The 56,361-nt window shown below is 70.6% G+C and carries 55 protein-coding genes (2 of these 55 only partly in view); 15 read left to right on the plus strand and 40 right to left on the minus strand.

Annotated features, from left to right (window positions below; translation table 11 throughout):
* On the minus strand, positions 1–806 hold the 5' portion of the coding sequence (mnmA, locus tag H9L21_RS10085) for a tRNA 2-thiouridine(34) synthase MnmA (protein ID WP_154597009.1). It extends 292 nt beyond the left edge of the window; only the first 806 of its 1,098 coding nucleotides appear in the window; it begins with the start codon at positions 804–806; the stop codon falls past the left edge of the window.
* Positions 803–2,011: a cysteine desulfurase family protein gene (locus tag H9L21_RS10090; protein ID WP_154597008.1), complete on the minus strand. Its 1,209-nt coding sequence runs from the start codon at positions 2,009–2,011 to the stop codon at positions 803–805. Before H9L21_RS10090 ends, mnmA begins: the two co-directional genes overlap by 4 nt.
* Positions 2,012–2,118: 107 nt before the next feature.
* Between H9L21_RS10090 and H9L21_RS10095 the strand changes: the two genes are divergently transcribed.
* Genes H9L21_RS10095 through H9L21_RS10105 form a run of 3 tightly spaced genes read left to right on the plus strand, consistent with a single transcriptional unit; the run spans position 2,119 to position 4,717 of the window.
* The gene (locus H9L21_RS10095; RefSeq protein ID WP_154597007.1) at positions 2,119–3,819 is read left to right on the plus strand and encodes an alpha/beta hydrolase; all 1,701 of its coding nucleotides are present in this window, start codon (positions 2,119–2,121) and stop codon (positions 3,817–3,819) included.
* On the plus strand, positions 3,816–4,262 hold the full coding sequence (locus H9L21_RS10100; RefSeq protein ID WP_154597006.1) for a hypothetical protein: 447 nt from the start codon (positions 3,816–3,818) through the stop codon (positions 4,260–4,262). The genes H9L21_RS10095 and H9L21_RS10100 overlap by 4 nt, the downstream gene beginning before the upstream one ends.
* Positions 4,250–4,717 carry a hypothetical protein gene (locus H9L21_RS10105; RefSeq protein ID WP_154597005.1) on the plus strand — a complete coding sequence of 156 codons (468 nt, stop codon included), beginning with the start codon at positions 4,250–4,252 and terminating at the stop codon, positions 4,715–4,717. Before H9L21_RS10100 ends, H9L21_RS10105 begins: the two co-directional genes overlap by 13 nt.
* Here the strand turns inward: H9L21_RS10105 and H9L21_RS10110 are convergent, their stop codons facing one another.
* Genes H9L21_RS10110 through H9L21_RS10155 form a run of 10 tightly spaced genes read right to left on the minus strand, consistent with a single transcriptional unit; the run spans position 4,718 to position 13,444 of the window.
* The gene (locus tag H9L21_RS10110) at positions 4,718–7,363 is read right to left on the minus strand and encodes an AfsR/SARP family transcriptional regulator (protein WP_154597004.1); all 2,646 of its coding nucleotides are present in this window, start codon (positions 7,361–7,363) and stop codon (positions 4,718–4,720) included.
* Between the two features lie 21 nt (positions 7,364–7,384).
* On the minus strand, positions 7,385–7,804 hold the full coding sequence (locus tag H9L21_RS10115; protein ID WP_154597003.1) for a TadE/TadG family type IV pilus assembly protein: 420 nt from the start codon (positions 7,802–7,804) through the stop codon (positions 7,385–7,387).
* Positions 7,801–8,214 (minus strand): TadE/TadG family type IV pilus assembly protein, encoded by a 414-nt coding sequence (locus H9L21_RS10120; RefSeq protein ID WP_154597002.1) that lies wholly within the window; start codon positions 8,212–8,214, stop codon positions 7,801–7,803. Before H9L21_RS10120 ends, H9L21_RS10115 begins: the two co-directional genes overlap by 4 nt.
* A complete protein-coding gene (locus tag H9L21_RS10125; protein WP_154597001.1) occupies positions 8,211–8,603 on the minus strand; it encodes a TadE/TadG family type IV pilus assembly protein in 393 nt (130 codons plus the stop codon). Before H9L21_RS10125 ends, H9L21_RS10120 begins: the two co-directional genes overlap by 4 nt.
* 3 nt (positions 8,604–8,606) lie before the next feature.
* On the minus strand, positions 8,607–8,810 hold the full coding sequence (locus H9L21_RS10130; protein WP_154597000.1) for a Flp family type IVb pilin: 204 nt from the start codon (positions 8,808–8,810) through the stop codon (positions 8,607–8,609).
* 27 nt (positions 8,811–8,837) lie between these two features.
* Positions 8,838–9,743: a type II secretion system F family protein gene (locus tag H9L21_RS10135; RefSeq protein ID WP_154596999.1), complete on the minus strand. Its 906-nt coding sequence runs from the start codon at positions 9,741–9,743 to the stop codon at positions 8,838–8,840.
* Positions 9,740–10,594, minus strand: a complete 855-nt coding sequence (locus H9L21_RS10140; protein WP_154596998.1) for a type II secretion system F family protein — start codon at positions 10,592–10,594, stop codon at positions 9,740–9,742. The genes H9L21_RS10135 and H9L21_RS10140 overlap by 4 nt, the downstream gene beginning before the upstream one ends.
* On the minus strand, positions 10,594–11,901 hold the full coding sequence (locus H9L21_RS10145; protein ID WP_154596997.1) for a TadA family conjugal transfer-associated ATPase: 1,308 nt from the start codon (positions 11,899–11,901) through the stop codon (positions 10,594–10,596). Before H9L21_RS10145 ends, H9L21_RS10140 begins: the two co-directional genes overlap by 1 nt.
* Positions 11,901–12,677 (minus strand): CpaE/TadZ family protein, encoded by a 777-nt coding sequence (locus H9L21_RS10150; protein WP_154596996.1) that lies wholly within the window; start codon positions 12,675–12,677, stop codon positions 11,901–11,903. The genes H9L21_RS10145 and H9L21_RS10150 overlap by 1 nt, the downstream gene beginning before the upstream one ends.
* Positions 12,674–13,444: a CpaB family protein gene (locus H9L21_RS10155; protein WP_154596995.1), complete on the minus strand. Its 771-nt coding sequence runs from the start codon at positions 13,442–13,444 to the stop codon at positions 12,674–12,676. Before H9L21_RS10155 ends, H9L21_RS10150 begins: the two co-directional genes overlap by 4 nt.
* Before the next feature lie 197 nt (positions 13,445–13,641).
* Here H9L21_RS10155 and H9L21_RS10160 point away from each other — a divergent pair, with 197 nt between their 5' ends.
* The 4 genes from H9L21_RS10160 (at position 13,642) to H9L21_RS10175 (ending at position 21,112) form a co-directional block, all read left to right on the plus strand.
* The gene (locus tag H9L21_RS10160) at positions 13,642–18,201 is read left to right on the plus strand and encodes an FtsK/SpoIIIE domain-containing protein (RefSeq protein ID WP_154596994.1); all 4,560 of its coding nucleotides are present in this window, start codon (positions 13,642–13,644) and stop codon (positions 18,199–18,201) included.
* 77 nt (positions 18,202–18,278) lie between these two features.
* Positions 18,279–18,614, plus strand: coding sequence for a hypothetical protein (locus H9L21_RS10165; RefSeq protein ID WP_154596993.1), 336 nt, complete (start codon positions 18,279–18,281; stop codon positions 18,612–18,614).
* Between the two features lies 1 nt (position 18,615).
* Positions 18,616–20,592, plus strand: a complete 1,977-nt coding sequence (locus H9L21_RS10170) for a hypothetical protein (protein ID WP_154596992.1) — start codon at positions 18,616–18,618, stop codon at positions 20,590–20,592.
* 31 nt (positions 20,593–20,623) lie between these two features.
* Positions 20,624–21,112: a hypothetical protein gene (locus H9L21_RS10175; RefSeq protein ID WP_154596991.1), complete on the plus strand. Its 489-nt coding sequence runs from the start codon at positions 20,624–20,626 to the stop codon at positions 21,110–21,112.
* An 80-nt stretch (positions 21,113–21,192) separates the two neighbouring features.
* Here the strand turns inward: H9L21_RS10175 and H9L21_RS10180 are convergent, their stop codons facing one another.
* The 5 genes from H9L21_RS10180 to H9L21_RS10200 all read right to left on the minus strand — a co-directional run bounded on the left by H9L21_RS10180 (position 21,193) and on the right by H9L21_RS10200 (position 23,737).
* The gene (locus H9L21_RS10180) at positions 21,193–21,339 is read right to left on the minus strand and encodes a hypothetical protein (protein ID WP_154596990.1); all 147 of its coding nucleotides are present in this window, start codon (positions 21,337–21,339) and stop codon (positions 21,193–21,195) included.
* A gap of 90 nt (positions 21,340–21,429) precedes the next feature.
* Positions 21,430–22,374, minus strand: coding sequence for a PKD domain-containing protein (locus H9L21_RS10185; protein ID WP_187411429.1), 945 nt, complete (start codon positions 22,372–22,374; stop codon positions 21,430–21,432).
* Positions 22,371–22,946: a DUF6318 family protein gene (locus H9L21_RS10190; protein WP_187411430.1), complete on the minus strand. Its 576-nt coding sequence runs from the start codon at positions 22,944–22,946 to the stop codon at positions 22,371–22,373. Before H9L21_RS10190 ends, H9L21_RS10185 begins: the two co-directional genes overlap by 4 nt.
* A gap of 59 nt (positions 22,947–23,005) precedes the next feature.
* Positions 23,006–23,311: a WXG100 family type VII secretion target gene (locus H9L21_RS10195; protein ID WP_154596988.1), complete on the minus strand. Its 306-nt coding sequence runs from the start codon at positions 23,309–23,311 to the stop codon at positions 23,006–23,008.
* A gap of 120 nt (positions 23,312–23,431) precedes the next feature.
* On the minus strand, positions 23,432–23,737 hold the full coding sequence (locus tag H9L21_RS10200) for a WXG100 family type VII secretion target (protein ID WP_154596988.1): 306 nt from the start codon (positions 23,735–23,737) through the stop codon (positions 23,432–23,434).
* A 206-nt stretch (positions 23,738–23,943) separates the two neighbouring features.
* On the opposite strand from H9L21_RS10200, the gene H9L21_RS10205 reads away from it, so the two are divergent.
* The 3 genes from H9L21_RS10205 to H9L21_RS10215 are packed head-to-tail and all read left to right on the plus strand — an operon-like array spanning position 23,944 to position 26,868.
* On the plus strand, positions 23,944–24,288 hold the full coding sequence (locus H9L21_RS10205) for a hypothetical protein (RefSeq protein WP_154596987.1): 345 nt from the start codon (positions 23,944–23,946) through the stop codon (positions 24,286–24,288).
* A 10-nt stretch (positions 24,289–24,298) separates the two neighbouring features.
* A complete protein-coding gene (locus tag H9L21_RS10210) occupies positions 24,299–26,269 on the plus strand; it encodes a DUF6571 family protein (protein ID WP_154596986.1) in 1,971 nt (656 codons plus the stop codon).
* Positions 26,269–26,868: a hypothetical protein gene (locus tag H9L21_RS10215; RefSeq protein ID WP_154596985.1), complete on the plus strand. Its 600-nt coding sequence runs from the start codon at positions 26,269–26,271 to the stop codon at positions 26,866–26,868. The genes H9L21_RS10210 and H9L21_RS10215 overlap by 1 nt, the downstream gene beginning before the upstream one ends.
* Before the next feature lie 3 nt (positions 26,869–26,871).
* Here the strand turns inward: H9L21_RS10215 and H9L21_RS10220 are convergent, their stop codons facing one another.
* From H9L21_RS10220 to imuA', 9 genes are all read right to left on the minus strand, one after another.
* Positions 26,872–27,981, minus strand: a complete 1,110-nt coding sequence (locus H9L21_RS10220; RefSeq protein ID WP_187411431.1) for a cysteine desulfurase family protein — start codon at positions 27,979–27,981, stop codon at positions 26,872–26,874.
* On the minus strand, positions 27,978–28,814 hold the full coding sequence (nadC, locus tag H9L21_RS10225) for a carboxylating nicotinate-nucleotide diphosphorylase (protein WP_154596984.1): 837 nt from the start codon (positions 28,812–28,814) through the stop codon (positions 27,978–27,980). Before nadC ends, H9L21_RS10220 begins: the two co-directional genes overlap by 4 nt.
* Positions 28,807–30,324, minus strand: a complete 1,518-nt coding sequence (nadB, locus tag H9L21_RS10230; protein ID WP_154596983.1) for an L-aspartate oxidase — start codon at positions 30,322–30,324, stop codon at positions 28,807–28,809. The genes nadC and nadB overlap by 8 nt, the downstream gene beginning before the upstream one ends.
* A complete protein-coding gene (gene nadA, locus H9L21_RS10235) occupies positions 30,324–31,568 on the minus strand; it encodes a quinolinate synthase NadA (protein ID WP_154596982.1) in 1,245 nt (414 codons plus the stop codon). The genes nadB and nadA overlap by 1 nt, the downstream gene beginning before the upstream one ends.
* A complete protein-coding gene (locus H9L21_RS10240) occupies positions 31,565–32,206 on the minus strand; it encodes an NUDIX hydrolase (RefSeq protein WP_154596981.1) in 642 nt (213 codons plus the stop codon). Before H9L21_RS10240 ends, nadA begins: the two co-directional genes overlap by 4 nt.
* 74 nt (positions 32,207–32,280) lie before the next feature.
* Entirely contained in the window at positions 32,281–33,168 is an 888-nt protein-coding gene (locus H9L21_RS10245; protein WP_154596980.1) for a GNAT family N-acetyltransferase, read from the minus strand.
* Between the two features lie 41 nt (positions 33,169–33,209).
* A complete protein-coding gene (locus H9L21_RS10250) occupies positions 33,210–36,584 on the minus strand; it encodes an error-prone DNA polymerase (protein WP_154596979.1) in 3,375 nt (1,124 codons plus the stop codon).
* Positions 36,585–36,599: 15 nt separating this feature from the next.
* Positions 36,600–38,174, minus strand: coding sequence for a DNA polymerase Y family protein (locus tag H9L21_RS10255; protein ID WP_154596978.1), 1,575 nt, complete (start codon positions 38,172–38,174; stop codon positions 36,600–36,602).
* Positions 38,174–38,857, minus strand: coding sequence for a DnaE2-dependent mutagenesis accessory factor ImuA' (imuA', locus tag H9L21_RS10260; RefSeq protein WP_154596977.1), 684 nt, complete (start codon positions 38,855–38,857; stop codon positions 38,174–38,176). Before imuA' ends, H9L21_RS10255 begins: the two co-directional genes overlap by 1 nt.
* 121 nt (positions 38,858–38,978) lie before the next feature.
* Here imuA' and H9L21_RS10265 point away from each other — a divergent pair, with 121 nt between their 5' ends.
* On the plus strand, positions 38,979–39,518 hold the full coding sequence (locus H9L21_RS10265; RefSeq protein ID WP_154596976.1) for a hypothetical protein: 540 nt from the start codon (positions 38,979–38,981) through the stop codon (positions 39,516–39,518).
* Between the two features lie 62 nt (positions 39,519–39,580).
* Here the strand turns inward: H9L21_RS10265 and H9L21_RS10270 are convergent, their stop codons facing one another.
* The 8 genes from H9L21_RS10270 to H9L21_RS10305 form a co-directional block, all read right to left on the minus strand.
* Positions 39,581–41,290 (minus strand): dipeptide ABC transporter ATP-binding protein, encoded by a 1,710-nt coding sequence (locus tag H9L21_RS10270; protein WP_154596975.1) that lies wholly within the window; start codon positions 41,288–41,290, stop codon positions 39,581–39,583.
* Positions 41,287–42,261: an ABC transporter permease gene (locus tag H9L21_RS10275; RefSeq protein WP_154596974.1), complete on the minus strand. Its 975-nt coding sequence runs from the start codon at positions 42,259–42,261 to the stop codon at positions 41,287–41,289. The genes H9L21_RS10270 and H9L21_RS10275 overlap by 4 nt, the downstream gene beginning before the upstream one ends.
* Positions 42,254–43,180: an ABC transporter permease gene (locus H9L21_RS10280; RefSeq protein ID WP_154596973.1), complete on the minus strand. Its 927-nt coding sequence runs from the start codon at positions 43,178–43,180 to the stop codon at positions 42,254–42,256. The genes H9L21_RS10275 and H9L21_RS10280 overlap by 8 nt, the downstream gene beginning before the upstream one ends.
* Positions 43,181–43,255: 75 nt before the next feature.
* Positions 43,256–44,821, minus strand: coding sequence for a peptide ABC transporter substrate-binding protein (locus H9L21_RS10285; RefSeq protein WP_222865763.1), 1,566 nt, complete (start codon positions 44,819–44,821; stop codon positions 43,256–43,258).
* Positions 44,822–45,089: 268 nt separating this feature from the next.
* Positions 45,090–46,037 carry an electron transfer flavoprotein subunit alpha/FixB family protein gene (locus H9L21_RS10290; RefSeq protein ID WP_154596971.1) on the minus strand — a complete coding sequence of 316 codons (948 nt, stop codon included), beginning with the start codon at positions 46,035–46,037 and terminating at the stop codon, positions 45,090–45,092.
* A 17-nt stretch (positions 46,038–46,054) separates the two neighbouring features.
* Entirely contained in the window at positions 46,055–46,837 is a 783-nt protein-coding gene (locus H9L21_RS10295; RefSeq protein WP_255467033.1) for an electron transfer flavoprotein subunit beta/FixA family protein, read from the minus strand.
* A 161-nt stretch (positions 46,838–46,998) separates the two neighbouring features.
* Positions 46,999–47,778 carry an enoyl-CoA hydratase/isomerase family protein gene (locus H9L21_RS10300; RefSeq protein ID WP_154596970.1) on the minus strand — a complete coding sequence of 260 codons (780 nt, stop codon included), beginning with the start codon at positions 47,776–47,778 and terminating at the stop codon, positions 46,999–47,001.
* 42 nt (positions 47,779–47,820) lie between these two features.
* Complete coding sequence (locus H9L21_RS10305) at positions 47,821–48,306, minus strand: GNAT family N-acetyltransferase (protein WP_154596969.1); 486 nt, start codon at positions 48,304–48,306, stop codon at positions 47,821–47,823.
* A 38-nt stretch (positions 48,307–48,344) separates the two neighbouring features.
* On the opposite strand from H9L21_RS10305, the gene H9L21_RS10310 reads away from it, so the two are divergent.
* Positions 48,345–49,238, plus strand: coding sequence for an NUDIX hydrolase (locus H9L21_RS10310; protein WP_222865764.1), 894 nt, complete (start codon positions 48,345–48,347; stop codon positions 49,236–49,238).
* Between the two features lie 103 nt (positions 49,239–49,341).
* Here H9L21_RS10310 and H9L21_RS10315 read toward each other — a convergent pair whose 3' ends face one another.
* The 6 genes from H9L21_RS10315 to H9L21_RS10340 form a co-directional block, all read right to left on the minus strand.
* Positions 49,342–50,250 carry a tetratricopeptide repeat protein gene (locus tag H9L21_RS10315; RefSeq protein ID WP_154596968.1) on the minus strand — a complete coding sequence of 303 codons (909 nt, stop codon included), beginning with the start codon at positions 50,248–50,250 and terminating at the stop codon, positions 49,342–49,344.
* A gap of 22 nt (positions 50,251–50,272) precedes the next feature.
* Complete coding sequence (locus H9L21_RS10320) at positions 50,273–50,929, minus strand: PH domain-containing protein (protein ID WP_230081562.1); 657 nt, start codon at positions 50,927–50,929, stop codon at positions 50,273–50,275.
* A 9-nt stretch (positions 50,930–50,938) separates the two neighbouring features.
* Positions 50,939–51,094: a hypothetical protein gene (locus tag H9L21_RS10325; RefSeq protein WP_154596967.1), complete on the minus strand. Its 156-nt coding sequence runs from the start codon at positions 51,092–51,094 to the stop codon at positions 50,939–50,941.
* 76 nt (positions 51,095–51,170) lie between these two features.
* Positions 51,171–52,124 (minus strand): methylmalonyl Co-A mutase-associated GTPase MeaB, encoded by a 954-nt coding sequence (gene meaB, locus H9L21_RS10330; RefSeq protein ID WP_154596966.1) that lies wholly within the window; start codon positions 52,122–52,124, stop codon positions 51,171–51,173.
* A gap of 25 nt (positions 52,125–52,149) precedes the next feature.
* Entirely contained in the window at positions 52,150–53,343 is a 1,194-nt protein-coding gene (locus tag H9L21_RS10335; protein WP_154596965.1) for an acetyl-CoA C-acetyltransferase, read from the minus strand.
* Between the two features lie 85 nt (positions 53,344–53,428).
* Positions 53,429–53,857, minus strand: coding sequence for a pyridoxamine 5'-phosphate oxidase family protein (locus H9L21_RS10340; RefSeq protein WP_187411432.1), 429 nt, complete (start codon positions 53,855–53,857; stop codon positions 53,429–53,431).
* 66 nt (positions 53,858–53,923) lie between these two features.
* On the opposite strand from H9L21_RS10340, the gene mce reads away from it, so the two are divergent.
* From mce to H9L21_RS10355, 3 genes are all read left to right on the plus strand, one after another.
* Positions 53,924–54,370 (plus strand): methylmalonyl-CoA epimerase, encoded by a 447-nt coding sequence (gene mce / locus H9L21_RS10345; RefSeq protein ID WP_154596963.1) that lies wholly within the window; start codon positions 53,924–53,926, stop codon positions 54,368–54,370.
* Positions 54,371–54,469: 99 nt separating this feature from the next.
* Positions 54,470–55,807 (plus strand): crotonyl-CoA carboxylase/reductase, encoded by a 1,338-nt coding sequence (gene ccrA, locus H9L21_RS10350; RefSeq protein ID WP_187411433.1) that lies wholly within the window; start codon positions 54,470–54,472, stop codon positions 55,805–55,807.
* 11 nt (positions 55,808–55,818) lie between these two features.
* Positions 55,819–56,361, plus strand: the 5' portion of a protein-coding gene (locus tag H9L21_RS10355) for a DUF418 domain-containing protein (protein ID WP_154596962.1). Its footprint extends 504 nt past the window's final position; the window shows 543 of its 1,047 coding nt (coding positions 1–543); it begins with the start codon at positions 55,819–55,821; its stop codon lies beyond the right edge, outside the window.

Genomic DNA, 56,361 nt, shown 5'->3' on the forward strand with positions numbered 1-56,361 from the left:
GAGACGGGCTCGATGTCCAGGACGAAGCGCGGCTTGCCGTCGGGCGCGGGCACGCCGAGCCGCAGGCCCTTGCGCTGGCCGATCGTGAAGGCGTAGGCGCCGTCGTGCGAGCCGACGGGCTCGCCGGCCTCGTCGACGATCACACTGGGCTTCGGACCGAGCTTGTCGGCGAGCCACCCGGCGTTGTCGCCGTCGGCGATGAAGCAGATGTCGTGGCTGTCGGGCTTGTTCGCGACCTGGAGCCCGCGCCGGGCCGCCTCCTCGCGCACGAGGGTCTTCGGGTCGTCGCCGAGCGGGAAGACCGATCGGCGCAACTGGTCCTGGGTCAGGACGCCCAGCACGTACGACTGGTCCTTGCCGTGGTCGACCGCGCGGTGCAGCTCGACGACCTCGCCGGTGGGGCCGTCGGACGTGACGAGCCGGGCGTAGTGGCCGGTGACGACGCCGTCGAAGCCCAGCGCCACGGCCCGCTCCAGCACGGCGGCGAACTTGATCTTCTCGTTGCAACGCAGGCACGGGTTGGGCGTGCGGCCCGCCTCGTACTCGGCGATGAAGTCGTCGACGACCTCGTCGGCGAACTCGTCGCTCATGTCCCACACGAAGAACGGGATGCCGATCGCGTCGGCCGCGCGACGCGCGTCGCCGGCGTCCTCGATCGAGCAGCAGCCGCGGGCGCCGGTGCGGTACGACTTCGGGTTGCGGCTGAGCGCCAGGTGGACGCCGGTGACGTCGTGGCCGGCGTCGACGGCGCGCGCGGCGGCGACGGCGGAGTCGACGCCGCCGGACATCGCGGCGATGAGCCTCATCGGGTCCGGCTCCGCACGAGTCCGGCCGTCCGGGCCCGCTCGTGGACGGCGGGCAGGACCTCGAGCAGGCGGTCGACGTCGGCCTCGGTGGACGTGTGGCCGAGACTGAAGCGCAGCGAGCCACGGGCCGCGGCGTCGTCGAACCCCATCGCGAGCAGCACGTGGCTGGGCTGCGGCACACCGGCCTGGCAGGCCGAGCCGGTCGAGACCTCGACGCCCTGGGCGTCCAGCAGCATGAGCAGGGCGTCGCCCTCGCAGCCCGGGAAGGTCACGTGGGCGATGTTCGGCAGCCGGTGCTGGGGACCGGGCTCGGAGTCGCCGTTCACGACCGCGTCCGGGATCGACCGCGTGATGCCGTCGACCAGGCGGGCACGCAGCGCCTCGATCCGAGCCGACGCCTCGACCTGGGTCTGGACGGTGAGGTCGAGCGCCGTCGCGAAGCCGGCGATCATGGCGGCGCCCAGCGTGCCCGAGCGCAGGTCGCGCTCCTGGCCCCCGCCGTGGAGCAACGGCGTGGCCGTGACCTCGCGGCGGATCACCAGGGCGCCGACACCGACGGGACCACCCAGCTTGTGGGCCGTCACGGTCATCGCGTCCAGTCCGGTCGCGCCGAAGTCCAGCGGCAGGTAGCCCGCGGCCTGCACGGCGTCGGAGTGCACCGGGATGCCGTGGCGACGCGCGATCTCGACGACCTCGGAGACGGGCTGGATCGTGCCCATCTCGTTGTTCGCCCACATCGTGGTGATCGCGGTGACGTCGTCGGGGTTCGCCTCGATCGACTCGCGCAGCGAGTCCAGGCGCACCCGACCCTGACGGTCCACGGGCGTGACGTCGATGCGGGCACCTTCGTGAGCGGCGAGCCAGGTGACGGGGTCGAGCAGGGCGTGGTGCTCGATCGAGCTGAAGACGACCCGGTCGCGGCGCGGGTCGGCCGACCGGCGCGACCAGTACAGCCCTTTGATGGCCAGATTGTTGGCCTCGGTGCCGCCGGAGCAGAACACGACCTCGCTGGGCCGGGCGCCGAGTCGCTCGGCGATCAGCTCACGCGATTCCTCCACGACGCGACGGGCGCGACGGCCGGCCTCGTGCAGACTCGACGGATTGCCCGTGCGCAGGAGCTCGGCGTGCATGACCTCGACCGCCTCGGGCCACATCGCGGTGGTGGCCGCGTGGTCGAGGTAGACGCGATCGGGGGTCGTGGTCATCGTCTTCAGCGTAATGGGGGCCCTGAACGACGGCACCGCGCCGTGGACCATCGGTTGCCGAGCCTGCGCGGCGCCCTTACATTGACGGGCAACGTTGGGGGGAGCGCGTGCGGGTCGAACTGGAACATGCCCGGCTGCTGGACGCCACACAGGCGATCCGGCGGCTGACCGACGCCCTCGAGCGCGAGGTCCACGCCGCGACGAGCTCCTCCCCCATCGCACTGCCCACCCTCGGATCCCTGCCCGCGAAGGCGGCGTGGCTGAGCGAACAGCTGCCGATGCTCGGCGAGCTGGCGACCATCTCGATGCTCCTGGACGCCGACGGGGACGGGCACACCAGTGTCGTCGTCCCCGGCGACACCTGGGACACCTCGACGATGCTGCGCGACGTCGCCGACCAGCGATTCGGCCCCGGGTTCACCGAGGCCACCGGACTCGCCGGCGAGGAGCTCTCGGCGCTGCTGCTGACGCTGGGCTCCGTGGGGCAGGAGCTGCCGGCCGGCTCGGTGATGACGCCGAAGGACCTGCGCCAGTTCATCATCGACCATCCGAAGGTCGCCGAGGCGCTGCAGAACACCGTGCCGTACGGCGACGGCCCGGCGGGAACGCTGCGCTCGCTCACCGGCGCGTTCATCACCTCCGCCGACGGCGCCGCTGCGGCCTTCGAGCAGCGCCGCATCGCGGGGCGCGACCTCTTCGCGAACCTCTCCCCCGCCGACGCCGCGATCCTCGCCATGACCTACCCCTCGATCGTCGGCAACCTGCCCGGCGTCCCGTTCACGAACCGGGCCGACGCCAACACCGTCAACATCGTCGCCGCACTGGCCGACGAGCGCCGCGAGCTGGCGGACAAGAAGGACCAGCACGCGAAGAACCAGGACGACTGGGACTTCCTCGGCCTGAACAACAACGACCTCGACGGACCGATCAAGGATCTGGAGAAGCGCATCGACCTGTACGAGTCGATCCTCAGGGACAACCGGACGATCGTGTACTTCGACGCCGCCGGTGACGGGGCGATCGCCGAACTGCACGGCACGATCGACCAGCACACGAAGAACGTCGGGGTCCTCGTGCCGGGCACGGGAACGAGCATGACCAACTTCGAGACCAACGCGTCCCGAGCGCGGCAGTTCGTCGCGAACGACACGTCCGGCGGACTCGCGATGATCTCGTGGATGGGCGGCGACCTGCCCGACGGCGTGGCGATGGACGCCCCCTCCGCTTCCTACAGCCTGGATCTGGGTCCGCGTCTGGCCGAGTTCTCGCGCGACCTCGACCTGGAGGTCGGCCGCAAGGGAACGAGCGAGACGCGCGTGACCGTTGCCGGACACTCCTACGGCGGAGCCGTCGTCGGTCGTTCCGAGCTCAGTGGCCTCCTCGCCGATCGCGTGCTCCACATCGAGTCGGCCGGCATGGGACACGACGTCGACGACCGGGACGACCTCCCCGCCTCGCAGTCGCGCGTCGACCGCTACTCGATGACCGCACCCGGCGACTTCATCGAGCTGACCCAAGGGCTCCAGGTCAAGGGCGTCGGCCACGGCGCGGACCCCGACGACTTCGACGGCACCACACGCCTGCACACCGGTGACGACGTCGACGGTGAACCCACCACGGGCTTCGACGCGCACTCGGGCGTGTTCCAGCACCAGAGCGACTCGTGGAGGAACATGTACGCGGTGTTCACCGGGGGTGAGGTGCAGACGTACCGGTCCCCCCACTACGAGCACGTGTCCACCGGTCATGGCACCGTCACGTACCAGGACGGCTGGAACGACGACGGCGAGAGGATCGACATCGAATGAGGCGCGCGCTGGTGGCGCTCATGCTCAGCGGGATCGCCCTGTCAGGGTGCGGCAAGGAGGACGACATGGACCTACAGGATCGTGCAGAGGCGCGCGCTGTCGAGGCTCGCGCGCACGTGGACGACCTCGCCCAGCGCCTGGGCACCGACCCCGAGGTGGTGCAGGACGAGATCACGACCTGCGTCCCGGGCCAGGACGACAGCGGTCTCGACCTCATCTACACGGTGCACGTCACGACCGGCGTGGATGCGGCCGAGCGTCTGCCCGGCGACATCGCCGAGCATTTCGCGGCCGAGGGCTGGCAGGTCAAGCGCGACCACCGGGAACCGGGCTCGGACGAGGTGAGCCTACGGTTCACCAAAGGGACGTTCACGATGGGCGCCAACCTCAACACGTCGAACGGACGCGCCGCAGTGGGCGGGTCGGGCGGATGCGTCCGCTGACGTTTCCTCGGCACGAGGGACACCTGATCGCGGCTCTCGTCGTCTGCGTCAGTCTCTCCGGATGCGGCGAGAGCGGGTCCGAGCTCGAGAAGCGCGCTGAGGGCCGAGCCGACGAGACCCGCACACTCGTCGACGACCTCGCGGCACGCGTCGGCACGAACCCCGAGGTCAAGCAGGACGCGACGCTCGACTGCGTCCCGGGCCAGGACGACAGCGGGCTGAACCCCACGTACACGGTGCACGTCGCCACCGACGACACCTCCGCGGCGCGACTGACCAGTGAGGTGGCCGACGAGCTCGACGCCGAAGGGTGGACCGTCAAGCGCGACTCCGTCGACCCGTCGGCCGAGGAGGTCGAGGTCCGGTTCGCCAAGGGCGAGTTCAACGTGGGCGTCCTGATCAACCAGGAGGCCGGGCGAGCGTCGGTCGGCGGCTCCGGCGGCTGCGTCCGCTGATCAGGAGATCTGCGAGCCCGCCCCCGGCAGCAGCTCGTCGACCAGCGTGGCCGTCGTCGGGTCCATCGGCTCGCCGCCGAGGGCCGCGTGCAGTTGGTCCACCGCGGCCGCGACACCGGACGTGCCACCCGCGGCATGACGCGAGCGCAGCAGGATGCGCCACGCCTCGTCGTGCGTCGGGTAGACCCGCAGCACCGCACCGGCCGCAGCAGCAGCGCCGGCGGGATCGCCACCGTCCTGCATCAGCTGGGACAGGCGCATGGCCGCGTCGATGACGAGCTCGCCGATCGTGCGCGGCAGGTCGAGCGTGGCGACCCAGGCGTACCGGCCGCGCGGCGCGCCCTCGAAGGCGGGACCGCGAACGAGCTTGAGCGCTCGGCGCAACAGGTCGATCTCGTCGCGCGGGAAGTCCGCTCTACGGCTGGCGATGACCAGGTGGCGGAAGGCGTCCCAGTCGCACACGACGTCCGGGCCCAGGACCAGGCGTCCGTCGAGGCTCTCGCGCAGGCGGTGATGGCCCTCGCGGTCGGTGCCGAGCCACACCCGCGCCCGCTCGATGTTCGCGTCGCGCACCTCGGGCGTGACGCCCAGCGGCCACACGGCACCGGCCAGCACCGTCGGGTGGACACCCTCGGGGTGCAGCGCGAGGAACGCCACGATCTCGGTCAGGACGGCGGCACGACGCTCGGTCTGCTCACCGGGGCCGTCGACCAGGACGGGTCCGAGGACTCCGACGCGGCTCGTGGCGGTGAGCCACGCGGCGTCGTCGGCGGCACGGCGAGGCAGCGAGATCGCGATGCGGTCGCCGTCGCCCTCACGGGTCGTGAGTCCGGCCGAGGCGAACAGCGACGCCACCGCCTCGGCGTGGTGGGCGCCGATCCGGTTGGCGGTCACGGCCAGGCCGAGCTGGGGCACGTGCAGCGTGCCGTGCTCGTCAACGTGCAGCCGCCAGCGAGCCGCCTCGTGGTCGCCGATGGCGACGGCGGCCAGTCCGGACCGGGACCCGGCCAGGGCGGCTAGGCGCTGCATCGCGAAGCCGGGGACCTGCGTGCCGATCGCGAGCACGGTGACCTCGTCGTCGACCTGGCGGCCGGTGAGCACGTCCTGCTCGCGCGCGGCCTCGACCTGGCTCGCCGCGGACTCGACGTCGGGCGCGAGCGAGATCCGCTCGGCCACCGACTCGACGGCCGACGGCAGCCCGGTGGCCACCACCCGAACCGATCGCGACCACGGGCTGACCGCGGCCTGCAGCGCCAACGAGGTGACGACCTCGCTGCTGACATGGAGGTCGCCACCGATGGTGATGAGTCCACCGGAGGACGCCAGGTCCACCAGGACGTCGCGGCCGGAGCTGTCGACACCCAGGCTGACCAGCGAGGGGTAGGCGGGCTCGGCGTCGGCCGGCGGGTCCAGCGTCGCGAGGTCGTCGGCGAAGCGCCACACCGCTCCTCCGTCGACGGCCTCCCAGCCCTCGACGGCCTCGGGGACCGCGGGGGCCAGGTGCAGCTCGATCTCGTCGTGGCCGACCACGGCCGCGTACGCCGACGGCACGGCGACACCGGCACGCTCGCACGAGGCGCTCAGCTGACGCAGGACCGACTCGAGCACGCGGGACCGCTCGGGATCCGCGGCCAGACGCAGGTCGGCCTCGGCCTCGCGGGCCGCCTCGTCCGGCTCGCCGCCGGGACGGCGACGGCGCGACACCGCCAGCGCGCCCAGCAGTCCGCTGGCGAGCAGGCCCGCACCCATCCACCAGGCGCCCGTCTCGGACTGGTCCTGGACGACGGACAGCTCGGCGTCCGCACTGGCCGAGTCGGCACTGTCGCCACCACGGGGCGCGGGCGCCGGGGTGGCCGGAGCCTCCTGCTGCACGGCGACACGAGAGACGCCGACCGCATCGGCGGGCATGATCAGCTGCCAGCCCGGCTGGATCAGGCGCGCGAGCTCGAGCTTGCGCCCGTCGAGCTGGGTCTTGTCCTTGTTGAGCTCGTAGATCTCCTTGTACCGGAAGCCGTCGCCCAGGTGGCGCTCGGCGATGTCCCACAGGTTGTCGTGGTAGCCCTCCTTGGGCGCCTTGACGGTGTAGACCAGCTCGCCCTCGAGGCGATCGGCGACGCGGTCGGCGCGGCTGGGCTTCTCCTCGGGCGCGGGCGTGGCCGCCTCGACGGTGGCAGTGGCCACGGTGGTGGACGCCGGGGCCAGGTCGGAGGCGGACGGACCGGTGGCGGCGCCGGCCGGACCGGCGACCAGGCCCGTCAGGAGCAAGCCGCCGATGAGGGCACGAGCCAGGTGCTGCAGCGGGCCCGCCAGCGGGACCGTGCGGGCCATACCGCCCCGCCGCGTGGCGATGATCTCGAGCACGACGCACACGACGAACACCAGCCAGAGCAGCCAGACGATGCCGACCAGGACCGAGACGAGATCCTCCGGACCCAGCTGACGAGCCAGGTCACGTAGCGACGGCACCTCGGTCGGGATCGGCGGCGAGCCACCGAGCAGCAGCAGGGCCACGGGAAGGCCGATGAGGAGCGCCACCAGGGCCAAGGCTGCCCCGATCCGTGACCCGACGGACGCGCCGTCCTCGACCGGCGCGGGCGCCAGCGTCTCGAAGCGACTGGCGTCCGGGGTCGTGATGGGTTCGGTCATGCGAGGTCTCCTCGTAGGGGGTCAGGAGGTGGCGGCGGTCGCGGTGGCTCGCGCCGAGACCGGGTACTGGTTGATGCCGATGAGCTTGAGCATCGTCGTGTCGCTCGTGTCACGGAGCCGGATCGAGACGGAGTCCACGTTCACCTCGATGGAGAACTGGCCGCCGTCGTAGCCGCGGGCGCTCAGGAACTCGGCAGCCATCGCCCGCGCCAGGCCCGGGTCGATCGCCAGTGCCCCGCCCTCACGAAGCTGCGCGACGTTGACCGCGTTGGCACCCGCGCGCGCGGCCTGCTCGGCGTCGTCGGCGACGCGCATCCGGGTGTTGATGCCGATGCCGCCGTCGACCACGAGGCCGGCGCAGAGCATGAGGACGAGCGACATGCCGAGCACGAAGATCGTGGCACCGCCGCGCTCACGGCGGTCCCTGGCGTGGATCCTCATCCGAACCTCCTGTACTGGTCGATCGGGGCGCTGCTGCTGGACTCGAAGTCGCGGCTACCGGTCAACCCGATCAGGCCGAGCCCGGTGTTGCTGACGCTGCAGCGCACGGACACCTCCACGACTCCCCCGGCCTCGAAGTCGCCGTTGATCCCGGCGATGCGGCAGGACGAGAAGCTGTCGTTGACGTCACTCGCGTCCGCGGCGGCCTGGGCGGCCGCGCGGGCCGCGGGCTCGCTGCGCTCGAAGGACGCCGCGCGGGCCGCGTCGCGGGCGGCGGCGTCGATGTCGGCGCGCACCGCCACGTACCGGCCACCCGCGAGGACCAGCAGCGTGAACATCACCAGGATCGGCACCATGAGCACGATCTCGACCGACATCGATCCGCGCTCGCCGCGAGCACGCGTCCTCATGGCGCCACGTCCTGCTGGTACTCCTCGATGCGTCCCTGGACCACTTCGGTCACCCGGGGCGAACGGAAGAAGGGCAGCAACTGGTTCGCCTGCCCCGACACCTCGGCGCGCATGTTGTCGCCGACCCGCACCACCTGCACCTGCGGGTCCATCAGCAGGCCCCGGCCGAGCGACGTCGCCGAGCTGACGCCCTTGGCGCGCCCCATGTCGGGGTCGCCGGTGACGCGCGCGACGCGTGCCGCCTCACGCGCCGCGGCGCTGGCGGACTGCTTCGCCAGGTACGTCAGCGAGAACTGGATCGTCAGGATCATCGCCACCATGAGCAGGGGCGTGTAGAGGACCAGCTCGATGGCGCTGGTCCCCCGCTCGTCCCGTGCCCGAGAACGCATGGGTCAGGCGCCCTCGATCTGGTTGCCGATGTCTCCGGCCTTGCCCTCGAGCGCGCCCCTGAGGATGAGGGCGACGGCGCCACAGATGGCGACGAGGACGGCCGCGATGACGACCCACTCGACGGCGGACGCGCCCTCCTCACGGCGAGCCTTGTCGAGGCGGGCGCCGAGCACCGTGACGAGGAATCCGAGTGCGGGGTTGAACATGGTGGTTCTCCTTCGATGGGTGGAGTGTCAGATCCCGACGATGCCTGCCAGCGCCGGGTAGATCAGGAAGACGAGGAAGCCGGCGGCCAACAGCAGCTGCGCCACCAGCATGGACTGGGACTGCTCCTGCGCGCGAGACTCGGAGTCGGCCAGCTCGCGCTGGCGCATGGAGGCGGCTCGGGCGGTCAGGGAGTCGCGGACCTTCGCGCCGTCCTCGGCCACGAGGGCCAGTGCCGCGGCGAGGTCGCGCAGCTCCTCGACCTTCATCTCGTCGCCGAGCCGGCCGAGCGCGCTCCAGGGCGTGATGCCCTGCAGCCGCGCGTTCTCGATGGTCTCGCGCAGCCGGACCATGCCCCAGCCCTGACTGACCCCCGCCGCGGCCGAGAGGGCCTCGGGGACGCCACGGCCGCCGGCGAGGTTCATGGAGACCAGGTCCAGGAACGCGCTGACGACGTGGCGGAAGTCGCGACGGCGGTCGGTGGCCTCGGAGTGCAACTGCAGCTGGGCCAGAACTGCAGCGCCGAGGGCGCCCAGGATGGCCAGCCACGCCGGCAGCACGGGGCTGACGACGCCGAAGAACATCATCGGTGCCATCGCGATCGCGGGCGCGAACGCACCGACGATGGCAGCGGCCAAGGTGGAGCCCAGGTGGCTCTCGACGGACTTGCCGACGACGGCCAGGTCGGACTGGATGGTGGCGGGCAGTTCGATCCCGCGATCGGCCAGGAAAGCGGCCAGGCGCGTGCCGAGCCGCTGCGACACGCTGTCCTCGTCGTCTGCGGAACGCAGCGACGGACGCACCCTGCCGCGGCGCCGCTGCGCGTCGAGGCGGGCCAGCTGGGAGGCGGCGGTGGAGCCGAGCACGGGCGAACGGCTGAGCAGCAGCCAGACACCGGCGCCGGCGACGGCACCACACAGCAGGATGAGGGTCATCGCGACTCCTGCTTCGCCAGGAGGAAGCGCTCGGGCATCTCGAACTCCGAGAGCCGGCGCATCCAGATGAAGCCGGCGCCGAACAGCCCGATCACGACGAGCAGCACGAGCTGGCCGATCGGGGTGGAGTACGGCTCGACGTAGGACCGGTTGAAGATGGCCAGGCCGAGCACGAAGGCGACCGTGACGCCGATGACGATCTGGACGCTGCGCCGCGTACTGGAGCGGCTGGCCGCGATCCGGCGACGCATGTCGAGGTCGGAGCGGGCCGACTTGGCCAGCGAGGTCAGGACCTCACGCAGGCCGGGGCCACGCAGCCGCGCGTTGAGGATCAGCGTCGCGACGATCAGGTCGGCGCTGGGGTCGTCGATGTCGTCCGCGAAGCCCTGCAGCGCGGTGGACAGGTTGGTGCGAACCCGCAACCGGTCGGTCAGGCGGATCAGCGCGGGCTGGATCGCGGGCGACGCCGCGTAGGCGGTGGCCGGGATCGCCTGCTCGAGACCGACCGCACCGGCGATCGTGTCGCGCAGGGACTCGGTCCACGCGGCCAGACCCTCGAGCCGGGACATCGCCCGCTTCTCGCTGGCCAGGCCGCCGAACAGCATCGGCGAGAACCACACGAGCAGGCCCACCGCGACGGCCAGGACGGGCCAGGACGTCAGCACGAGGATCAGCAGGCCGGCACCCACGCCGAGCAGAGCACGGCGAGCACTGCCCTTGACGCGGTCGCCCAGGGAGTGACTCGAGCGCAACGGAGCAGGCTCGTGGTCGGACATCCCGAAGACGACCAGCAGCACCCCGGCGCCGATCACGGCGCCGAGGAGCATCACGAGCAACGTCTGGGAGCCCATCAGTAGGCCTGGCCCTCGTACGCCGTCGGACGGTAGCCGTGCTCCTGCAGGTCCTCGATGCAGCTGACCGCGGCCGCGGGGTGCGCGACGCCGTCCTCGCCCTCGGCGAAGACCTCGCTCGACAGCACACGCCCGTCGACGCCGTTGACCTCACGCACCGAGGTGATGACGCGGCGCAGGGCACCGCCGCTGTTGTACTCGTTGCGGCGCTGGACGAAGATCACGAAGTCGATCGCGCCGGCGATCAGCATCATCGTGGCGTCGGCGGGCAGGCGCTCCTTGGACTGGATCGCATACGTGCAGATGCGGTTGAACACCTCGAGCGAGGAGTTCGCGTGGATCGTCGACAGCGAGCCGTCGTTGCCCTGGCTCATCGCGTTGAGCATCGTGACGATCTCGTCGCCGAGGACCTCGCCGACGATGACGCGGCTGGGGTTCATGCGCAGCGAGCGGCGCACCAGCTCGGACATCGCGATCATGCCCTGGCCCTCGGAGTTCGGGAGCCGCTCCTCGAACGCGACGACGTTGGGGTGCAGGTCGGGGAACTCGCCCAGGCCCAGCTCCAGCGCACGCTCGACGGTGATCAGCCGCTCCTGCGCCGGGATCTCGTTGGCCAGCGCGCGCAGCAGCGTGGTCTTTCCGGCGTTCGTCGCGCCCGCGATCATGATGTTCTTGCGCGCGGCGACGGCGGCCGACAGGAACGACGCCAGCTCGGGCGTCATCGTGCCGCTCTCGACCAGCATGTCCAGCGAGACCCGGCTCAGCCGCGAGCGGCGGATCGACAGGGACGGGCGCTGCGTGACGCCCATGACGGCCGACAGACGGCTGCCGTCGGGCAGGCGCAGGTCCAGCTGCGGGTTGGCGGTGTCGAACGGGCGGCTGGTCAGGCCCGAGTAGGCGCCCAGGACCTGCACCAGCTCGACGAGCTCGTCGTCGCTGTCCGCGACGGGAGGCATCCGCTTCTCCTCACCGTTGGAGTAGCCGACGAACACGTTGTCGCACCCGTTGATGTCGATGTTCTCGACCTCGGGGTCGTCGAGCAGCGGCTGGAGACGACCCACGCCGTACAGGGCGGCGTGGATGCCGTCGGCCAGCTCGGCCTCCTCGGCGTGCGACAGCGGGGTGCGCCCGGCCGCGATCTCCTGGCGCGCGTGCGACTCCAGCACGCGGGCGATGATCGCCCGGGCGAACTGGCGCTCGTCCTCGCTGGACATGATGGGCAGGCCGGCGGTGGCGTCCTCGCGGCGCTGGCGGGCCAGCGCGTCGGCGACTTCCTCGCGCAGGGTGCGCAGCAGCTGCTGGTCCATCAGATCTCCTGTCCGACGATCGACGGAGCCGCGAAGGCGCGGATGCGGGGCACGATGTCCACCAGCGAGCGCGAGAACACCGAGCGCAGCACGACGCGCGACGACGAGGCCGGACCGCGCAGGACCACCTTGGGGTCGTGGGCGATGGTGCCGAGCATCGTGACGTCCAGCTCCGAGGCGGCCAGCAGGCGGCCGATGTCGTCGACGGCACGCTTGTCGCGGGGATCGCCGACGACGATGACGCCGACCCCGAACGAGCCGGGCCGGCCCAGGTTCCACGGCTCGCGCACCGTCGCGAGACGGTCGCGCAGGTGGGCCACGGCGGCGATCTCGGAGCGGACCAGGAAGATCACGGCGTCCGAGCCCTCGACGACCGGGCTGGCCGGGGATCCGGGGACGAAGCGGCCGGCATCCACGAGAACGTCACCGGTGTGGGCACGCAGGGTGCGCTGCAAGTGCGGCCAGGCCGGACCGAGGCTCTGGGCCTGGCGAGGTCCGGACGCGCCCACCAGCACGTCGACACCGTCGCGGGTCTGCTGCAGGTGGTCGGCCAGGTCGACCTCGTCGCCGGCACGCACCGCGGCGCCCAGCGAGACCAGGCCGCGCTGCTCGTCGAGGGCGTGGTCGTCGGCATCGCGCTCACGCGTGGCGACGTCGCCACCGATGGGGTCGAGGTCGGCCACGACCACGGGCTCGGGCCAGCGGGCCGCCAAGCCGATCACCGCGGTGCTGACGCCCGGGGACCCCTTGGCCGAGACGAAGCTGATGAGCGTCATCGGTTCACCGCCAGGTTGCGGAGCCGGTCGGAGTCGGTCACCGCCACCCCGCGGTCGACCAGCGACATGCCGATGCGGTTGTTGCCGGCCGCGTCGACGATGGCGTCGGCGATGTCGATGGGGACCAGCAACGTCGCGGCCGACCCCTTGGAGTCGCCGCCACCACCGAGCACGCCACCACCGCCGGACTCGACCGGCGGACGGACCACCAGGGCGAGCGCCAGCGGCACGCTGGTCCCCTCGCCCTCGCCGATGCGCACGACGCGCACCAGGTCGCCGGAGTCGAGGCCGTCGGGCACCCGGCCCTCGACCAGCGGCACCGCGACCTCGGCGAGCTTGCCGCCGCCGAGGGGGTTGGTCCGCACGAGCATCGACGTGTCGAGCAGCTGACCCTTGCTCAGCGGGACCCGGGAGTACGTGCCCAGGACGCTCGACAGCGCACCCGCGGGGACGATCAGGTCGGAGTCGGAGGACACGTTGGTCTCACCCAGGATGTCGCGGGTGATCTCGGTGCCGGCCGGCACGTCGGACCGCAGCACCAGGACGGGATCGCGCGAGTCCATGCGCAGCGCGAGCAGACCGGCCAGGGCGGCTCCACCGATGATCAGCAGCACGCCGAGCAGCGCGAACGCGGGGCGACGGCGACGGGGCGGGGTCGGGCGCGAGGCGCCGGGCGCGGCCCGGCCTCCGACTCCCCGCGCGGTCCGGGCGCGTTGACGGTCCTGAGCCGCGTCGCTGACCGACTCGGTGGTGGTACGCATCGCCATGTAAGTGGGCTCCCTCGCAGACTTGTGGTGCGCCCCGGGGTGGCCGACATGCGTGCTCCCTCGCTCGACCCCCCACAGGAACCAGCACAGCCTAGCCGGATCGGGCCCCCACGTCCTCTCGAGTGGCAAGGTCGCACGTCGTCTCCGTCACACCGAACCGGAGAAGCATCGGCGACCGACCCTCTACCCTGTGACCCATGCGATTGCTCGTCACTGCGGAGGCGGCCTCGTCGGGGGAAAGTCGCGACGCGATCGTCGCCTATTCCGCCGCGAGCACCGTCGGGGATCTCGAGTCCCTGCTGCAGCAACTCTTCGGTCAGCGGCCACTCCACGCCGACGTCGCCGACGTCATCGACCTCGACGCACGACGTGGCGGCGCGGGCGACCGCACCGGTCCCGGCCTGTACCTCGGTTCGCGGCGACTCGACCCGGACACGACCCTCGTGGGCGCCGGGATCCGTCACGGCGCGGTCGTGGGACTCGGCGGTCCCAGTCGGCACCGCGCCCAGGAGCCCCAGGGTCTGGTCGAGGTGCGGGTCAGCTCGGGACGGGGCGCGGGTCGCGTGCACCGCCTCGGCATCGGCACCTGGACCATCGGCTCGGCCGAGCACTGCGCCATCCGGATCGCCGGCGCTCCCGAGATCGCGGCGCGGCTCGAGGTCGACGCCCAGGGAACGGTCGAGGTCACGGCCGACGAGGCAGCCCGTGACCTCACGGTTCCCGTCCCCGCCCGGCGCGAGCCGCCGAGCGAGCCCATCGTTCTCGCGGCGAGCGTCGCCACCCGCCAGCGCCGCAGGTTCCGGCGCAAGCGCCCGGGCCTGAGCGCGCTGCAGCAGGGCCGCCAGGTCGACCCCGGCGCCCCGCTGCCCCTCGTGCGTCTCGACCGCGAGGCCGTGACCGCGCCGACCACCTGGAACGCCGGCGCCGTGCTCGGCGTCGCGAACGTCCTGTTCGAGCTCGGCAGCGTCAGCGCTCCCGACGCGTCCCTGTCCCCCTCGGCGATCGGCCCGGAGCTGGACTACAACCGCCCGCCGCGACTGCACCCGCCGGCGCGCACCAGCGAGTTCTCGCTGCCCAGCGAGCCCAAGCGTCCCGACAAGTCGCCGATCCCGGTCATCATGATGCTCTCGCCCATGGTCATGAGCGGCTTCATGTACTGGCGCACGGGATCGATCTTCTCGCTCATGTTCATGATCCTGATGCCGATCATGATGCTGTTGAACGCCACGGGCACCCGGCGCCAGCAGAAGGTCCGCTACCAGGAGCAGCTGGCCGAGTTCCACCGTCGTCGCGCCGACGTCGAGAAGGCCGCCGTCGACTCGCTGACCTCCGAGCGCGGCCAACGTCGGTCGATCTACCCCGACCCGGCCTCGGTCCTGCTGTTCGCGACCGGCCCGCGCTCGCGGTTGTGGGAGCGCCGCCGCTGGGATCCGGACTTCCTCGAGCTGCGCCTCGGCACGAGCGACCTGCCCTCGGACGTGATCGTCAAGGACTCCACGCGCGAGCAGCACGAGGGGCCGCTGCGCTGGACCGCCCCCGACGTCCCGGTCGTCGTCCCGCTGGCGCCCACGGCCGTCCTGGGCATCTGCGGACCCCCGGACGAGTGCCTCACGACCACCTCGTGGCTCGTCGCCCAGGTGGCCGCACTGCACTCCCCCACCGACGCGTCGCTGTGGGTCTTCACCGACCGCACCAACGCCACGGCCTGGGAGTGGACCAAGTGGCTGCCCCACGCCCGCACCAGCGAGGACCATCCCCGCGCTGCCCGGCTGGCGATCGACGAGGACGATCGCGCGGGCATGATCTCGGAGCTGTCGGCGATCGTCGACCGCCGCAAGGAGCTGGACACCGACGAGCGCGAGTCGCTGCCCTCGATCGTCGTGGTCCTGGACGGCGCCCGCGAGCTGCGCATGGCCCCGGGCATGACGTCGCTGCTGAAGTCCGGCGCGTTCGTGCACGTCTACTTCATCTGCCTCGACCGCACCGCGCGCGAGCTGCCCGAGGAGTGCCGCGCCGTCGTCGAGCTGCACGGCGAGCTGCTCGACCTCGAGACCACCGCCGAGCGTCACATCGACGGCGTGCGCCGCGACATCGTCGACTCGGCCTGGCTCGAGCGCCTCGGTCGCGCCCTCTCGCCCATCCGCGACGTGAGCACCGAGGACCTCAGCTCCAGCCTGCCGGCCGCCAGCCGCCTGCTCGACGTGCTCGGTCTGGACTCGCCCACCGGCGACGATCTCGTCCGGACCTGGGCCGGTGGCGGCCGCACGACGAAGGCCGTGATCGGCGAAGGGCTGGACGGCCCCTTCAGGATCGACGTCCGCGCGGACGGCCCGCACGGCCTCATCGCCGGCACCACCGGATCGGGCAAGTCCGAGCTGCTACAGACGATCATCGCGTCGCTGGCCGTGGGCAACCGGCCGGACGAGTTCAACTTCGTCCTGATCGACTACAAGGGCGGCGCGGCCTTCATGGACTGCCAGCACCTGCCCCACACGGTCGGCATGGTCACCGACCTCGACGGCCACCTCACGACCCGCGCCCTCGAGTCGCTCGGCGCCGAGCTGCGCCGGCGCGAGCACCAGCTGGCCGACGCCCAGGCCAAGGACATCGAGGACTACCTGGCCGCACGTCAGCCCGGCGACGAGCCGATGCCCCGACTGCTGATCATCATCGACGAGTTCGCGGCGCTCGTGGCCGAGCTGCCCGACTTCGTCACCGGCCTGGTCGACGTCGCCCGACGCGGCCGCTCGCTGGGTGTCCACCTGATCCTGGCCACGCAGCGGCCGGCCGGCGTGGTCAACGCCGAGATCAAGTCCAACACCAACCTGCGCATCGCCCTGCGCGTGACCGACGCCAACGACTCCGACGACGTCATCGAGTCCAAGGTCGCGGCCGAGATCCCCAAGTCGTTCCCCGGTCGCGCCTACGCGCGACTGGGCCACTCGTCGCTCACGCCCTTCCAGAGCTCGCGCGTCGGTGGCCGTCCGGTCGGCGACGAGCGAGCCGAGCTGCGCTCGCGCGGGTTCGGCATCGACGAGCTGGTCGCTCCGCCGAAGGCCGCCGGCGACGGCGAGGAGGACGTGTCGATCCCGACCGACCTGGCGACCCTGGTCGGCGCCGTCCGTGAGGCGAACGACCTCATCGGGCTCGAGCCGATGCGCAAGCCGTGGCTGCCGCCGCTGCCCGAGACGCTCACCCTCGACGAGCTCGAGGTCGAGCCGGCGCCCGCGATCGGCGAGAAGGCGGACATCCCCCCGATCGTCTTCGGCCGCGGCGACCTGCCCCACCTGCAGCAGCAGGAGGTCGCGAGCTGGGACCTGCAGCGCGCCGGGCACCTCGTGATCGCCGGTCAGTCCCGCTCGGGCCGTTCGTGGTCGTTGCGGACGATCGCCGCCGCCATCGCCCGGCAGACGGCGCCGACCGACGTCCACGTCTTCGGCATCGACGCCGGCAACAACGCCCTGTTGCCGCTCATGTCGCTGCCCCACGTCGGCGCCGTCGTCACCCGCACGCAGACGGACCGGATCTTCCGCCTCTTCGCCCACCTCGGGCAGGAGCTGACGAAGCGCCAGCAGGTGCTGGCCGAGCAGGGCTTCGCCGACATCGCCGAGCAGCGCGCGGCCGTCGACGGCCCCGACCGGATGCCCTACCTGGTCGTGCTGCTCGACCGGCTCGAGGGCTTCACCACGGCGTTCGAGTCCGTCGACGGCGGCGTGCTGCTCGAACGGCTCGTCGGTCTCCTGCAGGAGGGCGTCGGCGCCGGCATCCGGATCGTGATCGGCGCGGACCGCTCCGGCATCCTGGGGCGCTACTCGTTGCTCGTCGACGACCGGATCGTGCTGTCGATGAGCGATCCCTCCGACTTCTCGGTCGTGGGCCTGCCGACCAAGCAGGTGCCCGCGCACATCCCGCCGGGCCGCGGCTTCCGGGCCGGCGAGCGCCCGCAGGAAGTGCAGTTCGCGATGATCGATGCGTCCGGCGAGGGCACGGCCCAGGTCCGGGCGATCCACGAGCTGGGCCGCCTCGTGGCCGAGCGCTACGGCGATCTGCCGCGCAGCCTGCGGCCTCACCGCATCGACGAGCTGCCGGTGGCGATCAGCCTCGACGAGGCGCTCGGCCTCGAGCCGTCGGACGCGGCACTGAGCCCCAGCTTCATCCCGATCGGCGTGGGCGGCGACACCCTGAGCCTCGAGGGCTTCGATCCGCTCGCGACGGGTCCCGGCTTCCTGGTCGCCGGTCCGCCGCGGTCCGGACGCAGCTCGGCCCTGCTCATCCCGGTCAGTCAGCACCTGCAGCACCGCCGGGACGTCCTGGTGATCGCCCCGAGGCGCTCCCCGCTGCGCGATCTCGACGACCGGCGACTGCAGCTGTTCACCGGCTCCGAGCCCATCGACGAGATCCGTGAGGCGCTGTCGCGGCTGCGCACCCAACACCTCGTGGTCGTCGACGACTTCGAGGTCGTGGGTGCCGACTCACCCCTGGGGCAGCTGCTGGGCGAGACCTACGGCGCCATGCGCGACACCCCCAACGCGATGATCATCGGCGGCGGCATCGACGAGCTGGGCGCGGTCTACCGAGGCCTGCCGGCCGACCTCAAGCGCGGGCGAACCGGCCTGGTCCTGTCCCCTCGCGCGTCCAACGACGGCGACGTGCTGAACGCCCGCCTGCCCCGATCGGTCGGCGCCGCCGTGCCGCCGGGGCGCGGCCTGCTGATCAACCCCACCGGGTATCGCTGGATCCAGGTGCCCAAGGCCTGAGACCCGGCCCAGCATGGTTCGAAAGGCCCGCAACCACGCTATCGTGGCCGGACTCGACCAGAGGGGGGCTGGCGCGGATGGAGACCAACTACTACAAGGTGGCCCTGGGCCATGCGATGACGAGGGTCGCGTTCCAACGCGATCTGTTCGAGGGCTCTCCCTCGCCCGCCAGCGCGATCACCACGCCCGTCGTGGCGAACGACGGCTGGGAGTGCAGCGCCGCCGACGACTGGGCCGACGAGCTGCGCGAGCGGCTCCAGGGCCTGTACGAGGCCTTCGCCCAGGCGCACGCCGACCTCGCCGCCGAGCACGACGCCGAGCCCGACGAGGTCGAGGACGGCCACCGGCACGGGAACGCGTACCGCCCCCATGCGTACGCGCGACCGCACCGCAACATCCCGGTGGGCCCGTGACATGACGGTCAAGATGAACGCCGCCGCCCTCGACGAGGCCATCGCGGCGGCGGGTGCGCTCGCCAGCCGCATCGAGAACGCCCGCTTGGCGTGCTTGCGGGCCGTCCCGCCTGGCGGCCCCACCCTCACGTCCCTGAGCGTCCACGGCATCACGGGCAGCGCCCCCGAGTGGCTGCGTGAGCAGGCGAAGGACCCGCTCGGCGTCGTGCGCGACCTCGCCGACCTGCTGAGCTCCGAGGACGGCTCGTCCGTGACGTGGGACGGGTCCACGACCGGCACGATCGCCGACCTCAAGCAGGAGCTGGCCCGTCGCATCGCCGACGACCTCGACGACCTCGACGACGTGCGCTCGCCGGAGGACCTCGCCCGGGTGGAGGCCGCGACCGCCCTGCTGATGAAGTACGTCGACGACCCCGACGTCACCGCGGCCGTCGCGACGGAGCTGGGACCCGACGGCGTCGCCGCGCTCATCGAGCAGGCGGCGGCGATGACCGGCCCCTACTCGAACTACCCCAACCAGTACGCGACGTACGAGGACTCCAGCTACGGCGAGGAGTACGACCGCGTGCTCGCGCTGCAGGACGACCTCGCCACCGCCCTGAGCGGCGCCGTCGCCACCGCCTCGCGCAGCCGCCGGCTCTCCGAGGACTACGGCCGCGAGCTCGTCGAGAGCGGCGGGCCCTTGGCTCCGGCCGTCCTGTTCGACTACGCACACCGCAACGGACAGGTGTTCGGCTCGGATTTCCTGACCAGCGCCGGCGAGGCGCTGCTCGAGTGGGAGGGCAGCGGCGAGGGGATGTACTGGGCGCAGTTCAACGGTGATCACCCCTTCGGCACGGCCGACCGCAACGAGCTCAGGGACCCCGTCGTGCAATGGATGGAGTCCCTCTCGGACAACCCGCAGGCGTCGCAGGAGGTCTTGCTCGACCCCGACCGGGCCGCCTACCTGCTCGAGCGGCAGTCTCTCGGCGAGGAGACCTCCGGCAACGCGGCCGGCATGGTGCTGCAGACCGCCACGATCGACCAGGCGCTCAATCACGGCTCGTCCGGCCAGAACGCCGCCACCATCGCGACCTGGGCCATCGAGCATTTCGGTGGCGACGCGAAGGCCCAGGACGGCGTCAACGAGGAGCTCGGCGGCATCGTTGCGACCTACATCCGCGACGTCGACCGGATCGCTTTCAACCGCAGTTCCGCCGAGGGCACGGGGACCTACGGGCCGGGCGGCCTGCCGCCGGGCACGAACTTCCCCGGCGAGGGGTTCCCGCCCCACGGGATCATGCTGAACCGCGACTCCCTGACGAACCTGCTGGGCGACATCGGCGGCAACGACCAGGCCGTCTCGGTCATCGGCGGCGCGGCGACCCGGCTCAACGAGGTCCGGCTGCAGCACGGTATCGACGAGGTCATCGGCAGCGGCGTGGACCTCAGTGGCGCGGTGGGCGTCGACAACCCCGTTTTCGCCGCCACCCGGTCGAACGCCGGCCTGCAGGGCTTCCTGTACGACAACATGCTCGAGGGCGGCATCAGCGCCGCCCGCGACAACGTGGCCCAGCGCCGGCGGATGGCCCAATTGCTGCTCCTGCCGACCGAGTTCGTCAAAGTGCCCGGCGGACCGGTCGGGTCGTACGTCGTGGGCGAGGTCAAGAGCCAGCTCACGAACGCGTTCGTCGGCAACGGCGTCTCGGACTCGATCAGCGGCGCCAACGACATGTTCGACGACATCCAGACGCACTCCCAGCTGCAGGCTCTGCACACGTTGGCCACCTCCGACGCCGGTTTGCCCGTCGGCGACCTGCACGACACGTGGCCGGTCGACGAGCACGGCCGGCCCAAGCCGATCGACGAGCTGACCAACGCCGAGCAGACGGACATCATCAACATGGCCAACGGTGGTGGCGACGGCTACGCGTCCGCCGCCTACAGCGGCTCGCTCGACGGTCGCGACCAGCTCCTGAGGCAGTACGGAGGTTCCTGACGTGCGACGAGCGTTGATCCTGGGTGTAGCCGTGTCGTCCCTCCTGGCCGCCAGTGGCTGCCAGGAGCCGTCGTACGACGCGGAGCGCGCGTGCTCCATCCCCACCGACGTCCTCGCAGCGGTGCTCGGCACCGACCGCTTCAGCGCCCCGTCGGAGCGCATCGAGCGACTCCCGTTCACCGAGACGTCCACGCGGGGCAGCGCAGGCTGCCGCATCGACGCCGGGGACGTGAGCCTCTATGCCGAGGCGCTCGTCCTGCCTTCCACCGAGATCCCGCAGCGCGAGGAAGTCATCCGCTCCGAGAGCGACAGCTTCGCGCTGCTCGACGGCATCGCTCGCGCCGACGGCCGGCGCGGCGGCTGGGTGTGCGGGTCCGTCGCCGTCTCCGTCGAGCTCGACGGCAACCGCGACGCCGACCCGTCCGACATGCGCGCGGCCATCGAGGCCGTGGCCGACGAGGCGGGCTGCTACACGGCACCCCCGAGGCCGTGGGACCCCGCGACCACCGGGACGTCCTGACGGGTCAGTCGACCTCGGTCACGGATGCTCCTGGCAGGAAAAGACGCCCGGCCCCTAGGGGAGCCGGGCGTCCAGTCGGGTCAGCGGGGCGACTGCAGGGGCGTCAGCACCGGGTGCTGATCGGCTTCCTTGGCACCCTCGGCGAACTTGTTGTGCTGGAACGCCACGTCGGTACCGGCGTTGGAGAACGCCTGGCACAGCTGGGTCAGAGCCTGCTTGAACTGCACCCGCCGGTTCGTCCCCCAAGTGAAATCACGGGACCAGGATGCTGGCCATGAGCGTAACGGAGAGTTCTGTCCGCAGCAGCCTGAGCGATTTCAGTCGACCTCGGTGACGACCGACTGGATCTCGCCGACCGCGAGGCTCTGCGCCGGTGCGCTGCGGTTCATCGCTGCCGGGAACGAGAGCGGGCCGTTGGGCAGGTTGATCACCAGGTCGTACGCCACCGTCAGGGTCACGTCGTAGGACCCGGCGCGCCGGTAGGCGTGCTCGACGGCGCCGGCCTGACCGACCGCCGCGTTCCGCACCCCGACACCACTGCCGGACCCGCCGTCACCGAAGCTCCACGTGACCTCGCCGGGGGTGAACACCACCGGGATCGTGAGGCCGAACAAGGTGACGTCGACGGTCACCTCGGTCGCCTCGGCCGCGAAGTTGGTCGGGACGTTGACGTACGACATCGCGGCGGGCTCGATCACGAACGACGGCGTCGGCGCGAGAGCGCGGGCCCGGTCGATGATGTCGTCGACCGTGATCGTCGGCGGCTCGGACTCGCGCGGCTCGTCCAGCCCTCGGCACACCACGCCGGCGCGGCTGAAGCCCGCCTCCTCGTCCTCGGCCACGTTGTCCGCGGTCATGCGACGTTCGAACACCCAGTACCGGAAATCGCCTTCCTCGGGGCACTCGTTGGCTCCGCCGCACATCACGTCAGGGTCCATCACGTAGTCGCGGACCCCCGGCCCGGTGGCGCGGACGATGTTGGCCGGGCACCACGGCGTGTGGACCCGTTGGGTCCACGGGCCCGGGATCGGGATCGTCGTGTTGCCGGGAGGCCCGGGGTTCGGGCCCGGGGTCTGACCGGGCTGCGTCGCACACAGGTCGACGGTGCCCTCGCCGTCGTGCGAACCGTCGTAGTCTTCATCGGGACAGTCGGCGGCAGCCACGGGCACCTGGGCGATCTCGATCGCCGTCATGGCCCCGACCGTCATCGTCGTGGTGACCGCCAGGGCACCGACGAGCCGGCACAGGCGGGACGCCGTCATCCCAAGTCGTAGGTCAGGAGCTGCCACTGATCGCCCTTCCACTGGATGTTGGTCTTGAACGGCAATGCCTCGGCGGCGTTGACCGTGCCGATCTTCTTGCCGGTGTCCTTGCGGACGGACTCGCCCTGAGGGATGTCCAGGGCCAGGCGGACCTGGAAGTAGACCTCGTCGTTGACGCTCGGCTCGTCCACGAGGTCGTGACGGGCCGGGCCCGAGCTGACCGTCAGCTTCTCGATCTTGCCGTCGTCGTAGTTGTCGACCCATCCTTGGCACGAGGTGCAGGTGGCGAGATCGGAGATCGCGGTCAGGGCCGGCACGTCACCGGTCGCCATCATGTACAGCACGGTGTCGGCGGCGAAGACGGCGAACGCCTCCGCGCCCTCCTGGCTGAACTCGTCCGCGGGGCGCTGTGGCTTGGCCGTGGCCGACCAGCTCGGAGTCGCCGACGGTGATGGCGAGGCCGACGTGGCGTCGGTCCTCGGCGGGGCGGCGTCGTCATCGTCGTTGCCGCACGCCGCCGTGCCCAGGGCGAGCGACAGGACGAGCGCGGCCAGAGCGGGAGATCGTCGCATGGAGTACTCCTTGAGGGACAGGACGCCCGGCCCCTGGAGGGGCCGGGCGTCTCGTCGGGTCAGCGGGGCGACTGCAGGGGCGTCAGCACCGGGTGCTGATCGGCTTCCTTGGCGCCCTCGGCGAACTTGTTGTGCTGGAACGCCACGTCGGTACCGGCGTTGGAGAACGCCTGGCACAGCTGGGTCAGAGCCTGCTTGAACTGCACCCACGCCTCGTTGAACTCCTTGGCGCCGGTGGACTGCCACTCCTCGTTCGCCTGGTTCAGCGACGCGTCCACGTTGTTGATCATCGTGTCGGTTTCCTGCATCGACTTGTTCAACGTGTTGTACAGCGCGTAGAGATCTTCGATCCGAGCTTGCACCATGGGTATGTCTCCTTCGTCGGTTCGTCCCCCGAGTGAACTCACGGGACCAAGATGCTGGCCATGAGCGTAACGGACACTTCTGTCCGCAGCAGCCCGAACATTCTCGGGGCCCGGCTCCGATCAGCGGGGCGACTGCAGGGGCGTCAGCACCGGGTGCTGATCGGCTTCCTTGGCGCCCTCGGCGAACTTGTTGTGCTGGAACGCCACGTCGGTACCGGCGTTGGAGAACGCCTGGCACAGCTGGGTCAGAGCCTGCTTGAACTGCACCCACGCCTCATTGAACTCCTTGGCGCCGGTGGACTGCCACTCCTCGTTCGCCTGGTTCAGCGACGCGTCCACGTTGTTGATCATCGTGTCGGTTTCCTGCATCGACTTGTTCAACGTGTTGTACAGCGCGTAGAGATCTTCGATCCGAGCTTGCACCATGAGTTTGTCTCCTCAGTCCGTTCGTCCCCCCGAATGCACTCAGCACAGGGACTGTCAGTGATGAAGCATGATGCTAGCGGACGATGCTTCGTTCAGGGCGCGAAGCGACCATGCTCACATGGCCCGTTGTGACCAGATGGGCAGGACGAAAGCCCGAACCGTCTGTAGTCTGCTCACCGAGAGCACACGATCACTTGGGGGAATCGATGACGCCTGAAGACGCCGAGGACAAGACCGAGCCGAACTTGTTCCGCTCCACCCTGCAGTCGGCGAAGTCGACCGTGACCACCTGCGGCGACAACGTGTACTCCGGCTACGGGTCTCCCCTGGACGCCATCGCGAACCCCCTGGCCAACGGCGGGTGGGTCTGCAAGGAGGCCGACACCTGGATCGCCGAGATGAAGGACCAGTGCACCGGGATCACCGAGGCTTTCGACGACGCCGTCACGGCGATCCAGACTCGGATCGGCACCGAGCCAGACAAGGTTCCCGAGAACGACTGGCGGGGCAACAGCTGGCCCCGTCAGTGGCGCGTTCAGAACATGTACTGAGGATGCGGCCATGACCACCGTCAAGATCGACATCGACCAGATCGGCGCAGCCATCACGGCGGCCGAGGACCTCGCCGGCGCCATCGACACCCAGAGCGCCGCGGCCCGGACCGCCTCCCCCATCAGCCTGCCGTCCCTGGCCGACGGCACCGTGGGCAAGAAGTCGCAGTGGATCCGCGACCACCTCGAGGACCTCACGACCCGGCGTGACCTGGCGATCCTGCTGGACACCGAAGGCACCGGTAGCGCCAGCTACACCGTCACCCAGGACACCTTGACCAGCGTCAAGGAGATGCTCGGCGAGGAGCTGGCCGACTCGGTCGCCGACCTCGACCACGAGAGCGATCCCGAGGAGGTCGCCCGCGTCACGGCGATGCTCGACACGTGGAACAAGGACGGCGACGTGATGGCCGCCATGTTCACCGAGCTCGGCCCCGACGGCACCGTCGGCGCCATGTCCAACATCTCCTCCCTGATGGGATACGGCGGCTCCGGCGACCCCGACGCCTACGCCGGCCTGGCCGAGAGCCTGCGCACCGGACTGTCCACCGCCTCGAACGATCCCGGATTCCCCGCCGAGCAGTTCGGCCGCGACCTCGTGCGCTACAGCGTCGCGCCCCTGCTGACCGACGAGGAGCAGCGCGCCTTCGCCGAGAACTTCCCCATGGGCATGAACGGCGCGAACATCCTCACGTACTTCATGCAGGACACGAACTACGACGACGACTTCCTGCTGGGCGCCGCCCGGTCGTTGGACGAGTTCGAGCAGCTCGCCAAGGACGGCAACTTCCCCGCCGACGTCTGGTACAGCCACAACGGCCACGGCCCGCTCGACACGGGCAACGAGACGGGTTGGTACGACGACCCGATGGCCGCGATCATGCACAACTTCGGCGAGAACCCGCAGGCCGGCCTGACCTTCTTCACCGAGGACGCGGATCGCCAGACGTACTACTTCAACGATCGCGAGTGGAAGGCCGACGGCTACGGCGGCATCTCGCACGCCGTCGAGGGCATCGGCACCGACGCCACGAACCTCAAGGACAACGCCGAGGACACGACGAACCTCGTGTCGCAGTTCCTCGACGAGGTGGCCAACAGCTCGGGCTTCACCCCCGAGGACGCCAAGGCAGCCTCCCCGCACATCGCGGACCTGCTGAAGTTCTACATGCCGGCGGTCGACACGACCTTGCGCAACGGCGCGAACGAGGGCGACTCCGGGTCGGGCCCGTTGTCGATCGATCACTTCGGGTCCTTCGAGCACTACCCGATCCTGTTCAAGGACGACCTGGACACCCTGATGAAGGTGGCGATGGGCACCCAGGACGGCACCCAGAGCATCGCCGAGGGCGTCGGTGGCTACCAGAAGACGCAGCTGAACAACATCGCGGCGCAACTGGCGCAGAACCCGGACGACCCGGGCCTGCGCACCGAGCTGCGCGACATCCTGGAGCGCAACGCGTCGCTGCAGGGCTTCACCGAGTTCTCGGTCGGGCAGGTCGAGATCGACGGCGCAGCCGACCGCGACGCCCAGCGTCAGGCCTACATCGACTTGGTCTCCGACGCGGCCGGGATGATCCCGATGCCCGGCGCCGACCAAGTCGGCGACGTCGGAAGCAAGCTGATCGATTACGGCTGGAGCCAGGCGTCCGAATTGGGCAAGGATGCCGCCGGCAACGCCTGGACCTCCGAGGCGGCGGGCGCCACCGACAACGCCGAGGACCGCGCGGAGGCCGGCTCCAACCGGGTCAAGGTCGACTCCTACCTGTCCATGATCGAGTCCGGCCTCATCCCGCGTGACGAGGTGCCCGACCAGTGGTTCAAGAACGGCCGACTGATCGAGCTGGGGGACATCCCGCCCGAGCAGATGGGGTCCTACACGCAAGGCGCCATGAACGGGGTCAACGAATTCGCGACGAACCATGACCTCGAGGGGGCGTACCGCGAGTCGTTCCTCAAGTTCTACGCCCCGGTGAAGTGATGCGCGCGCTCCTCGTCACTGCCGCTCTCGCTGCGGCGCTCGCTCTGGGCGGGTGCGCCGACGACGCCGGCTCGGACTCCGACGACCCGCTGGCCGGGCATCCCGAGCTCCTGCAGGTGTCCGACCTGCCGCCGGTCGACTCGGTCGAGGTGAGCGAGCAGACCAACGTCTCCAAGACGAACTGCGCCGCCATGGACGCGGAGTGGAACCTCGCCGCGTCGAAGGACTTCGTCTACGCCTGGTACGAGCTGGAGGGCGACAGCGACACGACGGTGCGCTCGGCGGTCCAAGGGCCGGCCGCCACGAGCGACGCCATCGACGACACCTTCACGCGGCTCGAGTCGATGATCGCCGAGTGCGTGGCCGGTGGAGCGAGCACCGGCACCTTCGAGCGGTTGGAGGGTCTCCCGGACGGGGCGGTGGGCTTCGTCGCCACGCAGGACACCTCCAACGGCACCCAGACCACCGAGCGCGCCTACGTCAAGCTCGACGATCAGCGTGCGGCGGTCGTCACCGTGGTGCACACCGGTGACGGAGAGGCCCCGGTCAGCGTGACCGAGCTGCTCCCGAAGGCGGTCGAGCGGGCCTCCGACGCCTGACGCTCAACCCTGCGCCATGCGAGCCAGCGCGCGCGCAGCATGTTCGAGCGCGACGCCGTCCACCGACGCGTCGAACGTGAATCGGACGGCGCTCTGGGCGACCTCGCGGTCGAGTCCCATGGCCGTCAGGACGTGGCTGGGCTCGTCGCTGCCGGCGGCGCAGGCCGACCCGCTGGAGCACACGATCCCGCGGGCCTCGAGGTCGACGAGCAGCGACTCGCCCGACCGTCCGGGGAAGACGAAGGACGCGTGCCCCGGCAGACGGTCGCCGGGATGACCGGTGAGGCGCGTCCCCGGTGCGGCGGCCAGGAGACTCGCCACGAAGCGGTCGCGGCGCTCGGTGACTACGGCGGGATCGCCGTGGCCCAGCTCGAGCGCGGTCGCCAGGCCGACGGCGCCCGCCACGTCCTCGGTCCCGGAGCGGCGGCCGTCCTGCTGGCCTCCGCCGTGGACCAGCGGCTCGAACCGCTGCAGCCGGTCGACCCACAGGACGCCGATCCCCTTGGGCGTGCCGAGCTTGTGACCGCTCAGGCTCAGCGCCGTGACACCGAGCGTCCGCACGTTGAGGTCGAGCCATCCCGCGGCCTGGACGGCATCGGTGTGGAAGGGCACGCCACGCTCGGCGGCCAGCGCCGCGAGCTCGGCGACCGGCTGGACCGTGCCGACCTCGTTGTTGGCGTACTGGACGCTGACCACGGTCGTGTCGTCGCGCAGCGCCTCGGCCAACACGGTCGGCCGGACGACGCCGTCGGCGTCGACGGGCAGGACGGTGACGTCGTACCCGAGTCGGCCCAGCCACGCCGCCGATTCCAGCACCGCCGGGTGCTCGACGGCGCTGACGACGACGTGGCGTCCCCGCGGGTCCGCCAGGGCGATGCCCTTGATCGCCGTGTTGTCGGACTCGGTGCCGCCACTGCAGAACGTGACCTCGGACGGCCTCGCGCCCAGCTGTCGCGCGACGCGCGCCCGGGCGTCGTCGAGCCCGTGACGCGCGGCGGCCCCCACCTCGTGGTGGCTGGCCGGGTTGCCGAAGTCGCGGGTCAGGTAGGGCCACATCGCCTCGAGCACCTCCCGGCGCACGGGCGACGTCGCCGCGTGGTCGAGGTAGATCACGACAACCGCACGTCCAGGCCCAGGTCGAGGTTCCTGACCGAGTGCGTCAGTGCCCCCACACTGATCACGTCGACACCGGTCCCTGCGATGGCGCCGATGGTCTCGAGGCTCACGCCTCCGGAGGCCTCGACGAGGGCACGGCCCGCCACGACCTCGACACCTCGACGCAGGTCCTCGAGATCGAAGTTGTCGAGCATGATCGTGTCGACTCCCCCGGCCAGCACGGCCTCGATCTGGTCGAGCCGGTCCACCTCGACCTCGATGTGCGTCGTGTGCGGAAGCCGCGCCCGGGCGGCGCGGATCGCCTCGGTGACGTCCTCGACGAGCGCGAGGTGGTTGTCCTTGGCCATCACGGCGTCGGACAGGCTGAACCGGTGGTTGTGGCCTCCCCCGCACCGGACCGCGTGCCGCTCGAGGGCTCGCAGGCCCGGCGTGGTCTTGCGGGTGTCGGCCACCCGGACGCCCGGTCCGGCCGCCGCGACGTACGCCGCCGTGACCGTGGCGATGCCGCACATCCGCTGGACCAGGTTGAGGGCGATCCGCTCGCCGCGCAGCACCGCCCGCGCGTTGCCGCGGACCGTGGCCAGCGGTGTCCCGGCACCGAAGAGCTCGCCGTCGGCGACCAGCAGCGTGACGTCGAGCCCGGGGTCGAGGGTGGTCATCGCGACCTCGAACACCTCGGCGCCGGCGAAGACGCCGGGCTCGCGGGCGACGAGGTCGGCCGTCGCGACGGCCTCGGCCGGCACGAAGACCTCCGAGGTCAGGTCGCCGTGCGGCGCGTCCTCGTCCAGCGCGTACTCGACGACGCGGCGGATCTGACGACGATCAAGCATGACGCACCCCCACGAGGGTCGAGTGGACCGCTGGGCCGGGCTCGGGCAGCGGGAAGTCGCGGCGGAAGTGGGCCCCGCGCGACTCGGTGCGGGCGAGGGCGGCGGCCACCACGGCACGCGCCACGAGCCACAGGTTCGCGTCCTCGGCCGCCTTCGCGTCGGTCGTCGCCGGCGGCGCCCACCGGGCGAGGACGTCGGCCGCCTCCTGCAGCCCGTCGGCATCACGCGACAGCCCTGCGGCGGACCACATCAGGTGCTGCAGGTCGGTGCGTCCGAAGGTGTCGTCACCTCCGTCGACGTCGAGCTCGAGCGGCGCGGCCCAACGCGCCCGGTCGAACGGCTCGGCCGCCGAGGGCTCCAGGACCGCGTCGGCCACCCGCTCGCCGAAGACCGCGCCCTCGAGCAGCGAGTTCGATGCCAGCCGGTTCGCTCCGTGCAAGCCGGTGCACGCGACCTCGCCGACGGCGAACAGGCCGGGCACGCTCGTGCGGCCCCATCGGTCGGTGCGGACACCGCCCATGGCGTAGTGCGCGGCCGGGGCGACCTCGATCGGGTGACGGGACCAGTCCAGGCCCTGGGACCGGACGACCGCGTCGATCGACGGGAACCGCTCCGCCAGGAACCCTGCGCCCAGCCCCGTGGCGTCCAGCCGGACGGGCGCGCCGCCCTGCCGCGCCATCTGCTCGGCGATCCCGCGGGCGACGATGTCACGCGGGGCCAGCTCGGCGTCGGGATGGACCTCGGTCATGAACCGACGACCGTCGGCGTCGATCAGGACCGCGCCCTCACCACGTACCGCCTCGGACACCAGGTGATTGCCCGGCGTCGCCAGGGAGGTGGGGTGGAACTGGTGGAACTCCAGGTCGGCCAGCACGGCACCGGCGCGCAGCGCGATCGCGACGCCGTCGGCGGTCGCCACCGCGGGGTTGGTGGTGAATGGGAACAGCTGACCTGCTCCCCCGGTGGCCAGCACGACCGCGTCGGCGGTCAGCACCTCCCCGTCGAGCAGACGGACACCGCGGGCAGCGCCGGCCTCGACGACGACGTCGACCACGGTCGTGTTCTCGCGCACGACGATCCCCGAGCCCTCGAGCCGTGCGATCAGGGCCGACGAGATCGCCGCACCGGTCGCGTCTCCGCCCGCGTGGACGATGCGCGCGTGGGAGTGTGCCGCCTCGAGGCCCAACGCGAGCCGGCCGCCCTCCTGGTCGAACCGGACCCCGCGACGGATCAACGTGCCGACCGCAGCCGGGCCCTCGGCGCACAACACCTCGGCCGCGTCGGTGTCGCACAGGCCCGCGCCCGCCGCGACCGTGTCGGCCACGTGCAAGGCCGCGGTGTCGGCAGGCGCGGTCACCACGGCGACCCCGCCCTGGGCGACGGCGGTGTTGGACTGGGCCAGGGGCGCCTTCGCCACGAGGGTCACCTCGACGCACGGGCGCACGGCCAGCTCCAGGGCCGTGGTCAGGCCGGCGACGCCGCTGCCGACCACGATCACGCGGGTCGTCATCAGTGGTCCTGGGGCAGGGCCGCGAGCATCCGCTCGAGAGCGACCTTGGCGTGGGTGGCGACGTCAGGGTCGACGACGATCTCGTTGCGCACCTCACCCTCGACGAGGCCGTCGAGCACCCAGGCGAGGTACCCGGGGTGGATCCGGTACATCGTCGAGCACGGGCACACGACCGGGTCGAGGCAGAAGATCGTCTTGTCCGGGTGCTCCGCCGCGAGCCGGTTGACCATGTTGATCTCGGTGCCGACGGCGATCACGGAGCCGGACGGCTGGGCCGCGATGAACTTGCGGATCGCGTCCGTCGACCCGGCGGCGTCCGCAGCATCGACGACGGGCATCGGGCTCTCGGGGTGCACGATCACCCGGCAGCCCGGGTACTGGGCGCGCGCCTGCTCGATCTGGGCCACCGTGAAGCGCTTGTGCACCGAGCAGAAGCCGGGCCACAGCAACACGCGCGCGTCGTGCAGCACCTCGGCGTCCACCCCCAGGTCGGTGGCGCGGGGGTTGATCATCGGCATCTGCTCCAGCGGGACGCCCATCGCCTTGGCGGTGTTGCGGCCCAGGTGCTGGTCGGGGAAGAACAGCACCCGGCGGCCCTGCTCGAAGGCCCACTCCAGCACGGTGGAGGCGTTCGACGACGTGCAGACGATCCCGCCGTGGCGCCCGCAGAACGCCTTGAGCGCCGCCGAGGAGTTCATGTAGGTGACCGGAACGGTGTCGTCGTCGCCGTAGAACTCGGTGAGGTACTCCCACGCCGCCTCGACCGAGTCCTCGTCGGCCATGTCGGCCATCGAGCAGCCGGCCGCGAGGTTGGGCAGGATGACGTGCTGCTCGGGGCGGGCCAGGATGTCGGCGGTCTCGGCCATGAAGTGCACGCCGCAGAAGACGATCGTCTCGGCATCGGGGCGGGTCAGCGCGGCATTGGCCAACTGGAACGAGTCGCCCACGAAGTCGGCGTACTGCACGACCTCGTCGCGCTGGTAGAAGTGCCCGAGGATCACCAACCGGTCGCCCAGGGTCTGCTTGGCCGCGCGGATCCGCGCGTGCAGCTCGGCTTCGGGCATGCGCTGGTACGCCGACGGCAGCTGGCCGGGACGCACGACCGGCTCGGGGACCAGGTCGTGCTCCGACGCGCCCGGCCCGTACCCGGGAAACCCGTCGAACTCCCACGGCGACTTCGCCAGGTCGGCGTCACACGAGCTGCCCGGCGCCGAGACGATGAGGTCGTTGATCGAGAGGGTCATGGTGTCTCCAGTCGGTAGAGAGCCGGGGGCCGGTGGCTGGTCCCGGTGAGGTGGCGCCCCGTGGGGACGATGCGCGGATTCGCGAGTGCCTGACGGCGGAAGTTGGCAGGATCGAGGCGGACCTGGCGGACCGCCTCGTGGACCTCGCGCAGCTGGGCGATCGTGAACTCCTCGCCCGTGAACGCGTGCGCGATGTCGGAGTAGGTGATCTTGGCGCGCAGCCGGCGCAGGGCGTACTCGACGATGTCGTTGTGGTCGAACGCGAGGTCGGGGACCTCGTCGGCCACGAACCACTCGACGTTCTCGCCGTCGATCGCGCGCGCGTCCTCGTCGGGGCGGACCAGCGCCCAGTAGACGATCGAGACGACCCGGTCGGGCGAGCGGTCGATGCCGCCGAAGCTGTAGAGCTGCTCGAGGTAGGACGGCTCGAGCCCGGTCGTGCGACGCAGTGTGGTGCGCGCCGACGTGACGAGGTCCTCGGCCGGCTCCAGCGGTCCGCCCGGCAGCGCCCATCGGCCGAGGAACGGTTCGCGGATCCGCCGCACCAGCGGCAGCCAGAGCGTGTCGCGTCCGGTGGCCGGGTGCGGGCGCAACGCGAAGATCACGGTGGACACGGCCAACTCGATCCGCTGTTCCATCGCACCCACCTCCTTAGGGTCACAAGGACACTAAGGGGAGGTTATGGTCATGTCAACCCTAAGGTCGCTCTGTCTCAGAAATAGTCACGGACCAGCACGGTCCCGGTCGGCGGCTCGAACTCCCCCGGCCGCAGCACGAGCAGGTCGTACGGGTGGTGCTCGCGGACCCGATGGTCCGGCAACACCGAGGTCAACTCCGTGCCGGACGTGTCGAAGCGGACCGTCGGGGTCATGCTCGAGAACGTGCCGAACATCCACAACAGGGTGTCGCGCGACGCGTCGTCGACCCAGACCAGGTCCTCGACCTCGACGAAGGCATCCCCGCCGACACCCGGCGACCGGTTCCACGCGGCGTAGGCAACGGCACGGCCGTCCTCGTCGAGCGCGAGGGTGACTCCGGTGGCGTCGTTCAGCCAGACATCGTGGTCGAACTCCACCGAGGTGCGCGTGAGCGGCCCGTCGTGCCGGCTGGCCCAGTCGGCATAGATCCGCTTCACCTCCGGCAGGTCGTCCGCCGTCGCGCGACGGAGCTCGCGCTGTCGTGTGAAGCCGCGCAGGGCGGTCGCCGGGACCTCGATCGTGTCCATCGCCCCGACGGTTCGGTACCCCAGGCTCGCGTAGATCCCGGGCGCGCTGGCGAACAGCGTGGCGATCACGTCCCCCTGCGCCCGGGCGTCGTCGTGCAGTCGCTCCATGAGCGGTCGCAGCAGTCCACGGCCCCGGAACTCCGGCGCGATGGCGACGCCCCCGACGCCGCATGTGGGCACCTCTCGCCCTCTGAACCACGAGGCGTACGGCTTGCGCGTGGCGGTGGCCACGAGCTGCTCGTCGAGGAACAGGCCCCACCGCTCGAACGCCGGGTGCTCGACGCGGTCGCCGCCGAGCGTCGTCGTGCCGAATGCCGGGAGCCGCACGGCGACGAGCGCGTCCCGGTCGTCCTCGGTGAGCCTCCGGATCTCCATGGGCTCGAGGTTAGACCCGCTGCTTCGACACCTCCGGCGTCTCAGCGGAAGTCGCGGGAGCGGTGGCCCCGCGGGACGGCGGGGTCGATGAGCCGCTCGATGACCTCGGCGACGAGGTTGACGGCACCCTGCTGGTGCTCGAGCCGGCCCGTGACGACCACCGCCGCACTGGAGCGGGCGACCTGGCGATGGCGCTGCCACACGGTGTCGAACACGACGACGTTGAGCATCCCGGTCTCGTCCTCGAGGTTGAGGAAGGTGACGCCCCCGGCGGTGTACGGCCGCTGGCGGTGGGTGATGAGGCCCGCGACCCGGATCCGCCGGTTCGGCTCGTGCCGGATCAGACCACCCACCGCGAGCACCCCCTGCTGCGTCAGCATCGGCCGCAGGTGGGCGAACGGGTGCTCGCGCGGGGAGATCCTGGTCGACTCGAGGTCGGCCAGCGTCAGCTCGACGTCGCTCATCCCCGGCAGCATCGGCGGCGGCGCGACGATCGCCGTGCCCGGCAGCCGGTCCTGGCTGTCGGTGTAGCCCGCGTTCCAGATCGCCTGCCGCCGGGTCAGCCCGAAGCCGTCGAAGGCGCCCGCCGTGGCCAGCTGCTCCTGCTGGGCCCGGGTCAGCCCGCAGCGGCGCACCACGTCGGCCATGTCGTCGAACGGTCGCTCAGCACGCGCCGCCACGATGCGCTCGGCATCGGCCACCCCGATCCCCTGGACCGACGTCAGCCCCAGCCGCACCGCGTGGTGCCCGTCGCGGCGGTGCTCGGCGTGGTCGGGCTCGGCGGCGGGATCGAACTCCCCCACCGGCGGTTGCTCCTGGGCCGCGCAGGACGCCCGCCCCGTGGGCCCGGTGGCGTCGCCGAGCGGCTCGAGGTCGGCGTGCACCCCCGAGTGCACGATGTCGGGACTCCTGACCTCGACGCCGTGGCGCCGCGAGTCGGCCACGAGCGACTGTGGCGAGTAGAACCCCATCGGCTGCGCCCGGAGCAAACCGGCCAGGAACGCCGCCGGATGGTGCAGCTTGAGCCAACTGCTGGCGTACACCAGCAACGCGAAGCTGATGGCGTGGCTCTCGGCGAAGCCGAAGTTGGCGAAGGCCTGGATCCGGCCGTAGATGTCGTCGGCGAGGTCGCCGGTGATGCCCTTCTGCGCCATCCCCAGGTACAGCTGGTCGCGCAGCCGGTCGATCTTCTCCAGTCCTCGCTTCGAGCCCATCGCCCGGCGCAGCAGGTCGGCCTCGTCCCCGGTGCACCCGCCCAGCACCATCGCGATCTGCATGAGCTGCTCCTGGAACAGCGGGACCCCCAGCGTGCGCTCCAGCACCGGCTCGAGGGTGGGATGCGGATACGTGATCGGCTCCTCCCCCAGCTTGCGCCGGATGTAGGGGTGCACGGCTCCGCCCTGGATGGGGCCGGGACGGATCAGCGCGATCTCGATGACCAGCTCGTAGAACCGGCGGGGCCGCAGCCGCGGCAGGGTGCCGACCTGGGCCCGGCTCTCGACCTGGAACACCCCGATCGAGTCGGCCCGGCAGAGCATGTCGTAGACGCCCTGCTCCTCCTTGGGGATCGTCGCGAGCGTCCACCGCTCGCCGATCGACTCGTCGATGATGTCGAAGGTGTGCTGGATCGCGCCGAGCATCCCCAGGCCGAGCAGGTCGAACTTGACCAGTCCCATGTAGGCGCAGTCGTCCTTGTCCCACTGCAGCACGGTGCGGCCGGGCATCCGGGCGCGCTCGATCGGCACGACCTCGCCCACGGGACGCTCGGTCAGGACCATGCCGCCGGAGTGGATGCCCAGGTGCCGCGGCGACTTCATCGCCTGCTCGGCCAGCCGCACGACCGGCTCGGGGATCGCCTCGGCGCCCTCACCACTGCCGTTCTCGGTGCGGACGGAGGACCACGAGTCGATCCGCTTGCTCCACGCGTCCTGCTGACCCGCCGAGTACCCCAGCGCCTTGGCCATGTCGCGCACCGCGGACTTGGGCCGGTAGCTGATCACGTTGCAGACCTGGGCGGCGTTGCGGCGGCCGTACTTGTCGTAGACCCACTGGATCACCTCCTCGCGACGGTCGGAGTCGAAGTCCACGTCGATGTCGGGCTCCTCGTCGCGGGTGGCCGAGAGGAAGCGCTCGAAGGGCAGCCCGTACTTGATCGAGTCGACCGCGGTGATCTCGAGGGCGTAACAGACCGCCGAGTTCGCCGCCGAGCCGCGGCCCTGGCACAGGATGCCGCGGCTGCGGGCGAAGGCGACGATGTCGTGGACGATGAGGAAGTAGCCGGCGAAGTCCTTGTCCTCGATGACGGCCAGCTCGCGCTGCAGCCGTGTCTCGGCGTCGTCGCGACAGTCGGCGTAGAGCCGGTCGGCCCCCTGCCGCACCAGCTCGCGCAGCCAGCTCATCGGGGTGTGTCCGGGCGGGACGTCCTGCTTGGGCAGCCGCGGCGAGGCCTTGCGCAGGTCGAACGCGCACGCGTCGGCGATCTCGACCGAGCGGGCGACCGCGCCGGGCCACCGGGCGAACCGCTGCGCCATCTCGGCCCCCGAGCGCAGGAACGGCGGCGGCGCCAGCCAGCCGTCCAGCTCGGCCAGGCTGCGCCGGGCCCGCACGGCGGCGAACGCCTGGGCCAGTCGCGTGTCGGCGGGTCGCGCGGCGTGGACGTTGCCGGTGGCGACCGTGGGCAGCCCCAGCTCGGCGGCCCAGCCCGCGAGGGCGTCGTTGGCGGGACCGTCGCCGGGTCCGCCGTGGTCGGTGAGCTCGACGACCACGTGGTCGTGGCCGAAGAGATCGACCAGCCGGCGCAGTCCGCTCATCCCCTCGCGCCGGACCCAGCCCTTGCGGCAGCCGGTCAGCACGACCCAACGGTCGCGACCGCGCTCGGCCAGGTCGGCCAGGTCGTAGGCAGGCCGGCCCTTCTCGTCGCCGGCCAGGTTCGCCTCGGTGATCGCCGAGGCGAGCGCGTGATAGCCCTCGACCCCGCGCGCCAGCACCAGCAGGTGGTCGCCCTCGGGATCGGGGACGCCGTTCTGGGGGCCGGTCAGCCCCAGGGACAGCTCGGCCCCGTAGACCGTGCGGAGCCCGTGCAGCTGGGCGGCCTCGGCGAACCGGGCGGCGCCGCTGAACCCGTCGTGGTCGGTCAGGGCGAGGGCCGACAGCCCCAGCCCCACCGCCTCGCGGACGAGCTCCTCGGGGTGGCTGGCACCGTCGAGGAAGCTGTGGTTGCTGTGGCAATGCAGCTCGGCGTACGGCACCACCGCGGCCGGCACCTCGGGAGTCTCGGGCGTCTCATAGGCGGGCCGCTTGCGCGAGAACGCCGGGCCGTCGCCACCGTCGGGCAACGGCTGGGCCGGGTCGCGCCAGCGTCCGGACAGCCGTGCCTCCAGCTCGCGCCAGGAGATGTCGGGGTTGTTCCAGCCCATCAGAGCCGTCCCGGATCAGTCATAGCGGGCCTCGGTCCACCAGCGGCCGTTCTCGACCACCATGAGCCAGGCACTGCCGTCGACACCGACGACCTGGAAACGGGCCACGCGTCGGGCCGCGGCCTCGTCCCACCAGTGCTCGTCGACCGGCCACGGCCCGGCCCAAGCGGCCACGGGCTGCCAGGCCAGATCGGCCGCAGCGCGGAACCGGGCCGGCCGACCCGACAGCCCGCCGCGTCCGCTGACACTGACCGGGAGCCCTTCGGCACCCACCACCTGCGCGGGCGCCGGCTCGGTGAACACCGTGGCCGGCGCCGGTGCCGGCACGCTGCCGGGCCACGGCCGGTCGACCGGTCGCTGCACGACAGGACGCTCGCCCCACGGCGCCGACAGCCGCCGGTCCGCCGGTGCGCGCCCGCCCTGGACACCGACCGTGCGCACCCCCTCGGGTCCGACCAGCGCCTGGACCCGCGCCACAGATCGCTCGACCTGGTCGTCGGGTCCCCCGCCGAACAGGCTCTCGGCATGGTCGCCCAGGGGCTCGACCTCGACCGGGACGCAGCGCACCGCGACCACCGGTCCACCGGGTGGATCGGCGGACAACTGCCAGCGCAGCCGGTCGAGCACGTCGCCGGACCCGAACCACCGCGGGTGACGCCACACCCGGCTGGACACGCGCGGCTCGCCCGCGACCTCGGCATCGACCTCGATCCGCAGCGTCGAGCAGACCAGACCGGCCCGGTCGAGTCCACGGACGAAGCTCTCGACGCTCTGGCGCGCGCTGAACACCACGGCCTCGGACCGCTCGAGCGCCGGTTCGAAGGCCACGGTGGCCACGAGCTCGGGCGGCGGGGTGCGGCGCGAGATCGGCCGCACCTCCTCACCCTGGGCCCACCGGTGCAGCAGCGCCCCGTGGGCGCCGAACCGCGCCACCACGTCGGCCGCGGGCAACGCCGCGAACTCACCGACCCGCCGGATCCCCAACCGGCGCAGCACGGTGACCAGATCCAGTCCCGGGGTGGTCGCATCCGCCGGCGTGGGCACCTCCAGCACCTCGACCGGCAGCTCGCGCAGGAAGTCGGCGTTGCCGCCGGGGGCCACGATGAGGCAGTCCTGGGCGGGCGCCTGCCGCGCCGCCAGCTCGGCGACGAAGACCCCGTCGGCGATGCCGAAGCGCACGTCCCACACCCCGAGCCCGACCAGGTGCTCGGCCATCACGGCAGCGGCCTCCGCCTCGCCGCCGTAGTACCGCTCGGGCACGCTCAAGGCGCACAGGCCAGGACGCAGTGGCGCCACCCCCGGGCTGAGCTCCTCGAGGGTGGTCAGCACCTGCTCGAAGGTGCGGGCGTCGACCTCGGGGCGGTGGTCGCACACCACCAGGTCGGGACAGCGCGACTGTGCGTCGCGGCGCCGCATCCCCCGGCGGACGCCCTGGGCCCGGGCCGCCAGCGTGCAGGCCAGCACGACGCCCTTGTCGAGCACCGCGAGCGCCTCGGCATCGGCGGTCGAGCCGCCCCGGTTCGCCTCGGCGTGCTCGGCCTGGCGTACGAGAGCGGGCCAGTCGGGAACCCACGCCACCATCGTGCGCATCAGCCGGCCACCTCGATCGGACCGCGACGCACGGCGCGCTCGACCGTCGACCCGCCGACCGGCGCGACGTGCAGCTCGCGGTCGGGGAACCACAGCCGGCGCGAGCCGGTGACCCGGCCACCTCGTTCGACCTCGAGGGTCACCTGCCGGGCCACGAGGTGTCCGTGTCCGTCCTGCACGCCGGTCCAGGCCGGGTCGCGCAGGCGTAGCCGGGCATCGGCGCGAGGCCAGTCACCGACCGCGATCAGGACGCCCTGGCGCCGGTGCAGGCGGGCGCGGAGCCGGGCGACCTCGCGCTCGGGCAGGGTCACGCGGTCGACCATCACGACGCCGACCGCGTCGACCAGGGCGCCCAGCACGGAGGCCGGGTCGGCACCGGCGTCGGGCACCCAGACCGTGCGGTCGAGGTCGACCCCCACCGCGGCGGCCGCCTCGAACCCCACCCGCTCGGTGCCGACCATCGCGCACCAGGCGCCGTCCCGCGAGGGTCCGGCCATCAGCAGCAGGGCCAGACTGGTGGCGTCGACGCAGTAGCTGCCGCCCGGCTGCAACGAGATCAGGCCCTCCAGCGCCGGGTGCGTCGGCATCGACAGCACCGAGGGACGGCCCTGCATCCGGCCGATCTGCGCCCGCAGGTCATCGACCAGTGTGGCGCCAGTGGCAGCAGGGACGGAGGGACTCACTCCTCCATCATCGAACACGTGTTCGATGTCGTCAACACCGGGGTGCACCCCCTCGTGTCGCGTTGCTCGCGCCTGCGCGCTTTGCTAACTTCCCCTCACCACAATCACCATCGGGGGGACCATGTTCCGTATCAAGACCATCATCATCGCCACCGTGGCCGCAGCGGCCACGGCTCTCGCGCCGCAGGTCGCACACGCCGCGCCCGACTGCCAGAACCTGCCTTCCACCAAGTGGAAGTTCACGAAGATCTCGAAGTCCTACAAGCCCACCGGCCTGTACTCGGACTGGGTGCGTCCCAAGAACGCCAGGTTCACGATCACGTACAACCAGTCGGCCACGTCCGCCACGTCGGCCACCGTCAGCTCCAAGCTCTCGGCCGAGGCCGGCACCGTCTTCGTCAAGGCGAAGGCCGAGGTCAGCGGCTCGCTCACGAAGAAGTGGAGCAAGAAGAAGGCGTGGAAGTACACGGCCAGCGTGAAGCGGAACGGGAAGTACAAGTACCGCCTGCGCCAGCGTCAGGAGACGCGCAAGTTCACCGCGACGAAGTACTCGCTGTACCGCGGCGACTGCCGGTACCGCAAGGTGAAGGCGGGCACCGCCGAGATGCCGCGCAGCACCCAGACCTCGCTCATCTGGGACGTCCAGAAGCGCAAGGCCTGAGCCACGCACAGCACTGAGGGGGTGGGCCGACCGGCCCACCCCCTCGTCGCTTCAGACCGTGGTCACAACGCCAGGTCGATGGACCCGCCCGGGATCGCGTCGAGCAGGCGGCGCGTGTACTCCTCGCGCGGGCTGTCGAACACCTGCGACACCGACGAGTGCTCGACGACCTTGCCGTTCTGCATCACCAGGACGTCGTCGGCGATCTGGCGGACGACCGCCAGGTCGTGGGTGATGAACAGGTAGCTCAGCCCCAGCGAGGCCTGCAGGTCGTTGAGCAGCTCGAGGATCTGCGCCTGCACCAACACGTCGAGAGCACTGACGGCCTCGTCGCAGATGACGACCTCGGGATCGAGCGCGAGAGCACGGGCGATCGCGACGCGCTGACGCTGACCACCGGACAGCTCGCCCGGGTAGCGCGACATCACGTTGGACGGCAGCGAGACCTTGTCGAGCAGTTCGCGCACCTTGGCCTCGCGCTCGGCCTTGGAGCCGACATCGTGCGTGCGCAACGGCTCCTCGATCGAACGGTAGATCGAGTACATCGGGTCCAGCGACGCATACGGGTTCTGGAAGACCGGCTGCATCTGACGGCGGAACTTCAGCTTCTGCGCCTTGGACTTGAGCTCACGGATGTCGACACCGTCGAACAGCACCCGGCCCGACGTGGGCGGCAGCAGGTCCAGCACCATCCGCGCGACCGTGGACTTGCCCGAGCCCGACTCGCCCACGATCGCCGTCGTGGTGCCCCGGCGGAGCCGGAACGAGACCGAGTCGACGGCCGTGAACGGCACCTTCTCCCACGGCTTGCCGCCGCGCAGCTCGAAGACCTTGGTCAGGTCCTCCACGACCAGCACGTCGTCGCCGCCCTCGCCGAAGGCCTCCGCACTCTCGGAGACCTCCTGGGCGGTCTCGGCGGCGCTCTCCATGGCCTGCTCACGGACCTGCGTGCGCGCCCGCTCGGACGAGAGGCGCTGCGAGGCCAGCGAGGGCGCCTTGGACACCAGTCGCTTCGTGTACGGATGCTGCGGGTCCTGCAGGATCTCCAGCGCGGGACCGGACTCGACGACCTGCCCCTTGTACATGACGACCAGGTGGTCCGCCCGCTCGGCGGCCAGGCCCAGGTCGTGGGTGATCAGCAGGACGGCGACACCCAGGCTCTCGGTGAGCATGTCCAGGTGGTCCAAGATCTGCTTCTGCACCGTCACGTCCAACGCGGACGTCGGCTCGTCGGCGATCAACAGTCGCGGCCGGGCCGCCAGCGCCATCGCGATGAGCGCGCGCTGGCGCATGCCGCCGGAGAACTCGTGCGGGTACTGGCGGGCCCGTCGTTCGCCGTCGGGCAGTCCGGCCTCGGCCAGCAGCTCGACGACGCGAGCGTCGGCCTCCTTGCCCGACGCCACGTCGTTGGCCTCGAGGGCCTCCTTGATCTGGGACCCGACCCGCCACAGCGGGTTGAGGTTCGACATGGGGTCCTGAGGCACGAGACCGATCGACGAGCCACGGACGGCCATGATCTGCTTGCGGCCGGCCGTCGTCAGATCGGTGCCGTCGAACAGGATCTGGCCGCCGGTGACCTGACCGCTGCCGGGGAGCAGGTCGATGACCGCATGCGCGGTCGTGGACTTGCCCGAGCCGGACTCGCCGACGATCGCGACCGTCTGGCCCTCGTAGACCTTCAGATTGACGCCGCGGACGGCGGGAACGAGCTCCTTGCCGCGCGCGAACGCGACATGGAGGTCCTTGATCTCGAGCAATGCAGTGGAGTTCATCGGTTCTTCCGCTTCGGATCGAGGGCGTCGCTGACGGCGTCACCCAACAGGATGAAGCCCAGCGCCGTGATCATCAGGGCACCGGCGGGCCAGTACATGACGCCCAGGCGGGTCCCCGAACGCACCTGGTTCTGGGCGGCGGCGATGTCGTTGCCCCACGAGACGATGCCGTAGGGCAGTCCGATGCCCAGGAACGACAGGGTCGCCTCGGCGACGATGAAGATGCCCAGCGACACGGTCGAGACCACGATGACCGGCGGCAGCGAGTTGGGGAGCACGTGACGCACCAGGTTGCGCAGCGGCGAGGCGCCGATCGCGCGGGCCGCGTCGATGAACTCGAGGTTCTTGACCTCGAGCACCGCACCACGCGCGATACGGGTGACCTGCGGCCAGCCGAAGGCGGCCAGGGCGAACACGACCGCGAAGATCGCACCCCAGTAGCCGCGCTCGGGGAACCGGTTGTCGACCATGGACAGACCCACGATCGCGCCCAGCAGAAGCGGGATCGCGAAGAACATGTCCGCGATGCGCGAGACGACGGTGTCGACCTTGCCGCCGTAGAAGCCGGCGATCATCCCGGTGACCGTGCCCAGCACGGCGACCACCAAGGTGCACAGGATGCCCACGAGCACCGAGGCGCGCGCCCCGTAGATCGTGCGCGCGAAGACGTCGTACCCCTGCTTGTCGAAGCCGGCGGGGTGACCGGGCGAGGGCCCGTCGAGGCTGCGACTCAGGTCGCTGTCCATCGGGTCGACGCTGGTGAACAGGCCCGGCGCCACCACGACGACGGTCACCCCGAGCAGGATCACGGCCGCCACCCAGAACATCCAGTTGCTGCGCAGGCTCTTCCAGGCGACGAGCCACTGGCTCTCGGGCGACTGGGACTCGTCGACGGTGCCGGTGGCCTCGAGCGGGGTGTGGGACAGCGGAGCGACGAAGCGCTCCTGGCCAGGGCGGATGACTTCACGCATAGCGGATCCTGGGATCGAGGAGGGCGTACAGAAGGTCGACGAGCAGGCTCATCAGCACGTAGACGAGGACCATCACGGTGACGACGCCGACGACCGTCGGCCCCTCGCCACGCTGGACGGCCGAGAAGGCCAGTCGACCGATGCCCGGGACGTTGAAGATGCCCTCGGTGACGATCGCACCCGCCATGAGCGTGCCCAGATCGGTGCCGAGGTAGGTCGTCACGGGGATGAGCGAGTTGCGCAGCACGTGACGGCGGTTGACCGTGGCCGACGACAGGCCCTTGGCGCGCGCCGTGCGGACGTGGTCGGCCGTGAGGTTGTCGACGACCGAGGAACGGGTCAGTCGCAAGATGTAGGCGAACGACGTCAGGCCCAACACGATGGCGGGCAGGATCAATCGTTCAAACGACGCGTCTCCACCGACGGTGATGGGCGCCCAACCGAGCTTGACGCCGAAGATCAGCTGCATGACGAAGCCGAAGACGAAGATCGGGACGGCGATGACCAGCAGCGAGACCAGGAGCATCGTCGAGTCGAAGATGCCGCCACGGCGGATGCCGGCGTAGAAGCCCGCGGCGATGCCGAGGGTGGCCTCGATGACCAGGGCCATCAGGGCGAGCTTCAAGGTGACCGGGAAGGCAGTCGCGACGAGGTCGGCCACGGGACGGCCGGAGAAGGCCTCACCGAAGTCGCCGGTCAGCGCGTTGCCGAGGTACTTGAGCCACTGGACGAGGAAGGGGTCGTCCAGGTTGTACTGCGAAGCGATCTGGGCTCGCACCGCCTCGGGGACCGCCTTCTCGCCGAACAAGGCGCCGATGGGATCACCCGGAGACAGGAACACCAGTCCGTAGACGATGAAAGTCGACCCCAGGATGACCGGGATCGTTTGGAGCAGTCGACGACCGACATACCACCACATGTGCACACTCCTCGCGGCACACGGTGGGACGGCACCCTCTCAGGTGCCGTCCCCCCGCGTTGTTACCGCTGTCGATTACTTGGTGACGAGGTGGTACTCGGGCTTGCCCTGCCAGCTGAAGACGACGCCTTCGACGCCATCGGCAGCCGCACCGGCGATGCGCTGGTTCCACAACGGGATGGCCGGGAGGTCCTGGAACAGGATCTCCTGGACCTCGGCCAACTTCTTGGCCTGCTCATCACCCTCGGCGCCGAGCGCCTCCTTGAGGAGCTTGTCGACCTCGGGGTTGGAGTAGTCACCGTCGTTCGAGCCGGCACCCGTGCCGTACAGCGGGCCCAGGTAGTTGTAGATCGACGGGTAGTCGGCCTGCCAACCGGTACGGAAGGCGGTCTTGATCTCGCGGTTGGTCACGAGCTCACGGAGCTCCTTGAACGTCGCGTAGCCCTTGGGCTTGGCCTCGATGCCCAGGTTCTTGCCGACCTGGTTCACGAGAGCCTCGACCCACTCCTTGTTGCCGGGGCCGTCACCGTTGTACGCCACCGTGAAGGAACCGTCGAACTTGGAGATGGCGTCGGCCTCTGCCCACAGCTTCTTGGCCTCGGCGGCGTCGAAGTCGAGGACCTCGCTACCGGGGATGTCCTTGGTGAAGCCCGGGAACAGCGACGTGGAGAAGTCCTCGGCCGGGACACGCGAGCCCTCGAAGATCTTCTCGGTGATCTCCTCACGGTTGATCGCCTTCGAGATCGCGGCGCGGCGCAGCTTGCCCTCTTCGCCGCTCCAGTGCTCGAGACGCTCGGGGATCGTGATCGACGCGAAGTTCGCGCCGTTGCCCGTGAAGGCCTGGATCGAGTCGTCGGTCTCGAAGCTGCTCAGCGCGCTCGGCGGGACGGCCTCGAGGACGTCGAGGTTGCCACCCTGCAGGTCGGAGTACGCGGAGTCCGGATCGGTGTAGAACTTGAACGTCACACCGCCGTTCTTCGCCTCGCGCGAGCCCTTGTAGTCATCGTTGGGCGTCAGCTTGGCCTCGACCTCGTGCTCCCAGGACTCCAGGACGTACGGTCCGTTGCCGATCGGCTTCTCACCGAACTCGTCGGTGATCTTGCCGCTCTCGTCGAACGCGGCGTCGGGCAGCGGGTAGTACGCCGAGTAGCCGAGGCGCAGCGGGAACTCGGGCTCGGCCTCCTTCAGCGTGACCTGGATCGTCTTGTCGTCGACGGCCTTGGCGCCGAGGCCCTTGGCGGGATCGATGAGGACACCCTCTTCGTCCGTGCCGGCGAACGGGTACATGAAGTACGCCTGCAGCTGGCCGTTCTTGGGATCCGAGGCGTAGGTCCAGGCCTTCACGAAGGACTCGGCCGTGACCGGCGTCCCGTCGGTGAACTTCCAGTCCTTGAGCTTGATGGTCCAGTTCTTGTTGTCCTCGGACTCGATCGACTCGGCGACCTCGTTGGTCATCTCGCCCTCGGGGTCATAGGAGACCAGACCGGCGTACAGCAGGTCGATGATGTTGCCACCGCCGACCTCGTTCGTGTTGGTCGTGATCAGCAGCTTCTGCGGCTCAGTGCCGTACGCCGTGATCACGGAATCGGTGGAGCCGCCACCGTTGTCGTCGCTGTCGCTCGAGCACGCTGCCAGGCTCAAACTGGCAACGGCGGCGATGGCGATACCTGCGAGGGCTGAACGCCGAAGTCGCATGAATATCCTCCTGTGAATGTGCGTACGTCATTGGACATGCGTGTACGCGCCTCATCCATAAGTACCACCTGGGCATGTCCCGCCCCCAATCCAGACGCGCTAATTCACCGAACTGCAACCAAATTCACGTCCCGGGCCGCAGGCCGTCCGCGGGCAGACAACAGCGGCCCCGCCCCCGAGGGGACGGAGCCGCTGGTCGGCACAGGGAGAGTGGTCAGCCCTTGCGCTTGGTGATCTCCTCGGTGGCCTGCGGCAGGACCGTCTTGAGGTCACCGACGACGCCGAAGTCGACGAGCTCGAAGATCGGCGCCTCCTCGTCCTTGTTGACCGCGACGATCGTCTTGGAGGTCTGCATGCCGGCGCGGTGCTGGATGGCACCGGAGATGCCGTTGGCCACGTACAGCTGCGGCGAGACCGTCTTGCCGGTCTGGCCCACCTGGAACGTGTGCGGCTTCCAGCCCGAGTCGACGGCGGCGCGCGAGGCGCCGACGGCCGCACCGAGGGCGTCGGCCAGGGCCTCGACCTCGGAGAAGTCGCCACCGGTGCCACGGCCGCCGGAGACGACGATGGCCGCCTCGGTCAGCTCGGGACGACCGGTGGAGACGCGCGGCTCCGACGAGACGATCTTGACCGTCTTGGCGGACTCGGGGACGTCGAACGAGACGGCCTCGACCGTGCCGGCACCGGCGACGGCCTCGGGCGCGGCCGAGTTCGGCTTGACCGCGATGACCGGGGCGCCCTTCGTGACCTGCGCGGCGACGGTGAAGTTGCCGGCGAACGCCATCTGGGTGGTGGTGATCGCGCCACCGTCGACGGTCACGTCGACGGCGTCGGTGATCAGGCCCGAGTCGGACTTGAGCGCGACGCGGGCCGCGATCTCCTTGCCCTCACTGGTGGAGGGCACCAGCACGGCGGCGGGCGACGTGGAGGCGACCAGCGCGGCCAGGGCCTCGGCCTTGGGCGCGACGAGGTACTCCTGGTAGACGCTGTCGGAGTAGGTGTAGATCTTCTCCGCGCCGTACTCGGACAGCACGGCGTTGTCGGCATCGCCGAAGACGACCGCCGACGGCTCGCCGATGCGGCGCGCGATGGTCAAGAGCTCCAGCGAGGGCTTCGTGACCTTGCCCTGCGGGGCTTCGATCAGAACGAGAACTTCACTCATGACTGTCTATGCCCTTCTCAGACGAACTTCTTGGACGCGAGGAACTCGACGAGCTTGGTGCCGCCGTCTCCCTCGTCGGTGACGATCTCGCCGGCGGTGCGCGGCGGACGGGGGGTCGTGGACTCGACCTTGGTCCAGGCGTTGTCGAGGCCGACCTCGGCCGCGTCGACACCCAGGTCAGCCAGACTCCACTGCTCGACCGGCTTCTTCTTGGCGGCCATGATGCCCTTGAAGGACGGGTAGCGGGCCTCGCCGGTCTGGTCGGTGACCGAGACGACGAGCTTGCCGGTGGCCTCGATCTCGTGCGTGGCGGCGTCGCCGTCGCGACGGATCTTGACCGTGTCGCCGTCGACGGAGATCTCCGAGGCGAACGTGATGGCCGGCAGGCCCAGGCGCTCGGCGACGAGCGTCGGAACGACGCCCATGCCGGCGTCGGTCGAGCCCATGCCGAAGAACACCATGTCGTAGTCGAGCTTCTCGATGGCCTTGGCCAGGATCAACGACGTCGCGAAGGCGTCCGATCCGGCGATGGCGTCGTCCTCGACGTGGACGCCGGCGTCGGCGCCCATCTGCAGGGCCTTGCGGACGGCATCCGAGGCGTCGGCGGGGCCGACGGTCAGGACGGTCACCTCACCGTCACCGTTCTCGACGACCTGCAGCGCCTGCTCGACCGCGTACTCGTCGAGCTCGGAGAGAAGGCCATCGACGTTCTCACGGTCGACGGTGTTATCCGCTTCGTCGAACGTGCGGTCCGCCGTGGCGTCCGGCACGTACTTCACAGCGACAACGATCTTGGTCACGAGGACCCTCCTGTGAATTCGGGGCGCGAACGACGGTTGATCGCCCGCGAGGTATCGGGACCACCCTGCCACGCGTTCGCACGCATGAGTGAGGCGACCCTTCCTGCCACGATGTTACCGAAAGGTAACGAAACCCCGCACCGCGAGGCGCGTGGCGTGGATCACGAGCCGGTGAACGTCGCCTTGCCCGGGCCGTGTGCGACGAACGAGGCCATGCCGTCGGTCTGGTCCTGGGTGGCGAACAGGCCGGTGAACCCGGCGCGCTCGATCTCGAGCCCGGTCTGCAGGTCGACCTCGAGTCCCTTGTCGATGACGTCCTTGGCGGTGCGCAGCGCGATGGCCGGTCCCCCGACGAACTGCGACGCCCACTGGACCGCGCGGTCGAGGACCTGGTCGGCGGGCAGCACCTCGTCGACCAGGCCGAGGGCCAGCGCCTCGTCGGCCGCGACGAAACGGCCCGTGTAGATGAGGTCCTTGGCCTTGGCCGGACCGATCAGGCGCGCGAGGCGCTGGGTGCCGCCGGCGCCGGGGATGATGCCCAGCAGGATCTCGGGCTGACCGAGCTTCGCGTTGTCGGCGCAGAACCGCAGGTCCGTCGCCAGCGCGAGCTCGAGGCCTCCACCCAGCGCGAAGCCGGTGATCGCCGAGACGGTCGGCTTGCCGATCGCGGCGATGGCCCGCGTGAACTCCTGCAGCAGGTGCGCGTGGCGGAACATCTCGGGATAGCCCATGTCGGCCATCTCCTTGACGTCGGCGCCCGCGGCGAACACCCGCTCGCCACCCCACACCACGACCGCGGCCACGTCGTCGCGACGGTCGGCCTCGCGGGCCGCCTCCAGCAACTCGGTCTGAACCTGCGCGTCGAGCGCGTTCATCTTGGGTCGGTCGAGTCGGATCGTGCCGACGCCGTCGGTCACCTCGAGTCGGACGAACTCCGCCATGGCTGTGCCTCCTGTGTGGGTTGGGCCGAGCATAGGACAGCGTCAGGACACCGAGCCCAGCGCCTGCAACGGCTCGCCGGCCAGTCGGTACGTGCGCCACTCGGCCAGGTCGACGCCGCCCAGCGAGCGGTAGAACTCGATCGACGGGGTGTTCCAGTCCAGCACCTGCCACTGCAGGCGGCTGTACCCGCGCTCGACGCACACCTGCGCGAGCCGGGCCAGCAGCGCCTTCCCCAGACCGGACCCGCGATGGGCCGGGTCGACGTACAGGTCCTCGAGGTGGATGCCGTGGACGCCGTCCCAGGTCGAGAAGTTCAGGAACCAGATCGCCACGCCGACCACGACACCGTCCACCTCGGCGACGTGGGCGTACAGCGCCGGCGACGACCCGAAGAGGCGCTCGTGCAGCATCTGGTCGGTCAGGACACACTCGTCCGGGGCGCGTTCGTACGCGGCCAGGTCGTGCACGAGCTGCACCATCGCGGGGACGTCGTCGGTCTGGGCGGGGCGGATCCGCGGATCGGTCATGGAGCCGATTCCATCACGGCGGAAGGTAGCCTCGGCTCGTGACCGAACCCGCGGACGCCTCAGCCCTGCTGCGCGACGACGACCTCGTGCTCGAACCGACCTCCGGCGCCGAGGATCTCCACGGGTTCGCCGTGGTCTACGGCGGTGAGCGGATCGGGACGGTCGCGCTCCAGCGCAGTCCCGGCAAGGCCGGCCGCACGCTCGGGTCGATGCGCTGGAAGTTCTCGACCGGACCGGGCGCCATGGTCGCCAGCCGCGCCCTGAGGATCGGCGTCGAGTACGCGTTCACGCAGTTGGGGTGGACCCGTGTCGAGGCCCGCGTCCCCGCCGACGACCCGCGGGGCCTGCGGGCGGCCTCGATCGCCGGACTCCGCCGCGAGGGCATCGCCCGCGCACCGCGGGGCGAGGTCGAGCAGGTCCTGCTGGCCCGCGTCGTCGACGACCCGCCGGCGTTCAGCCGCGACGGCTTCGTCGCGATCCTCAACGCCGGACTCCCCCGCAAGCGCGTGATCGGCCAGGGCGTCCTGCGCGATCGCGACGGCCGGGTGCTGTTGTGCGAGCTGACCTACAAGGGCGAGTGGGACCTGCCCGGCGGCGTCGTCGAGGTCGGCGAGAGCCCTGCGACCGGCTTGGTCCGCGAGCTCGAGGAGGAGCTGGGCATCACCGTCACGATCGACGGACTCGTCACGATGAACTGGCTGCCGCCGTGGAGCCGCTGGGACGACGCGTGCCTGTTCGTGTTCGACCTGGGTGTCGTCGATGCCGACCTCGTCGACCAGATGGTGCTGCAGCGGTCCGAGATCGCCGCAGTCCACTGGTGCGACCTCGAGACCGTGCGCGAGAAGGCCACGCTGGCCACGACCGAGCTGCTCGAGTCGCTCGCCGACGCTCCCCTGCCGGCCTACCGCGAAGCGCCGCAGCAGCCGGACTGAGCGGCGTGACGGTTTACCACGGGACCGTGGTAATGGCGCGCACCCCCGGGGAAGCTTCCCTGGGGAGGCGCGTGTTTACCACGGGACCGTGGTAAACAGGCGCTCAGAACAGTGCCGCGGCGAGCGAGCGGCGCGCCTGCGCCACCCGCGGGTCCGTCAGACCGACCACGGTGAACAGGTCGAGCAGGTGCTGGCGCACCCGCTCGCGGTCGTCCTCGGACGTGCGCTTGACCAGGTCGATGAGCCGCAGGAACGCGTCCTCGATGTGTCCGCCCGTGACGTCCAGGTCGGCCACCAGGATCTGGGCGTCGATGTCGTCCGGTGCATCGGCGGCCGCCTGGCGGGCTGCCTGCAGATCGGCACCCGACACGCGGGCATAGAGCTTCGTCGCGGCGAGGCGCTCGACGACCTCCGCGTCGCCCGGCGTCTGCGCGAGCAGCGCTTCGTACTCGGCGATGGCGGCGTCGAAGTCACCGCGGCCGTACGCCTCGTCGGCGGCCGCGAAGCGCGGGTCGTCCTCGGGCTCCTCGGGCGCGTCCGCGGGGGCACCACCGGAGGGCTGGGCCCGCCCGGTCAGGCCGTTCTCCTGCGCGAGCCGCACGAGCTCGTCGAAGAAGCGCTTGACCTCGGAGGCGTCGACCGTGCCCTGGAAGAGCGGCACGGGACGCCCCTGGACGAGGCCGACCACGAAGGGGACGGCCTGGACCTGCAGCGCCTGTGCGATGCCGGGGTTGGCATCGGCGTCGACCCTGGCCAGCTGCAGCGCTCCGCCGTACGCCGAGGTCGCCCGCGCGAGCACCTCGTTGAACTCCACGCTCTGCGGGGCGCGCGGGGACCACACACTGAGCACGACGAGGTGCTGCATCGAGGACTCGACGGCCTGCTGGAAGTCGGCCTCGTTCACGTCGATGACGTAGACCGCGCCATCGGGCGCGGGCGCGGCCGCTCCCGCCTGCGGACGGGGCTTGGCCAACGAGGACAGGTCGAACGCACCGGGCTGGGAGAAGCTCATGGGGACAGTCTAGGAAGAAAGGTCACAGACCGCGGATGGGCTCGGTTGGTTCGTCGTCCGAGTCACCGAACGAGCGATCGGGCGAGACCAGCAGGCGCTCGCGCCGACGGTTCTCCTTGTTCACGGCATTGTTGATCTCACGGTCGACCGCGAGGATGTCCGGCACGAACTTGATCTCGCGCAGCCCCTGCTCCTGGGCGGCGGACTCGAACACGAAGTGGCCGTAGCCGACGAGGCGCCCCAGCAACGGCCGGGTCATCGTCATGTCGAGGATGCGGTTGATCGGCATCGTCGCGACGCGGGCGGTGAGGACGCCGCTGAGCCGCACGACCCGCCAGTTGGTCACCACGAAGACGTCGCGCCATTCGACGTACGCACGCACCGCCGCCATCATCACGACGACGAGGGACACGAGCCAGAACAGCTGCGCGGCGGCCGAGGTCCAGTGGGCGAGCAGGACCACCAGCGCGCCCAGGGAGGCGAGCATCGACGCCGGCAGCGGCCAGTAGACGGCCACGTGCTTGGGGACGATCTGCAGGACGCGCTCGCCGCTGCGCGGGTTGAGGCGCTTGTTCAGCGCGACATGGGTCCCGGGGTCGGGGAACGGCTCACGCAGGCGTCGCCAGAATCGCGTCACGACAGAAGACGGTGCGATCTCGATCGCCGGTCGCTCGGTCATGACCCATCCCTACGCGAGCCCGGAGACGAACACGCCGACCTGTCCGAACGCGCTGATGGCCGCGTCGAAGGCCCTCCGCACGGCCGTCGCAGCGTCATCGGGCGTGCTGAACAGGTAGTAGAGCGCGAAGCCGACCACGAACAGGACCACTGCCTTTTTCACCACAGCACAGTTCTATCGAACCGCAACTGCCGTTTTGGCGAGGCGCGACGGGAAAAATCGGGGTTCGTAACCCCGTCCTTCACTCGAGTCCCTCGAGCAACTCCTTCGCCGCCGAGAACGGGTCGATCTGGCCGCCGAAGGCTCGCGCGGCCAGCGCGTCGAGCTCGTCTCCCCCGTCCAGGACGAACCGTCGCCGGACCTGGTCCAGCGCAATCGCCTGGATCTCGCGGCGCAGGCGGCTCGTGCGGCGCGTCGCCCACTGGCCCGACGCGCGCAGGTGCGCGGCATGCTCCTCGAGGTGGTCGACCAGCTCGGGGATCCCGGTGCCCTCCGTGGCGACGGTCAGGTCGATCGGTCGCTTCCACCCGTCGTGACGGTCGGACATCGAGAGCATCGTGCGCAGCTCGCGCCGCGTCGTGGTGGCACCGTCGCGATCGGCCTTGTTGACGCAGAAGACGTCGCCGATCTCGAGGATGCCCGCCTTGGCCGCCTGGATGCCGTCGCCCATCCCGGGCGCGAGCAGGACGACCGTGGTGTCGGCCAGCCCGGCGACCTCGACCTCGGACTGGCCCACACCGACGGTCTCGAGAAGGACGACGTCGCATCCGGCAGCGTCCAAGACCCGGATGGCATGGGGCGTCGCCCACGAGAGGCCGCCGAGGTGACCGCGACTGGCCATCGAGCGGATGTAGACGTCCGGGTCGGTCGCGTGCTCCTGCATGCGCACGCGGTCGCCGAGCAACGCGCCGCCGCTGAAGGGCGAGGTGGGATCGACGGCGAGCACGCCCACCCGGCGCCCCCGGGCACGCAGCTCACTGACGAGAGCGGACGTGGTCGTGGACTTGCCGACGCCCGGCGAGCCGGTCAGGCCGACGACGTGGGCCTTCCCGACCAGCGGCGCCAGGGCCGCACTGACCTCGTGCAGGTGGTCGGACTCGGTCTCGACCAACGTGATCAGACGTGCGACCGACCTGGCCTCGCCGGCTTGCGCCCGCGAGACCAGGTCGGCGACGTCGACGTTCCTGGAGTTCAACTCCGCAGCTTCGGCGGTGAGCCGATCAGGCCTGCTGCGGCACGCGGATGATCAGGGCGTCGCCCTGGCCACCGCCACCGCACAGGGCCGCCGCACCGGTGCCGCCGCCACGGCGCTGCAGCTCCAGCGCGAGGTGCAGCACGACGCGAGCGCCGCTCATGCCGATCGGGTGGCCGAGCGAGATCGCACCGCCGTTGATGTTGACCTTGTCGATGTCGACGCCCAGCTTGCGGGCCGAGACGATGCCGACGGCGGCGAACGCCTCGTTGAGCTCGAACAGGTCGATGTCGGCCGGATCGATGCCGTCCTTCTGCGCGGCCTTGATGATCGCGTTGGCCGGCTGCTCCTGCAGCGTCGAGTCCGGGCCCGAGACGTTGCCGTGGGCGCCGATCTCGGCGAGCCAGGTCAGGCCCAGCTCCTCGGCCTTCTCCTTGCTCATGACGACCACGGCGCAGGCGCCGTCGGAGATCTGGCTGGCGGTGCCGGCCGTGATCGTGCCGTCCTTGGAGAACGCCGGACGCAGACGACCCAGCGACTCGGCGGTCGTCTCGCCGCGCACGCCCTCGTCGGACGTGACGACGATGGGGTCGCCCTTGCGCTGCGGGATCTCGACCGCGACGATCTCCTCATCGAAGAGGCCGTTCTTCTGAGCCGCGGCGGCCAGCAGGTGCGAGCGCGCACCGTACTCGTCCTGCTCCTCACGGGTCAGCGTGTCGGTGCTGGCGTTGCGCTGCTCGGTGAGCGAGCCCATCGCCTGGTCGGTCAGCGCGTCCCACAGGCCGTCGTACTCCATGTGGTCGAGCATCGTGACCTTGCCGTACTTGTGGCCGTCGCGCGAGCCGGTCAGCAGGTGCGGGGCCTGGCTCATCGACTCCTGGCCGCCGGCGACGACGACGTCGTACTCACCGGCGCGGATCATCTGGTCGGCCAGCGCGATCGCGCTGATGCCGGACAGGCACACCTTGTTGATGGTCATCGCGGGCACGTCGAGCGGGATGCCGCCCTTGAAGGCCGCCTGGCGCGCGGGCACCTGGCCGGCTCCTGCTCCCAGGACCTGGCCCATGATCACGTACTCGACCTGGTCGCCGGTGATGCCGGCTCGGTCCAGGGCGCCCTTGATGGCGATGCCGCCGAGATCGGAACCGGACAGCGACTTGAGGGCGCCCTGCAGGCGTCCGATCGGGGTCCGGGCGCCGGCGACGATGACGGAAGTGGTCATGGAACGTGCTCCTTCGAGTGCGTGCGTTGGGGTCACTGTACCTGTGGCCCCGCTCACCCCGGACCCGCCGTGGGAGACGTCACCACTACATGACGGGGAAGAGCTCCGGCTCGGGTCCGAAGCGGAATTGGCGGCCCGTGATCTCGGTGACATCGATGACCACGATGTTGTACTTCATCGTCGGGACCCACGAGTGCAGGTCGTCCAGATCGAGCTGCTCGAGCTCCTCGCGGGACTCGATCTTGCGCGCCTTGCCCTTCAGCACGACGCTGGACGCGCCCGACGCCCCGACCTCGTCGACCTCGAAGGCGACGTGGTTGTCCAGCAGCACGCCCATCAGCTTGGTCCCCTCAGCGGTGCGGAAGACGATCTTGCGCCCGGCCAGCACGTAGTTCACCGGGAAGATCTCAGGCTGCTCGAGGATGCTCATGGCCAAGCGGCCGAAGGTGTGGTCGGCGACGAAGTCCCACGGCTCGTTGCCGGTCATGTCGGTGATCGCGCTGTCGATGTCCATAGGTCCATTGTGACCCGGAATGCGGTCCGTGCGAAGGGAACCGTCACCCGTACTAGGCTGCCCGCCATGACCAGCGACAGTCTCGTTCCGGGCCACCTGCTCACCGCCATCGACCATGTCGGCATCGCCGTCCCCGACCTCGACGACGCGATCGAGTTCTACTCGCGCGTCTTCGGTCTCGAATCGATCCACGAGGAGGTCAACGAGGAGCAGGGCGTCCGCGAGGCCATGCTGGCCGTGGGCGACTCGGGCTCGTGCATCCAGCTGCTGGCGCCGCTGAGCCCGGAGTCCACGATCGCCAAGTTCCTCGACCGCAACGGACCGGGCATCCAGCAGTTGGCGTACCGTGTGAGCGACATCGACGCGGTCTCCACCACCCTGCGCGACCGCGGTGTGCGCCTGCTGTACGACACCCCCAAGCGGGGCACGTCCGACAGTCGCGTCAACTTCGTTCACCCGAAGGACGCCGGCGGCGTACTGGTCGAACTGGTGCAACCCGCCGCCTCGCACTGATCCGGGCTCGCGGACTCTCCGCGTCCCGCATGCGGGAAGTGTTTCCCGCCAGTAACCTCTCCGCAGACCATCTGGCCTCACCGACGCGAAGGACCCCCTGTGCAGCACATCCTCGACGCCATCATGTCCGGCGACCGCTCCGCCGAGACCTACCAGAACCTCGAACTGCCCCAGACCTACCGGGGCGTGACCGTCCACAAGGACGAGGAGTCGATGTTCGACGGGATCGCCACCCGGGACAAGGACCCCCGCAAGAGCCTGCACATCGACGACGTGCCGCTGCCCGAGCTCGCTCCGGGCGAGGCACTCGTCGCCGTCATGGCCAGCGCGATCAACTACAACACGGTCTGGACCTCGATCTTCGAGCCCGTCTCGACGTTCCGGTTCCTCGAGCGCTACGGCAAGCTCTCCGAGTACTCCAAGCGCCACGACCTGCCCTACCACGTGGTCGGCTCCGACCTCGCCGGCGTCGTGCTGCGCACCGGTCCGGGCGTCAACGCCTGGAAGGCCGGCCAGGAAGTCGTCGCGCACTGCCTGTCCGTCGAGCTCGAGAGCCCTGACGGCCACGACGACACGATGATGGACCCGCAGCAGCGCATCTGGGGCTTCGAGACCAACTTCGGCGGCCTCGCCGAGCTGGCCATCGTCAAGTCGAACCAGCTGATGCCCAAGCCGGCCCACCTGACGTGGGAGGAGGCCGCCTCCCCCGGTCTGGTCAACTCCACCGCCTACCGCCAGCTGGTCAGCAAGAACGGCGCCAACATGAAGCAGGGCGACGTCGTCCTGATCTGGGGCGCCTCGGGCGGCCTGGGCTCGTACGCCACCCAGATGGCGCTCACCGGTGGCGCGATCCCCGTGTGTGTCGTCTCCAGCCCCGAGAAGGCCGAGATCGTGCGCTCGCTCGGCGCCGAGCACATCATCGACCGCTCCGCCGAGGGCTACCGGTTCTGGAAGGACGAGAACACCCAGGACCCGAAGGAGTGGCAGCGCTTCGGCAAGAAGATCCGCGAGCTCACCGGCGGTGAGGACCCGGACATCGTGTTCGAGCACCCGGGCCGCGAGACGTTCGGCGCCAGCGTCTACGTCGCGCGCAAGGGCGGCACGATCATCACCTGCGCCTCGACGTCGGGCTACATGCACCAGTACGACAACCGGTACCTGTGGATGAACCTGAAGAACATCAAGAGCTCGCACTTCGCGAACTACCGGGAGGCCTACGAGGCCAACCGCCTGATCGACAAGGGCCTCATCCACCCGACCGTCTCGAAGGTGTACTCGCTCGAGGACACCGGCCAGGCCGCCCTCGACGTGCACCACAACTTGCACCAGGGCAAGGTCGGCGTGCTCGCGCTGGCCCCGCAGGAGGGCCTGGGCGTCTCCGACGAGGAGAAGCGCGCCAAGCACCTGACGGAGATCAACCGCTTCCGCGGCATCTGATCGGCCACCTGATGACGCGAGTCCGCGGTGTGGACGCCGCCCGCGGACTCGCGCTCATCGGGATGGTCATCGCCCACCTCGACACCCGGATCGACTTCGATCCGGGTGTCGTCGCGTCCTGGCGCCATGTCGGTGACGGCCGGGCGGCCGTCCTGTTCGTCGTGGTCGCCGGGTTCTCGCTGGCGCTGTCCACCGGCGGGACGACGCCGCACCGGGGGCGCCGGCTCAGCGACGACCGGCTGGCCATCCTCGTGCGGGCCGCCGTCCTGGCCGGTCTGGGCGCGTTCCTCACCGCCCTGGGCACGCCGGTCGCCGTCGTCTTGACCTCGTACGCCGCCTTCTTCGTCCTGGCGCTGCCCCTGCTGCGCAGCCGGCCGGTTCCCGTCATCGCCCTGGGCACGGCCCTAGTCGTGCTGGGTCCGCTGCTGGCGGCCTGGGCCACGCGGGACCTGCCCGAGCTGCGCATCGATCCGGCCGGTGCGCTGCTGGTGGGGTACCCCTATCCGGCCGTGCAGTGGACCGGGTACCTCCTGATCGGACTCGGACTCGGCCGC

The sequence above is a fragment of the Aeromicrobium senzhongii genome (assembly GCF_014334735.1).
GTDB lineage: Bacteria > Actinomycetota > Actinomycetes > Propionibacteriales > Nocardioidaceae > Aeromicrobium > Aeromicrobium senzhongii.

Excerpts from the sequence above, each read along its gene's own strand:
- H9L21_RS10090 (WP_154597008.1), bottom strand. The coding sequence starts at position 2,011 with ATGACCACGACCCCCGATCGCGTCTACCTCGACCACGCGGCCACCACC.
- H9L21_RS10100 (WP_154597006.1), top strand. The coding sequence starts at position 3,816 with ATGAGGCGCGCGCTGGTGGCGCTCATGCTCAGCGGGATCGCCCTGTCA.
- H9L21_RS10105 (WP_154597005.1), top strand. The coding sequence starts at position 4,250 with ATGCGTCCGCTGACGTTTCCTCGGCACGAGGGACACCTGATCGCGGCT.
- H9L21_RS10110 (WP_154597004.1), bottom strand. The coding sequence starts at position 7,363 with ATGACCGAACCCATCACGACCCCGGACGCCAGTCGCTTCGAGACGCTG.
- H9L21_RS10115 (WP_154597003.1), bottom strand. The coding sequence starts at position 7,804 with ATGAGGATCCACGCCAGGGACCGCCGTGAGCGCGGCGGTGCCACGATC.
- H9L21_RS10120 (WP_154597002.1), bottom strand. The coding sequence starts at position 8,214 with ATGAGGACGCGTGCTCGCGGCGAGCGCGGATCGATGTCGGTCGAGATC.
- H9L21_RS10125 (WP_154597001.1), bottom strand. The coding sequence starts at position 8,603 with ATGCGTTCTCGGGCACGGGACGAGCGGGGGACCAGCGCCATCGAGCTG.
- H9L21_RS10130 (WP_154597000.1), bottom strand. The coding sequence starts at position 8,810 with ATGTTCAACCCCGCACTCGGATTCCTCGTCACGGTGCTCGGCGCCCGC.
- H9L21_RS10135 (WP_154596999.1), bottom strand. The coding sequence starts at position 9,743 with ATGACCCTCATCCTGCTGTGTGGTGCCGTCGCCGGCGCCGGTGTCTGG.
- H9L21_RS10140 (WP_154596998.1), bottom strand. The coding sequence starts at position 10,594 with ATGGGCTCCCAGACGTTGCTCGTGATGCTCCTCGGCGCCGTGATCGGC.
- H9L21_RS10145 (WP_154596997.1), bottom strand. The coding sequence starts at position 11,901 with ATGGACCAGCAGCTGCTGCGCACCCTGCGCGAGGAAGTCGCCGACGCG.
- H9L21_RS10150 (WP_154596996.1), bottom strand. The coding sequence starts at position 12,677 with ATGACGCTCATCAGCTTCGTCTCGGCCAAGGGGTCCCCGGGCGTCAGC.
- H9L21_RS10155 (WP_154596995.1), bottom strand. The coding sequence starts at position 13,444 with ATGGCGATGCGTACCACCACCGAGTCGGTCAGCGACGCGGCTCAGGAC.
- H9L21_RS10160 (WP_154596994.1), top strand. The coding sequence starts at position 13,642 with ATGCGATTGCTCGTCACTGCGGAGGCGGCCTCGTCGGGGGAAAGTCGC.
- H9L21_RS10165 (WP_154596993.1), top strand. The coding sequence starts at position 18,279 with ATGGAGACCAACTACTACAAGGTGGCCCTGGGCCATGCGATGACGAGG.
- H9L21_RS10170 (WP_154596992.1), top strand. The coding sequence starts at position 18,616 with ATGACGGTCAAGATGAACGCCGCCGCCCTCGACGAGGCCATCGCGGCG.
- H9L21_RS10185 (WP_187411429.1), bottom strand. The coding sequence starts at position 22,374 with ATGACGGCGTCCCGCCTGTGCCGGCTCGTCGGTGCCCTGGCGGTCACC.
- H9L21_RS10190 (WP_187411430.1), bottom strand. The coding sequence starts at position 22,946 with ATGCGACGATCTCCCGCTCTGGCCGCGCTCGTCCTGTCGCTCGCCCTG.
- H9L21_RS10195 (WP_154596988.1), bottom strand. The coding sequence starts at position 23,311 with ATGGTGCAAGCTCGGATCGAAGATCTCTACGCGCTGTACAACACGTTG.
- H9L21_RS10200 (WP_154596988.1), bottom strand. The coding sequence starts at position 23,737 with ATGGTGCAAGCTCGGATCGAAGATCTCTACGCGCTGTACAACACGTTG.
- H9L21_RS10205 (WP_154596987.1), top strand. The coding sequence starts at position 23,944 with ATGACGCCTGAAGACGCCGAGGACAAGACCGAGCCGAACTTGTTCCGC.
- H9L21_RS10210 (WP_154596986.1), top strand. The coding sequence starts at position 24,299 with ATGACCACCGTCAAGATCGACATCGACCAGATCGGCGCAGCCATCACG.
- H9L21_RS10215 (WP_154596985.1), top strand. The coding sequence starts at position 26,269 with ATGCGCGCGCTCCTCGTCACTGCCGCTCTCGCTGCGGCGCTCGCTCTG.
- nadC (WP_154596984.1), bottom strand. The coding sequence starts at position 28,814 with ATGCTTGATCGTCGTCAGATCCGCCGCGTCGTCGAGTACGCGCTGGAC.
- nadB (WP_154596983.1), bottom strand. The coding sequence starts at position 30,324 with ATGACGACCCGCGTGATCGTGGTCGGCAGCGGCGTCGCCGGCCTGACC.
- nadA (WP_154596982.1), bottom strand. The coding sequence starts at position 31,568 with ATGACCCTCTCGATCAACGACCTCATCGTCTCGGCGCCGGGCAGCTCG.
- H9L21_RS10240 (WP_154596981.1), bottom strand. The coding sequence starts at position 32,206 with ATGGAACAGCGGATCGAGTTGGCCGTGTCCACCGTGATCTTCGCGTTG.
- H9L21_RS10245 (WP_154596980.1), bottom strand. The coding sequence starts at position 33,168 with ATGGAGATCCGGAGGCTCACCGAGGACGACCGGGACGCGCTCGTCGCC.
- H9L21_RS10250 (WP_154596979.1), bottom strand. The coding sequence starts at position 36,584 with ATGGGCTGGAACAACCCCGACATCTCCTGGCGCGAGCTGGAGGCACGG.
- H9L21_RS10255 (WP_154596978.1), bottom strand. The coding sequence starts at position 38,174 with ATGCGCACGATGGTGGCGTGGGTTCCCGACTGGCCCGCTCTCGTACGC.
- H9L21_RS10265 (WP_154596976.1), top strand. The coding sequence starts at position 38,979 with ATGTTCCGTATCAAGACCATCATCATCGCCACCGTGGCCGCAGCGGCC.
- H9L21_RS10270 (WP_154596975.1), bottom strand. The coding sequence starts at position 41,290 with ATGAACTCCACTGCATTGCTCGAGATCAAGGACCTCCATGTCGCGTTC.
- H9L21_RS10275 (WP_154596974.1), bottom strand. The coding sequence starts at position 42,261 with ATGCGTGAAGTCATCCGCCCTGGCCAGGAGCGCTTCGTCGCTCCGCTG.
- H9L21_RS10280 (WP_154596973.1), bottom strand. The coding sequence starts at position 43,180 with ATGTGGTGGTATGTCGGTCGTCGACTGCTCCAAACGATCCCGGTCATC.
- H9L21_RS10290 (WP_154596971.1), bottom strand. The coding sequence starts at position 46,037 with ATGAGTGAAGTTCTCGTTCTGATCGAAGCCCCGCAGGGCAAGGTCACG.
- H9L21_RS10300 (WP_154596970.1), bottom strand. The coding sequence starts at position 47,778 with ATGGCGGAGTTCGTCCGACTCGAGGTGACCGACGGCGTCGGCACGATC.
- H9L21_RS10305 (WP_154596969.1), bottom strand. The coding sequence starts at position 48,306 with ATGACCGATCCGCGGATCCGCCCCGCCCAGACCGACGACGTCCCCGCG.
- H9L21_RS10315 (WP_154596968.1), bottom strand. The coding sequence starts at position 50,250 with ATGAGCTTCTCCCAGCCCGGTGCGTTCGACCTGTCCTCGTTGGCCAAG.
- H9L21_RS10320 (WP_230081562.1), bottom strand. The coding sequence starts at position 50,929 with ATGACCGAGCGACCGGCGATCGAGATCGCACCGTCTTCTGTCGTGACG.
- H9L21_RS10335 (WP_154596965.1), bottom strand. The coding sequence starts at position 53,343 with ATGACCACTTCCGTCATCGTCGCCGGCGCCCGGACCCCGATCGGACGC.
- H9L21_RS10340 (WP_187411432.1), bottom strand. The coding sequence starts at position 53,857 with ATGGACATCGACAGCGCGATCACCGACATGACCGGCAACGAGCCGTGG.
- mce (WP_154596963.1), top strand. The coding sequence starts at position 53,924 with ATGACCAGCGACAGTCTCGTTCCGGGCCACCTGCTCACCGCCATCGAC.